At 71.1% G+C, this 55950-nt stretch carries 52 protein-coding genes, 1 pseudogene and 1 riboswitch (1 of these 54 only partly in view); of the genes and pseudogenes, 36 read left to right on the top strand and 17 right to left on the bottom strand.

Annotated features, from left to right (window positions below; translation table 11 throughout):
- The 4 genes from AB0B72_RS35270 to AB0B72_RS35255 form a co-directional block, all read left to right on the top strand.
- On the top strand, window positions 1-1308 hold the 3' portion of the coding sequence (locus AB0B72_RS35270) for a M28 family metallopeptidase (protein WP_367743811.1). Its footprint begins 246 nt before the window's first position; only the last 1308 of its 1554 coding nucleotides appear in the window; the start codon falls outside the window, past its left edge; the stop codon is at window positions 1306-1308.
- Window positions 1309-1653: 345 nt separating this feature from the next.
- Window positions 1654-2595 carry a DUF5996 family protein gene (locus AB0B72_RS35265; RefSeq protein WP_367743810.1) on the top strand — a complete coding sequence of 314 codons (942 nt, stop codon included), beginning with the start codon at window positions 1654-1656 and terminating at the stop codon, window positions 2593-2595.
- Between the two features lie 204 nt (window positions 2596-2799).
- Window positions 2800-3102, top strand: coding sequence for a hypothetical protein (locus AB0B72_RS35260; RefSeq protein WP_367743809.1), 303 nt, complete (start codon window positions 2800-2802; stop codon window positions 3100-3102).
- A 330-nt stretch (window positions 3103-3432) separates the two neighbouring features.
- Complete coding sequence (locus AB0B72_RS35255; protein ID WP_367743808.1) at window positions 3433-3834, top strand: SHOCT domain-containing protein; 402 nt, start codon at window positions 3433-3435, stop codon at window positions 3832-3834.
- Between the two features lie 32 nt (window positions 3835-3866).
- Here the strand turns inward: AB0B72_RS35255 and AB0B72_RS35250 are convergent, their stop codons facing one another.
- Window positions 3867-4664 carry a family 1 encapsulin nanocompartment shell protein gene (locus AB0B72_RS35250; protein ID WP_367743807.1) on the bottom strand — a complete coding sequence of 266 codons (798 nt, stop codon included), beginning with the start codon at window positions 4662-4664 and terminating at the stop codon, window positions 3867-3869.
- Entirely contained in the window at window positions 4661-5728 is a 1068-nt protein-coding gene (locus tag AB0B72_RS35245; protein WP_367743806.1) for a Dyp-type peroxidase, read from the bottom strand. The genes AB0B72_RS35250 and AB0B72_RS35245 overlap by 4 nt, the downstream gene beginning before the upstream one ends.
- A 234-nt stretch (window positions 5729-5962) precedes the next feature.
- On the opposite strand from AB0B72_RS35245, the gene AB0B72_RS35240 reads away from it, so the two are divergent.
- The 8 genes from AB0B72_RS35240 to AB0B72_RS35205 are packed head-to-tail and all read left to right on the top strand — an operon-like array spanning window position 5963 to window position 14174.
- Window positions 5963-7387, top strand: a complete 1425-nt coding sequence (locus AB0B72_RS35240) for an MSMEG_0569 family flavin-dependent oxidoreductase (protein ID WP_367743805.1) — start codon at window positions 5963-5965, stop codon at window positions 7385-7387.
- A gap of 12 nt (window positions 7388-7399) precedes the next feature.
- Window positions 7400-8227 (top strand): amidohydrolase family protein, encoded by an 828-nt coding sequence (locus tag AB0B72_RS35235; protein ID WP_367743804.1) that lies wholly within the window; start codon window positions 7400-7402, stop codon window positions 8225-8227.
- A 43-nt stretch (window positions 8228-8270) separates the two neighbouring features.
- On the top strand, window positions 8271-8795 hold the full coding sequence (locus AB0B72_RS35230; protein WP_367743803.1) for an MSMEG_0572/Sll0783 family nitrogen starvation response protein: 525 nt from the start codon (window positions 8271-8273) through the stop codon (window positions 8793-8795).
- 10 nt (window positions 8796-8805) lie between these two features.
- Window positions 8806-9888: an MSMEG_0568 family radical SAM protein gene (locus AB0B72_RS35225; protein WP_367743802.1), complete on the top strand. Its 1083-nt coding sequence runs from the start codon at window positions 8806-8808 to the stop codon at window positions 9886-9888.
- A 5-nt stretch (window positions 9889-9893) separates the two neighbouring features.
- Window positions 9894-11366 (top strand): MSMEG_0567/sll0787 family protein, encoded by a 1473-nt coding sequence (locus AB0B72_RS35220; protein ID WP_367743801.1) that lies wholly within the window; start codon window positions 9894-9896, stop codon window positions 11364-11366.
- Window positions 11363-12220: a carbon-nitrogen hydrolase family protein gene (locus AB0B72_RS35215; RefSeq protein WP_367743800.1), complete on the top strand. Its 858-nt coding sequence runs from the start codon at window positions 11363-11365 to the stop codon at window positions 12218-12220. The genes AB0B72_RS35220 and AB0B72_RS35215 overlap by 4 nt, the downstream gene beginning before the upstream one ends.
- A complete protein-coding gene (locus tag AB0B72_RS35210; RefSeq protein WP_367743799.1) occupies window positions 12217-13050 on the top strand; it encodes a carbon-nitrogen hydrolase family protein in 834 nt (277 codons plus the stop codon). Before AB0B72_RS35215 ends, AB0B72_RS35210 begins: the two co-directional genes overlap by 4 nt.
- Window positions 13047-14174: an MSMEG_0565 family glycosyltransferase gene (locus AB0B72_RS35205; protein WP_367743817.1), complete on the top strand. Its 1128-nt coding sequence runs from the start codon at window positions 13047-13049 to the stop codon at window positions 14172-14174. Before AB0B72_RS35210 ends, AB0B72_RS35205 begins: the two co-directional genes overlap by 4 nt.
- A 99-nt stretch (window positions 14175-14273) precedes the next feature.
- Here the strand turns inward: AB0B72_RS35205 and AB0B72_RS35200 are convergent, their stop codons facing one another.
- On the bottom strand, window positions 14274-14396 hold the full coding sequence (locus tag AB0B72_RS35200) for a hypothetical protein (RefSeq protein ID WP_367743798.1): 123 nt from the start codon (window positions 14394-14396) through the stop codon (window positions 14274-14276).
- A 131-nt stretch (window positions 14397-14527) separates the two neighbouring features.
- On the opposite strand from AB0B72_RS35200, the gene AB0B72_RS35195 reads away from it, so the two are divergent.
- The 3 genes from AB0B72_RS35195 to AB0B72_RS35185 are packed head-to-tail and all read left to right on the top strand — an operon-like array spanning window position 14528 to window position 17633.
- Window positions 14528-15055, top strand: a complete 528-nt coding sequence (locus AB0B72_RS35195; protein WP_367743796.1) for a PadR family transcriptional regulator — start codon at window positions 14528-14530, stop codon at window positions 15053-15055.
- Window positions 15052-15798 carry an ABC transporter ATP-binding protein gene (locus AB0B72_RS35190; protein ID WP_367743795.1) on the top strand — a complete coding sequence of 249 codons (747 nt, stop codon included), beginning with the start codon at window positions 15052-15054 and terminating at the stop codon, window positions 15796-15798. Before AB0B72_RS35195 ends, AB0B72_RS35190 begins: the two co-directional genes overlap by 4 nt.
- Before the next feature lie 5 nt (window positions 15799-15803).
- A complete protein-coding gene (locus AB0B72_RS35185) occupies window positions 15804-17633 on the top strand; it encodes an FtsX-like permease family protein (protein WP_367743794.1) in 1830 nt (609 codons plus the stop codon).
- Here the strand turns inward: AB0B72_RS35185 and AB0B72_RS35180 are convergent.
- A complete protein-coding gene (locus AB0B72_RS35180) occupies window positions 17578-18276 on the bottom strand; it encodes a TetR/AcrR family transcriptional regulator (RefSeq protein ID WP_367743793.1) in 699 nt (232 codons plus the stop codon). The genes AB0B72_RS35185 and AB0B72_RS35180 overlap by 56 nt on opposite strands.
- Before the next feature lie 57 nt (window positions 18277-18333).
- Between AB0B72_RS35180 and AB0B72_RS35175 the strand changes: the two genes are divergently transcribed.
- The 6 genes from AB0B72_RS35175 (at window position 18334) to AB0B72_RS35150 (ending at window position 25530) form a co-directional block, all read left to right on the top strand.
- A complete protein-coding gene (locus AB0B72_RS35175; protein WP_367743792.1) occupies window positions 18334-19902 on the top strand; it encodes an FAD-dependent monooxygenase in 1569 nt (522 codons plus the stop codon).
- Window positions 19903-20631: 729 nt separating this feature from the next.
- Window positions 20632-22005, top strand: a complete 1374-nt coding sequence (locus AB0B72_RS35170; protein ID WP_367743791.1) for an ABC transporter substrate-binding protein — start codon at window positions 20632-20634, stop codon at window positions 22003-22005.
- A 32-nt stretch (window positions 22006-22037) separates the two neighbouring features.
- A complete protein-coding gene (locus AB0B72_RS35165) occupies window positions 22038-22925 on the top strand; it encodes a carbohydrate ABC transporter permease (RefSeq protein ID WP_367743790.1) in 888 nt (295 codons plus the stop codon).
- A complete protein-coding gene (locus tag AB0B72_RS35160) occupies window positions 22922-23845 on the top strand; it encodes a carbohydrate ABC transporter permease (RefSeq protein ID WP_367743789.1) in 924 nt (307 codons plus the stop codon). Before AB0B72_RS35165 ends, AB0B72_RS35160 begins: the two co-directional genes overlap by 4 nt.
- 163 nt (window positions 23846-24008) lie before the next feature.
- The gene (locus AB0B72_RS35155; RefSeq protein ID WP_367743788.1) at window positions 24009-24590 is read left to right on the top strand and encodes a cysteine hydrolase family protein; all 582 of its coding nucleotides are present in this window, start codon (window positions 24009-24011) and stop codon (window positions 24588-24590) included.
- A 7-nt stretch (window positions 24591-24597) separates the two neighbouring features.
- Window positions 24598-25530: a GlxA family transcriptional regulator gene (locus tag AB0B72_RS35150; RefSeq protein ID WP_367743787.1), complete on the top strand. Its 933-nt coding sequence runs from the start codon at window positions 24598-24600 to the stop codon at window positions 25528-25530.
- A 38-nt stretch (window positions 25531-25568) separates the two neighbouring features.
- Here AB0B72_RS35150 and AB0B72_RS35145 read toward each other — a convergent pair whose 3' ends face one another.
- Window positions 25569-26840: a Gfo/Idh/MocA family protein gene (locus AB0B72_RS35145; protein ID WP_367743785.1), complete on the bottom strand. Its 1272-nt coding sequence runs from the start codon at window positions 26838-26840 to the stop codon at window positions 25569-25571.
- Between the two features lie 1141 nt (window positions 26841-27981).
- Here AB0B72_RS35145 and AB0B72_RS35140 point away from each other — a divergent pair.
- The 5 genes from AB0B72_RS35140 to AB0B72_RS35120 all read left to right on the top strand — a co-directional run bounded on the left by AB0B72_RS35140 (window position 27982) and on the right by AB0B72_RS35120 (window position 33379).
- Entirely contained in the window at window positions 27982-28602 is a 621-nt protein-coding gene (locus tag AB0B72_RS35140) for a YesL family protein (protein ID WP_367743784.1), read from the top strand.
- Window positions 28602-30152, top strand: a complete 1551-nt coding sequence (locus tag AB0B72_RS35135; protein WP_367743783.1) for an extracellular solute-binding protein — start codon at window positions 28602-28604, stop codon at window positions 30150-30152. The genes AB0B72_RS35140 and AB0B72_RS35135 overlap by 1 nt, the downstream gene beginning before the upstream one ends.
- Before the next feature lie 56 nt (window positions 30153-30208).
- On the top strand, window positions 30209-31180 hold the full coding sequence (locus AB0B72_RS35130; protein WP_367743782.1) for an ABC transporter permease: 972 nt from the start codon (window positions 30209-30211) through the stop codon (window positions 31178-31180).
- A gap of 10 nt (window positions 31181-31190) precedes the next feature.
- Window positions 31191-32078: a carbohydrate ABC transporter permease gene (locus tag AB0B72_RS35125; RefSeq protein WP_367743781.1), complete on the top strand. Its 888-nt coding sequence runs from the start codon at window positions 31191-31193 to the stop codon at window positions 32076-32078.
- A 257-nt stretch (window positions 32079-32335) separates the two neighbouring features.
- Window positions 32336-33379 (top strand): cupin domain-containing protein, encoded by a 1044-nt coding sequence (locus AB0B72_RS35120; protein WP_367743780.1) that lies wholly within the window; start codon window positions 32336-32338, stop codon window positions 33377-33379.
- A 58-nt stretch (window positions 33380-33437) separates the two neighbouring features.
- Here the strand turns inward: AB0B72_RS35120 and AB0B72_RS35115 are convergent, their stop codons facing one another.
- Entirely contained in the window at window positions 33438-34331 is an 894-nt protein-coding gene (locus tag AB0B72_RS35115) for an alpha/beta hydrolase (RefSeq protein ID WP_367743779.1), read from the bottom strand.
- A gap of 178 nt (window positions 34332-34509) precedes the next feature.
- Between AB0B72_RS35115 and AB0B72_RS35110 the strand changes: the two genes are divergently transcribed.
- Window positions 34510-36705 (top strand): DEAD/DEAH box helicase, encoded by a 2196-nt coding sequence (locus AB0B72_RS35110; protein WP_367743778.1) that lies wholly within the window; start codon window positions 34510-34512, stop codon window positions 36703-36705.
- Window positions 36706-36727: 22 nt separating this feature from the next.
- Here the strand turns inward: AB0B72_RS35110 and AB0B72_RS35105 are convergent, their stop codons facing one another.
- Genes AB0B72_RS35105 through AB0B72_RS35090 form a run of 4 tightly spaced genes read right to left on the bottom strand, consistent with a single transcriptional unit; the run spans window position 36728 to window position 40719 of the window.
- The gene (locus AB0B72_RS35105; protein ID WP_367743776.1) at window positions 36728-37312 is read right to left on the bottom strand and encodes a hypothetical protein; all 585 of its coding nucleotides are present in this window, start codon (window positions 37310-37312) and stop codon (window positions 36728-36730) included.
- Between the two features lie 55 nt (window positions 37313-37367).
- Complete coding sequence (locus tag AB0B72_RS35100) at window positions 37368-38549, bottom strand: hypothetical protein (protein WP_367743775.1); 1182 nt, start codon at window positions 38547-38549, stop codon at window positions 37368-37370.
- Window positions 38550-38581: 32 nt separating this feature from the next.
- Window positions 38582-39052, bottom strand: a complete 471-nt coding sequence (locus AB0B72_RS35095; RefSeq protein WP_367743774.1) for a hypothetical protein — start codon at window positions 39050-39052, stop codon at window positions 38582-38584.
- Window positions 39049-40719, bottom strand: coding sequence for a hypothetical protein (locus tag AB0B72_RS35090; protein ID WP_367743773.1), 1671 nt, complete (start codon window positions 40717-40719; stop codon window positions 39049-39051). Before AB0B72_RS35090 ends, AB0B72_RS35095 begins: the two co-directional genes overlap by 4 nt.
- Window positions 40720-40832: 113 nt before the next feature.
- Here AB0B72_RS35090 and AB0B72_RS35085 point away from each other — a divergent pair, with 113 nt between their 5' ends.
- The 5 genes from AB0B72_RS35085 to AB0B72_RS35065 all read left to right on the top strand — a co-directional run bounded on the left by AB0B72_RS35085 (window position 40833) and on the right by AB0B72_RS35065 (window position 46107).
- On the top strand, window positions 40833-42134 hold the full coding sequence (locus AB0B72_RS35085) for a sensor histidine kinase (protein WP_367743772.1): 1302 nt from the start codon (window positions 40833-40835) through the stop codon (window positions 42132-42134).
- Window positions 42131-42856, top strand: a complete 726-nt coding sequence (locus AB0B72_RS35080) for a response regulator (RefSeq protein ID WP_367743770.1) — start codon at window positions 42131-42133, stop codon at window positions 42854-42856. Before AB0B72_RS35085 ends, AB0B72_RS35080 begins: the two co-directional genes overlap by 4 nt.
- Window positions 42857-42973: 117 nt before the next feature.
- A complete protein-coding gene (locus AB0B72_RS35075; RefSeq protein WP_367743769.1) occupies window positions 42974-43516 on the top strand; it encodes an SRPBCC family protein in 543 nt (180 codons plus the stop codon).
- A complete protein-coding gene (locus AB0B72_RS35070) occupies window positions 43513-44688 on the top strand; it encodes a zinc-dependent alcohol dehydrogenase (protein WP_367743768.1) in 1176 nt (391 codons plus the stop codon). Before AB0B72_RS35075 ends, AB0B72_RS35070 begins: the two co-directional genes overlap by 4 nt.
- A gap of 180 nt (window positions 44689-44868) precedes the next feature.
- Window positions 44869-46107, top strand: coding sequence for a PP2C family protein-serine/threonine phosphatase (locus AB0B72_RS35065; protein ID WP_367743766.1), 1239 nt, complete (start codon window positions 44869-44871; stop codon window positions 46105-46107).
- A gap of 33 nt (window positions 46108-46140) precedes the next feature.
- Here AB0B72_RS35065 and AB0B72_RS35060 read toward each other — a convergent pair whose 3' ends face one another.
- From AB0B72_RS35060 to AB0B72_RS35050, 3 genes are all read right to left on the bottom strand, one after another.
- Window positions 46141-47076, bottom strand: coding sequence for a DUF2332 family protein (locus AB0B72_RS35060; RefSeq protein ID WP_367743765.1), 936 nt, complete (start codon window positions 47074-47076; stop codon window positions 46141-46143).
- 65 nt (window positions 47077-47141) lie between these two features.
- Window positions 47142-47903 (bottom strand): glycoside hydrolase family 25 protein, encoded by a 762-nt coding sequence (locus AB0B72_RS35055; RefSeq protein ID WP_367743764.1) that lies wholly within the window; start codon window positions 47901-47903, stop codon window positions 47142-47144.
- A gap of 12 nt (window positions 47904-47915) precedes the next feature.
- Window positions 47916-48060: riboswitch (cyclic di-AMP (ydaO/yuaA leader) on the bottom strand.
- A gap of 179 nt (window positions 48061-48239) precedes the next feature.
- Window positions 48240-49193: a DUF72 domain-containing protein gene (locus AB0B72_RS35050; RefSeq protein WP_367743762.1), complete on the bottom strand. Its 954-nt coding sequence runs from the start codon at window positions 49191-49193 to the stop codon at window positions 48240-48242.
- Window positions 49194-49334: 141 nt separating this feature from the next.
- Here AB0B72_RS35050 and AB0B72_RS35045 point away from each other — a divergent pair, with 141 nt between their 5' ends.
- Window positions 49335-49865, top strand: coding sequence for an XdhC family protein (locus AB0B72_RS35045; protein WP_367743761.1), 531 nt, complete (start codon window positions 49335-49337; stop codon window positions 49863-49865).
- 53 nt (window positions 49866-49918) lie between these two features.
- Here AB0B72_RS35045 and AB0B72_RS35040 read toward each other — a convergent pair whose 3' ends face one another.
- On the bottom strand, window positions 49919-50101 hold the full coding sequence (locus tag AB0B72_RS35040) for a hypothetical protein (protein ID WP_367743759.1): 183 nt from the start codon (window positions 50099-50101) through the stop codon (window positions 49919-49921).
- Between the two features lie 59 nt (window positions 50102-50160).
- Window positions 50161-50757: a sulfurtransferase gene (locus tag AB0B72_RS35035; RefSeq protein ID WP_367743758.1), complete on the bottom strand. Its 597-nt coding sequence runs from the start codon at window positions 50755-50757 to the stop codon at window positions 50161-50163.
- A 109-nt stretch (window positions 50758-50866) separates the two neighbouring features.
- Here AB0B72_RS35035 and AB0B72_RS35030 point away from each other — a divergent pair, with 109 nt between their 5' ends.
- Complete coding sequence (locus AB0B72_RS35030; protein ID WP_367743756.1) at window positions 50867-51373, top strand: MarR family winged helix-turn-helix transcriptional regulator; 507 nt, start codon at window positions 50867-50869, stop codon at window positions 51371-51373.
- Between the two features lie 48 nt (window positions 51374-51421).
- Here AB0B72_RS35030 and AB0B72_RS35025 read toward each other — a convergent pair whose 3' ends face one another.
- Complete coding sequence (locus tag AB0B72_RS35025) at window positions 51422-52441, bottom strand: GlxA family transcriptional regulator (protein WP_367743754.1); 1020 nt, start codon at window positions 52439-52441, stop codon at window positions 51422-51424.
- Between the two features lie 146 nt (window positions 52442-52587).
- Between AB0B72_RS35025 and AB0B72_RS35020 the strand changes: the two genes are divergently transcribed.
- Window positions 52588-53235: an HD domain-containing protein gene (locus tag AB0B72_RS35020; protein WP_367743753.1), complete on the top strand. Its 648-nt coding sequence runs from the start codon at window positions 52588-52590 to the stop codon at window positions 53233-53235.
- 64 nt (window positions 53236-53299) lie between these two features.
- On the opposite strand, the gene AB0B72_RS35015 is transcribed toward AB0B72_RS35020, so the two are convergent.
- Window positions 53300-54811, bottom strand: coding sequence for an endo-1,4-beta-xylanase (locus tag AB0B72_RS35015; RefSeq protein WP_367743752.1), 1512 nt, complete (start codon window positions 54809-54811; stop codon window positions 53300-53302).
- Between the two features lie 808 nt (window positions 54812-55619).
- Here AB0B72_RS35015 and AB0B72_RS35010 point away from each other — a divergent pair.
- A pseudogene (locus AB0B72_RS35010) lies at window positions 55620-55950 on the top strand (SGNH hydrolase); the annotation flags it as partial.

Below are 55950 nucleotides of genomic sequence, written 5' to 3'. Positions count from 1 at the left end.
AGGAAGTCCGGCTACACGGTGACGGTGCAGCCGTTCGAGTTCCCGTTCTTCCAGGAGAACTCCACCGCCGTCCTGCAGCGGATCTCGCCGTCGCCGAGGACCTACGCGCCCACCCCGCCGGACGGCAGCACCGTCGGCGAGTTCGCCACCATGACGTACTCAGGCTCCGGGGATGTCACGGCGACCGTCCAGAACGTCGACCTGACGCTGCCGCCCACCCCCACGCCGAGCTCCAGCTCCGGATGTGAGCCCGCCGACTTCGCCTCGTTCACGCCAGGCCGCGTCGCCCTGCTCCAGCGCGGCACCTGCAACTTCATCGTCAAGGTGCAGAACGCGCAGGCCGCCGGCGCCGTCGGGGCGATCATCTTCAACGAGGGCCAGCCGGGGCGGACGGAGACCCTCCAGGGCAACCTCGGGGAGCCCGTCGAGATCCCGGTGGTGGGCGTCGGCTTCGCCGTCGGCGAGGAGCTGGCCGGCACGGCGGGCGCCGTCGTCCGGATCAAGACGGACACCGCGAGCGAGATCCGAACGACTCACAACGTCATCGCGGACTCCAAGTGGGGTGACCCGAACAAGGTGGTGCAGATCGGAGCACACCTGGACAGCGTGCTCGCCGGGCCGGGCATCAACGACAACGGCTCGGGCAGCGCGGCGATCCTGGAGGTCGCCTCGAAGCTCGGCAAGATCCCGACGCGCAACAAGCTGCGTTTCTCCTTCTGGAGCGCCGAGGAACTCGGCCTGCTGGGCTCGGAGCACTACGTCGCGAGCCTGTCCGCCGCGGAGCTGGCCAAGATCAAGCTGTATCTGAACTTCGACATGGTCGCCTCCCCCAACTACGCCCTGATGGTCTACGACGGGGACGACTCCGACGCCGAGGGCTCCCCCGCCGGGCCGGCCGGCTCGGACGAGATCGAGAAGCTCTTCGTGAAGTACTTCGACACGCTCCGGCAGGGCCACATCGGCACCGACTTCGACGGACGGTCGGACTACGGGCCGTTCATCACCGCCGGGATCCCGGCCGGAGGCCTGTTCACCGGCGCCGAGGGCGTCAAGACGCCGCAGGAGCAGGCGCTGTTCGGCGGCACCGCCGGAGAGGCCTACGACCACTGCTACCACCAGGCCTGCGACACCATCGCCAACATCAACGACAAGGCCCTCGCGCTGAACACCGGGGGTATCGCCACGGCCGCGGTCGTCTACGCGTTCAGCCGTGACCTGCCCGGGCCCGACACCCGTCCCACGATGGCGGCCCGCACCGCCGCCGCGCGGTCGGCGCAGCCCGCCGTGGGGGTCGCGTCCCTCCGATAGCACCACGCGGTTCCGGCGCGTGGTCGTGCCCGTCTGATACGGCATGACCACGCGCCGGGATGAGCCACGACGGCCGTTCTCACAGACCACGACCCGCGCTTCGGCGGCTCATGAGTGGGCCGGCTCATGATTCGGCCGGCTCATGATTCGGCCGGCTCATGATTCGGCCGGCTCATGATTCGGCAGCGGAGACGACGGCCCAGATGTCACGCCCGCCGCGACAGGCGGGCACGGCGTCCCAGCGGCAGGCGGGCGCGCTGTCCCAGCGGGGCTGGTGAGCGGGCCTGTGAGGCCGCCATGTCCTGTCGTCGGGTATCGCACGCCGCCGGAGGGAACAGCAACCCCATGGAACTGTTCCCCGCGATGCCGCTGGCCGATTGGCAGGACACAAAAGCCACTCTTCACCGATTCGTCCAGATCGTCGGGAAGATCAGGCTCTCCGCCGGCATCCGGCGCAACCACTGGTGGAGCGTGCCGTTCCATCTCACCGCGCGAGGCCTGACCACTCGTCCGATGGGCCGGGCCGACGGCAAGCCGATCTTCACCGTCGACTTCGACTTCGTCGGCCACCAGCTGCTGGTCACGACGCTGGACGGCAGGGTGGCGTCCTTCCCGCTGTACGGCCAGTCGGTCGCGTCCTTCTACCGGGAGACCATGCGGGCGCTGGCGGCGCTGGGCGTCAGGGTGGACATCGCCATACCGCGGCCGTACGACCTGCCCGACTCCGGGCGTCCGTTCGCCGACGACACCGAGCACGCGACGTACGACACCGCAGCGGTCACCCGTTACTGGCAGGTCCTCAACCAGGTGAGCCTGCTGCTGGAGGAGTCCGCCGCCGGCTACTCGGGCAAGATCAGCCCTGTGCACCATTTCTGGCACACCTTCGACATCGCCTGCACCCGGTTCTCCGGCCGTGTGGTCGACCAGCCGGCCGACCGCGACTGCGTCACCCGGGAGGCGTACTCCCGCGAGGTGATCAGCTTCGGTTTCTGGTTCGGAGACGACACCTTCACCGAGCCCGCCTTCTACTCGTACACCGCCCCCGAGCCCGAGCGGCTGGCCGAGATGCCCCTGCGGCCGGGCGCCGCGCGGTGGGTCGCGCAGCGAGGCGGCCACCTGGCCGTGCTCCGCTACGACGACGCGCGGGCGGCGGCCGACCCTCGTGCCGTCGTCCTGTCGTTCTACGAGAGCGCCTACCAGGCCGGAGCCGCCCTCGCCGGGTGGGACGTCGCCGGGCTCGCCTGCCCGGGCGGGATCACCGACCCCCGGCTGACCGCCCGCGGCTGACCCGTACGCCGCCGTGCGCGCCGCGACTCCGCGCGTCTGCCCCGGCCCCCGGCCCCCGCTGACGACGGCGCACGGCCGGCTGCGCACGCCCACCGGGGACACCGGCAGGGGAAGATCCACGGAGTCCCGCGTGGCGCGACCTGGCCGACGGCCCACGTGTGCGACTCTGCTCACCGGGGGCTCTGGGCACGTAGGGGGAGAAAGATGCTTCGCAGGTTCATGGTGGGCGCGGCCGTAGCCGCGGGGCTGTCCGTGATGTCGGCGCCCTCCTGGGCGGCGACCGCCGATTCCAGCTCGTCGGTGCCACCCGCGGCTGTGGTGTGTGACGCGGGACCGGACTCGCCCTGCGCCGCGGCGCTCTGCCCTCCGGGCACGGTCTGCGTGCCGTCGCCCAAGGCGTGCTTCACCACGCCGTGCCCGCAGTTCGACTGCGTCCCCGTCGCCCAGGCGCCTCAGGCGGGGCCGCTGCTCCGTGTCCTCCTGCACGCGCGCCTGTGGCTTCTGTAAGCCGGACACCCGGCGGGCACCAAGCTCGAAGGCGCCCCGTCACCCCAGCTCACGCCGGCACGATCAGCTCCTCGACTCGGTGCTGCGCACAGAAGACGCCGCCGCGCCGCTCAAGCCGTAGAAGGCCGCTCAAGCCGTAGAGAGCCGCTGAAGCCGGGCCGCTGGAACCGGGCCGCTGGAACCGGGCCGCTGGAACCGGGCCGCTGGAGTCGCAGAGGCTCGCTGGAGCCGTAGAGGATCGTCTGCCGCGCCGCGTGCAGGCGCTCGTCGTCGCCCACCGCCGGCACAGGCCCCGGTGGGCGCCCGTGCCGTTGCTGTACGGTTCGCGAAATGAGGTACCGCATCCGGGTCGGCATCGGCGTGCTGATCTCCCTGGTCTGCCTGGGGTTCGCGCTCTACGCGCTGTATCAGCTCGTCCGCGGCGGCAGCTGCGCCTCGGGTGGCAACTACGTCTCCGCCCGAGCGTGCCCGCCCGGCACGGAGAAGTGGGCCTGGGTGCTGCCCGGCGCGATCATCGGCGGGCTGCTCAGCTTCTTTCTGGGCACGTTCAAGGGCTTCGGCCCGGCGCCGGTGGCCGGAGCGAGCCCTGCTCCGAGCTTCACACCGCGATCCGCGGGCTCCGGCCAGGACCCCCTCGATCGGCTGCGCAAGCTCCAGACGCTCCTCGACGCGGGCACCGTCTCCCGCGCCGAGTTCGAGACCGCGAAGGCGCGAATCCTGTCCGAGATGTGACCGGTCCTCGCGGCCCGGGGCCCGTCCCGGTGTCACAGCACGAGCGGCACCGCGGCCTCGGAGGTGTGGACGAGGAAGGTCAGCGTCTCCTGGAAGTACAGCTCGACGCTGGCGGCGTCGTGGGACAGGTAGCCGATCGAGAGGTCCTGCCCGATGCACAGCTCGAAGTCGCCGCCCCGGGTGGACAGCAGAAAGGCCCCGTCGATGGCGGGCGCCCAGATGATCTTCCCGTCGAGCAGCCGGGCGATGTGCTCGATGACCGGGTAGCCGTGCACCGCGGTCTCGCTCACCGCCGTGTAGGCGTCCGCGCTCAGTGCCAGGTCGTACGGACCGCCGACGCCGGCCAGGCGCAGCGCCGAGACGGCCTGGCTCACGGCGTCGGGGTAGTCGCCCACCTCGGCGGGCAGCGTCAGCGCCGGATTGGAGGAGCTCTCGCGGATGCCCGCGATGCCCGCCGCCGCGTAGCCCTCGAACACCGCGCGGTCCTCCGCGAACGCGATCCGCTTGGCGGCGTCCTTCACCGGCTGCCAGTCGGCGTCCTTGGCGCCCCGTTCGACGTCGTCGACCTGGCGCCGGTCGACCGTGAACGGCACCCGCAGCTCAAGGATCGGCTGGGAACGGCGGATGTGGGCGACGACGCCCCCGGCGGGGGGCTCGACGGCGTCGAGGTGCCCGGTGGAGACGGCGGACAGGTTCAGCCCCGCCGGCTCGGGGACGTCGACGACGCGGCGCCCCGCCACGTGGCGCCGGAACGTGCGCCGCGCCTCTTCCTCCAGGTCGGCCCAGGCCACGTCGGAGATGGGCGCGAGCTCGCGGTGCAGGTTGTTCATCGGGACGTGCTCCTCTTGAGATCACCGATCCCCAGGGACCCGTCGCGGGGGGCCTGGAGCTCGGGGCTGGCGCCGGCCCCGGCGGCCGCGATGCCGGAGCCCGGGGGTTCGGGAAGGTCGTCGAGGAAGTCGACGGTGGGCGTGAAGAACAAGGTGCCGGTCACCGCCGTGGAGAAGTCGAGGATCCTGTCGTGGTTGCCCGGCGGGCTGCCCAGGAACATGTTCTCCAGCATCGTCTCGGTGACCGACGGCGTGCGGGCGTACCCGATGAAGTAGGTGCCGAACTCGCCCCTGCCGACGTTGCCGAACGGCATGTTGTCGCGCAGGATCCGCCGCTCGGTGCCGTCCGGGTCGGTGATCGTGGTCAGGGCGACGTGGGAGTCGTCCGGCTTGGCGGCGTCGTCCAGCTCGATGTTGGACAGCTTCGTCCGCCCGATCACCTTCTCCTGCCGGTCGACCGGCAGGGCGTTCCACGCCCGCAGGTCGTGCAGGTACTTCTGCACGATCACGTAGCTGCCGCCGGCGAACTCCGGGTCCTCGTCGCCGATCAGGACGGCCTCGCTCGCCAGCGGGCCGACCGGGTTCTCCGTGCCGTCGACGAAGCCGAGCAGGTCGCGCACGTCGAAGTACTTGAAGCCCTGGACCTCGTCCCGGACCGTCACCGCCCCGCGCAGGCGGTCCATGATCTGCGAGGCCAGCTCGAAGCACAGGTCGAGCCGTGTCGCCCGGATGTGGAAGAGCAGGTCCCCCGGCGTGGACACCGCCCGGTGCACGGGCCCGTTCAGCTCGCGGAACTCGTGCAGCTCAGCCGGGCGCGGCCCGGCGAACAGGCGGTCCCACACCTGGGATCCGATGCCCGCGACGCAGCTCAGCCTGCCCTCGGCCGCCCGGAAGCCGACGGACCGCTGGAGGGCGGAAAGATCGGTCAGCAGCTCCCGCGCGACGGGCTCGCCCCCGGGGTCGACGGTCACCACCAGGAAGATCGCCGTCGTCGTCAGCGGGCTCAGCACCGGCTGCGGGATCGCCTCCCGGCCAGGCTCCCCGCCGGGCACCTGCTTCACCATTTCCGCGCCTCCGCCATGTCGCGTACCGGAAGGACCAGCCTGTCAGGCCGCCGACGCGGGCCGTCACCCCGGGGGTGCCCCGGCGATCTGCCCACTTCGCCTCAAGCGCATGAGTGACGTTCTGGTTACTCAAAGTTGTTCCGGATGACGTCGACTGGAAATCACCACTGGCTGAAGTGGAGATCGAGCGGCGGCAGGGCGGCAGGTCCCCATCGCCGCCACCCTGGAGGTCTCATGCCCGAGATGCATGCGCGGCGGCCCGGCGGGCCGCCCGGTCCCCGATCCAGTGAGCCCCGGCCGGACGGTTCCCAGCCCGGTGAGCCACAGCCGGACGGTCCCCGCCCGCCGGGGAACGGCGAGATCGCCGGATCGCACTTCCCCGTCGTGGTCGTCGGCGGCGGCCAGGCGGGCCTTTCGATGAGCTACTGCCTGGGCCGGCGCGGCATCGGCCACCTGGTCCTCGAGGCGGGGAGGATCGGCCGGGAGTGGCGCGAGCGCCGATGGGACTCCTTCTGCCTCGTCACCCCCAACTGGCAGTGCAGGCTCCCGGGATTCCCGTACTCGGGGCCCGACCCCGACGGCTTCATGGTCCGCGAGCAGATCGTGCGATACCTGGAGGACTACGCCGCCTCCTTCCGTCCGCCGCTGGCCGAGGAGGTGACGGTCACCCGGCTGCGCCGCCTGACCGGCGGGGTGTTCGAGCTGTCCACCACAGCCGGCGTGCTGACCGCCGACCAGGTCGTGGTGGCCACGGGCCCGTACCACGTCCCCTCGATCCCCCGGATGGCCGAGCGCCTGCCCGCCTCGGTGACGCAGCTCCACTCCTCGGAATACCGGAACCCCGGAGGGCTGCCCGCCGGGGCGGTGCTGGTGGTCGGCACCGGGCAGTCCGGCTGCCAGATCGCCGAGGACCTGCATCTGGCCGGTCGTCAGGTACATCTCGCGGTCGGCGGCGCACCGCGGGTCGCCCGCTTCTACCGCGGCCGCGACTGCGTGGCGTGGCTGGACGAGATGGGCCACTACGCCAAGGGCATCGACTCATTCGACGACGCCGGGGCCGTACGGCTCCGGGTCAACCACTACGTCACGGGCCGCGACGGCGGGCGCGACATCGACCTGCGCGCCTTCGCCCGTGAAGGCATGCGCCTGTACGGCAGGCTGACCGGTGCCGACGGCACGCACGTGCGGTTCGCCGGCGACCTCAAGGCCAGGCTCGACCACGCCGACGCCGTCGCGGAGGGCATCAAGGACGCGATCGACGCCCACATCGCGGCTCGCGGCATCGACGCCCCCGCCGAGGAGCGGTACACCCCGGTGTGGGAGCCGGACGACGTGCCCCGCGGCCTCGACCTCGAAGCCGGCGGCGTCACCTCGGTGATCTGGTGCACGGGCTTCGGCCGGGACCACCGCTGGATCGAGATCCCCGTCTTCGACGGCCGCGGCTACCCGATGCACTGGCGCGGCGCGACCGCCAGCCCGGGGCTGTACTTCCTCGGCCTGCCCTGGCAGCACAGCTGGGGGTCGGGCCGGTTCGAGGCCGTCGGCAGGGACGCGGAGTTCCTCGCCGGGCACATCGACGCCTCCCGCCGCTACGCCGACGTCTGCGGCACCCTCACCGGAGCCCCGGCCACCCTGACCTCCGCCCTCCCCGTCGGCTGAAAGGAGGCTCCCGTGACACCACGTCCCGTCTTCGACGCGCACCGCCACATCGGGGTGCTGCCCGCGTACCCCTTCTACGGCGGGCCGCCGGTCCGCCCGGACACCGGCGCCCGCGCGACCGTCAAGGAGTTGCTGGCCGACCTCGACGCCGAGGGCACGGAGCGGGCCCTGGTGCTGCCCAACTACGGGGTGCCCGATCCGGACGTCGCCTTCTCCTTCAACGAGCTCGTCGTCGAGGCCGCCCAGACGGACGACCGCGTACGCGCCGGGCTGTGGGTCTCCCCCCGGCCTGAGGACGAGGCGCGCACCGCGGGGGCGCTCGCGCTGGCGGCCGAGGACGGTGTGCGCGCGCTGAAACTCAGCTTCCTGCTGGGCGGCCGGCCCACCGACCCCGCCTGCCGTCCCCAGCTCGACCTGATCTTCCGTACGGCCGAGCGGCTCGGCCTGGTCGTGCACGTCCACACGTCGCCGGGCGCCGCCTCCGACATCGACGAGGTGGGCCACCTCGTGGAGTGGTACGCCGACCGGGTGCCCGTCCACCTCGTGCACTTCGGCGGCGGCATGAGCGGCCACATCAAGCTGGCCGGCTCGCGGTTCTTCGACTGGACCGCGGCCGGCAAGCGCGTCTACACCGACCTCTCCTGGGCCATCGGCTTCGCCCCACGGTGGCTGGCCCGGGAGATCGAGCAGCGCGGCGCCGGCCACGACCGCGTGCTGTTCGCCAGTGACCAGCCGTGGGGCGACTTCGAGGGCGAGCTCGCCCGCCTGTCCTCCGCGACAGGCGACGGCGAGCTCGGCGAACTCGCCTTCCACGGCACCTTCGCCCGCCTCTACGACTGACACCGCCTCTACAACCGCCTTTACGACCGACCGAGGAGACGCCATGTCCGACAGCGCCATCGAAATGCACGAGCTGGAGCAGCAGAGCCTCAAGGAGATCCCCCACCCCTCCCTGGCCGAGGGGACCAGCATCTACGGCAGCACCAAGGTCTTCCCCGACTACCAGGCCGAGAACGGGGAGACCTACTTCACCCTCGTGCACGGCATCGCGCACGAGTCGTCCGTCAGCTTCGTCGCCGTGCTGCAGGCCACCCGCGCGCTGCGCAAGGGCTTCGAGACAGCGATCTACTTCTACGGCCCCGGCTCGCTCAACTGCCTGGCCACCCGGGGCTTCCCGACGGTCGGCAACTCGGCCTTCCCCGGGGAGCACAACATCAACAACCAGCTGAAGACCTTCCTCGCCGAAGGCGGAAAGGTCTACTGCTGCCGCTTCGGCCTTTCCCTGCACGGCGCCCGCGAGGAGGACCTCATCGAGGGCGTCATCCCCACGCACCCTCTCGACGTCCAGGACGCCCTCATCCACTACGCCCGCAAGGGCGCGATCATCAACTCGACCTACCAGCTCTGAGAGGCCGCCGATGAGCACCGGCACCGGCACGAGAGTCGACGTGCGGATCGCGACCCGCGCCGAGCTCGCCGTACGAGGCGTCCGCGTGGACGCACCCGTGCGGCGGCCGGAGGGCGCCGGCCCGAGTGACGACGGCCACGTCCTCCTGGACGGTGCCGGCGCGGCCCTCCCCCGCAATCCCGCCAGTCCCTACACCGTCCGCGACGGCCGCGTCTGGCTGGGGGACGAGGACACCGGGGTGACCCTCACCCCCGTGCGCCGGCCCAGGTTCTACGACCTGCGCACCGCCGACGGCGTGCCGTACGAGCAGATCGCCCGCCTCCACGGCGCGGACGTGCTGGCCACCACCGTCGTGCAGACCTGCGTCCGGTACGCGGAGGCCGACCGGTGCCGGTTCTGCACGATCGAGGAGTCGCTGCGCGCAGGGGCGACGGTCGCCGCGAAGACCCCGGCCCAGCTGGCCGAGGTCGCCGAGGCGGCGGTGCGGCTCGACGGCGTCCGCCAGATGGTGATGACCACGGGGACGACGGCCGGCCCCGACCGGGGGGCCCGCACGCTCGCGCGCTCCGTGCGGGCGGTGCTCGCCGCCGTCCCCGGGCTGCCCGTCCAGGTGCAGTGCGAGCCCCCCGGCGACCTGTCCTGGATCGGCGCGCTCCGCGAGGCCGGGGCGACCGCGATCGGCATCCACGCCGAGGCGCTGGACGACGACGTCCGGCGCCGCTGGATGCCGGGCAAGTCGACCGTGCCGATGCGCGACTACGAGGCGGCCTGGGACGAGGCCGTACGGGTCTTCGGCCGCAACCGCGTCTCGACGTACCTGCTGGTGGGGCTCGGCGAGGACCCGGAGGAGCTGATCGCCGGGGCGGGCCGGCTGATCGACCGGGGGGTGTACCCGTTCGTCGTCCCGTTCCGCCCGATGGGCGGCACCCTCGCGGCCCGCGACGGGGTGGGCGGGCCCAGCCCGGAGCTGCTCCGCCACGTCACGGAAGGCGTCGCGGCGAAGCTCCGCGACGCCGGGATGTCCGGCGCCGGCCAGAAGGCCGGGTGCGCGGCGTGCGGCGCGTGCAGCGCGCTGCCGGCGGCGGGCGGGTGAGCCGCGTGCCCCTTCTGGACGGCGGACCACCCGCAACCTCGGATCAGGACGCCACCGGCGACGTCCTTCGCCTGCTCGGCGACCGCAACGCGCCCCGGCGGCCGCCGCCGTTCACGATCGAGGAGGCGGGCGACCCGCGGTCCCTTCGCGACTACCGGCGGCTGCGCCACGAGGCGTTCGTGGTCGAGCAGGGACTGTTCGGCGGCGGCGACCTCGACGACGCCGACGGCGACCCGCGCACCGTCGTCCTGGTGGCGCGCGGCGGGGACGGCGAGATCGTGGGCGGCGTCCGGCTCGGCCCCGCCCTGGACGGCCCGGATCTGGGCTGGTGGCGCGGCAGCCGCCTGGTCGTGCGGGCCGGCGCCCGCGGCTCGTGGGGCGTGGGCGCCGCGCTGGTACAGGCCGCGTGCGCCCGCGCCGAGGCGGAGGGCGTCCTGCGCTTCGAGGCGACCGTCCAGGCGCGCGGCCAGGGGCTGTTCACCCGGCTGGGGTGGCGGCTCGTCCGGCCCGTGACGGTCGCCGGCACGCCGCACCTGCTCATGCGCCTGCCGATCGGCCGCATCGGCGCCCAGGCGGCGGCCGTCAAATCGGCCCTGGGGCCGCTGCTCGCCGGGCTCGCGCCGGGAGGCGCCGGGTTCGTGGGCGACGATGGCGCCCCCGTCCCGGGGTCGGACCTAGTGGCCGCCTGCGACGCCATCGTCCCCTCGATGGTCGAGCGCGACCCCGAGTGGGCCGGCTGGTGCGGCGTCCTGGTCAACGTCAACGACCTGGCCGCGATGGGGGCGACCCCGGTCGGGCTGCTCGACGCCGTCGCCGGCCGGGACGCCGCGCACGTCGCGCGGACCCTCGCCGGTCTCCGGCGCGCCTGCGACGCGTACGGCGTGCCGGTGCTGGGCGGGCACACCCAGCTAGGGGTGCCGGCGGCCCTGTCCGTCACGGCCCTCGGCCGCACCGCTCACCCGGTGCCCGGGGGCGGCGGCAGGCCGGGACACCACGTCCGGCTCACCGCCGACCTGGGCGGCCGGTGGCGGCCCGGCCACCACGGGCAGTGGGACTCCACCAGCGGACGCACGCCGGACGAGCTGCGCGCGATGATCGGCTCGGTGGCGGCGGCCCGGCCGGCCGCGGCCAAGGACGTCTCGATGGCGGGGATCGCCGGGACGCTCGGGATGCTCGCCGAGGCGAGCGGCTGCGGAGCCGTGCTCGACGTGGCCGCGGTCCCCCGTCCTGAGGCGGCGTCGATGGGCGACTGGCTGACCTGCTTCCCCGGCTTCGCGATGCTCACCGCCGACGTGCCCGGCCGTACGGCTCCGCCCGCCGGGCCGGCGGTGACCGCGGTGTGCGGAGAGCTGACCGCGGGACGGGGCGTGACGCTCCGCTGGCCCGACGGAGAACTGACCGAGGCTGTCACCTCCACGGTGACCGGAATGGGGACCGGAATGGGGACCGGAATGGGGACCGGAATGGGGACCGCATGAGCGCGCTGCGCATGGCGGCGGTCGCGGCGGAGTTCGGCCGCGACCTGGAGACCGACTTCGACCTCGCCGCACGGCTGATCGAGAAGGCCCGGGCGGACGGCGTCCGGCTGCTGGCACTGCCGGAGGCGTGCCTGGGCGGCTACCTGCTCAGCCTGGACGGCGAGGCGGGTGACGCCGGGCCGCCCCCGCTCGCCCTGGACGGCCCGGAGATCCGCCGGCTGTCCTCCCTGGCCGCCGGCATGGTGGTGGTCGCCGGCTACTGCGAGGCGGCGGACGGCCTGCGCTACAACAGCGTCGTGTGCGTCAGCGGCGACGGCGTCCTCGGCAACCACCGCAAGGTGCATCAGCCGCTGGCCGAGAACGACAGCTACGCCAGCGGCGACGGCTTCCACGCCTTCGACACCCCGGTCGGCAGGATCGGCATGATGATCTGCTACGACAAGGCGTTCCCCGAGTCGGCGCGCGCCCTGGCGCTTGACGGCGCCGAGATCGGGGTGTGCGTGTCGGCGTGGCCGGCGGCCCGCACCAACACCGTGGCGGATCTGACCCAGGACCGGTGGAAGCGCCGGTTCGACCTGTTCGACCGGGCCAGGGCCCTGGAGAACCAGATGGTCTGGCTTTCGGCCAACCACTCCGGCGTGTTCGGGGCGCTGCGCTTCGTCGGCAGCGCGAAGGTCGTCGATCCCGGCGGGGAGATCCTCGCCGAAACCGGGGTCGCCGCCGGGATGGCCGTCGCCGAGATCGACGTACGCCTCGCCCTGGAGACGGCCCGGCGGTCCATGGGCCACCTGCGCGACCGGCGCCCCGACGCCTACCCGGGCCTGGCGTACCCCGCTGGAGCGCTCACCGCATGAGCACGATCCGGATCGCGGCCGCGGCCGCCCACTTCGGCCGCGACCTGGAGTTCGACCTCGCGCGCATCGCCAAGCTCATCGACGACGCACGCGAGTCGGGGGCCGGGCTGCTGGTCCTGCCGGACGCGGCCCTCGGCGGCTACCTCGCGGACCTGCGCCATCCCGACCCCGACGCGCTGCCGCCCGCGCTCGGCCCCGACGACCCCCTCATCCTGCGGGTCGCGCGGCTGGCCGGGCCGATGGTCGTGTGCTTCGGCTACTGCGAGGCGGACGGCCCCGCCCGCTACAACGCCGCGGTGTGCGTCAGCGGCGACGGGGTGCTCGGCCGTCACCGCAAGGTCCACCTGCCCGCCGGGGAGGTGGCCGCGTACACCCCCGGCGACCGCTTCGACGCCTTCGACACCCCGGCCGGCCGGATCGGGATGCTCATCGACTACGACAAGACCTTCCCTGAGTCGGCCCGATCCCTCGCGCTGGACGGCGCGCAGATCCTCGCCTGCCTGTCCGCCTGGCCCACCAGCATCACCAACCGGGCGCCGCGAATCGCCCAGGACCGCCAGGCCAAGCTGTTCGACCTGTACGACCAGGCCCGCGCCGCCGAGAACCAGGTGGTGCTCGCGTCGTCCAACCAGACGGGCGCCATGGGCGGGATGCGCTTCCTCGGGCAGGCGAAGGTCGTGGGCCCCGGCGGCGACATCCTGGCCCGCACCTGGGCCAAGGCGGGCCTGGCCGTCGGCGAGATCGACGTCGGCGCCGAGATCGACCGGGCCCGGCGCGTACTGCGCCATCTCGACGAGCTCCGCCCCGACGCCTACCGGGAGAAGCCCTGAACGCGCCGCTGTCGATCGCCCTGCTCACCTACTCCACCAAGCCGCGCGGCGGTGTCGTCCACACCCTCGCGCTTGCCGAGGCCCTGGCGGCGACCGGTCAGGACGTCACCGTCTGGACGCTCGGCCGCGGCGGCGACACCGGCTTCTTCCGCCCGGTCGACCCCGGCGTGCGGCTGCGCGTGGTGCAGCTGCCCGACGTGCCCGGCGAGAGCGTCGGCGAGCGGGTGCTGCGCTCCATCGACGCCCTCCGGGCCGCGTTCGACCCCGGCGGCTACGACGTCGTGCACGCGCAAGACTGCATCAGCGCCAACGCCGCCGGCCCCTGCGTCCGCACGGTGCACCACATCGACCACTTCACGACTCCCGAGCTGGCCGCCTGCCACGAACGCGCCATCACCCGGCCGTACGCCCATGTCTGCGTGTCCAGGGCGGTGGCCGCCGAGCTCGCCGGCGGATGGGGAGTCCAGGCGGAGGTCATCCCCAACGGGGTCGCGGCCGGGCGCTTCGCGGCCGCCGCCTCGGACGGCGCCGGGCGCGGCCGGTGGCTGTCGCGCCTGGGCCGCTATGTCCTCACGGTCGGCGGCATCGAGCCCCGCAAGGGGTCCCTCGACCTGCTCGACGCCTACGCGCTGCTGCGTGAGCGGGATCCCGGCGTGAGCCTGGTCGTCGCCGGAGGGGAGACGCTGTTCGACTACCGCGACTACCGCGCCGCCTTCGATCGCCGCGCCGCACAGCTCGGCGTCGAGCCCGTCGTCCTGGGCCCGGTGCCCGACGACGAGTTGCCCTCGCTCGTGGCCGCCGCCTCGGCGTTCGCCTTCCCGTCCACCAAGGAGGGATTCGGCCTCGCGGCCATGGAGGCCCTCGCGGCCGGGGTGCCGCTCGTCGTGCGCGACCTGCCCGTCCTGCGCGAGGTCTTCGGGACGGCCGCGCTCTTCGCCGGCACGCCGGCCGCGCTCGCCGCCGAGCTGGGCAGGGCCATGGACCGCCCCGACCCGCGGCGGCTCGCCGCGGGCCGGGCGCTCGCCTCCCGCCACACCTGGCAGGCGGCGGCCGAACGGCACCTGGCCTTCTACCACGCCCTCATCGCTTCACGACGCCGGTCCACGGTGCCGCGCCGGGATTGAAGGGCCGCACCGGGATTGAGCCCTACACCGCGGGTGGCGGCCATCGGGGCCGCGCGTCCGGGGTTCCGGCTTTGACGGTGCAGGGCTCGGGGTTCGGGGTCACAGGCCGACCTTCTTCAACGCGGGCCAGTCCTTCGCGATCGCCTTCCGCGCGGACGCGAGCCCCACATCACCGGAGCAGACGGCCCTGAACAGCTTGAGCTCCACGGCGTTCTTGTTCATCGCGCGCCCTGCCGCACGCAACCTCCACCGGCTTCGCCGGCCGCGGCGTCACCGCGTCTGTGATGGCGGGGACTTGCCACGGATGGGGATAACCGTTAGATATAGGGGCTAACGGTTAGAGGGAGGGCCCCATGCGGCAGGAAGTGGTGCTGGCGATGCTGGCCAAGGAGCCTTCGCACGGCTACCAGCTGCGCGCGCGGCTGCGGGACGCGCTCGGCCCTCTCGGTGACGCGATGAACGACGGGCAGGTCTACGTCACGCTCACCCGGCTGGAGAAGGCGGGCCTGCTGGCGGTCGAGACGTCCGCCGACGGCGCCGACCGGTCGGATCGCAAGGTGTACGCGCTCACCCCCGACGGACAGCAGCGGGTCGCCGAGTGGATCGCCGAGGTGAGCTGGCCGCGGCCTGACCTCGCGGAGTTCCATCTCAAGCTGATCGCGGCCGCGTCAGCCCGGCTGGCCGACCCGCTCACCATCGTCGACACCCAGCGCCGCGAGCTGCTGCGCCGGCTGCGTGACGCCCAGCGCGCCGCCATGGCCGAGCCGCACCACTCGGACGCGGCGCTGTTGCTGGAGGGCATCGTGCTCCGGCTTCAGGCGGACCTGCGGTGGCTTGAGGCATGTGAGAAGAACTGGACCCACCGAAGGAGTGGATCGTGAGCGATGCCGCCGACACGCCCGTGCTTCGCGCCCGCGGGGTGCGAAAGGAGTACGGCAAGGGGGAAGGGCTGGTCCGCGCCGTCGACGGGGTCGATCTCGACGTCGGCGCCGGTGAGACGGTGGCGATCATGGGCCCCAGCGGCTGCGGGAAGTCGACGCTGCTGCACCTGCTCGGGGGGCTCGACCGGCCCTCGGGCGGAGAGGTGTCGCTGAACGGCCGCCGCATCGACGACATCGGCGAGAAGGCCCTGGCCCGGATGCGGCGGAACGCCGTCGGCTTCGTCTTCCAGTCGTTTCACCTGATGGAGGAGCTCACCGCCGTGGAGAACGTCGAGTTGTCGGCGCTTCTGGCCGGGCGGTCGCCACGGGCCGCCAGACGGCGCGCGGAGGAGCTGCTGGAGCAGGTCGGGCTCGCCGGCCGGGCGCGGTTCCTGCCCTCCGCGCTGTCCGGCGGCCAGCGGCAGCGGGTCGCCGTCGCCCGGGCGCTGAGCAACGAACCGCTGGTCGTCCTCGCCGACGAACCGACCGGCAATCTGGACAGCGCCGCCACCCTGGACGTCCTCCAGCTCTTCGACGGCCTGCACGAATCCGGGCAGACGCTGGTCATCGTCACCCACGACGCGAGGATCGCGGCCACCGCAGACCGCCTGATCTCGATGCGCGACGGCGCGTTCGTGGACGAGACCAGGCTGACCGGTGGCACCACCGGGCGGCTCGGCGCCCTCGCCGGGCTGGAGGACTGAGGGTGATGGGCCGCATCCTGCTCGTGGGCCGCCTCGCCGTACGCGACCTCCGGCGGCGCCGCGCCGAGGCCGCGCTTCTGCTGCTCGCCGTAATGACGGCCACCACGACGTTGACGCTCGGGCTCGTCCTGCGGGACGCGGCCGGCGATCCGTACCAGAGCACGCGGGAGGCGACCAGCGGACCGGACGTGGTCGCCAGCGTCGGCGGGCCCGCGCGGCTTTCCGGTCTCGAGGAACTGGCCGGCGCTCCCGGCGTCGCCGGCCACAGCGGGCCGTACCCGGTCGCCCCGGCGAAACTTCAGGCATCGGGCCGTACGTCGGATGTGCAGGCCGTGGGCCGCGACACCGCCACCGCCCCGGTCGACCAGCCCAAGCTGACGCAGGGCGGCTGGGTCAGGGACGGCGGTGTGGTGGTCGAGGCCGCGTTCGCCGGCGCGCTCGATGTGCACGTCGGTGACACGGTCACCCTGGACGGCCGGTCGTTCGAGGTCGTCGGCGTGGCGGTCAGCGCCGCCATGCCGCCCTACCCGAAGGCGTCCTGCATCGTCCCCTGCATGAACGGGGCGGTTCCCGACGATCGGGCCGGCGCCGGGTTGCCTCCGGGGTTGCTCCGCAATCCCGGCCTGGTCTGGCTCGCCCAGGCGGATGCGCGGAGCCTGACTCCTGATCCGGGCTCCCTGGCCTACGTGATGAACCTGAAGCTGTCCGACCCGGATGGGGCCCAGGCGTTCGCCGCAGCGAACCACGGAGAGGACGGCGGCGGACTGACCGTGCGGCCCTGGGGAGACATCCTCGAAGACGCCACCGAGCTGGCCGGAGACTCCCAGATCCTTCTGCTGATCGGGGCCTGGCTGCTCGGCCTGCTCGCCGTAGCGAGCCTTTCTGTGCTGGTCGGCGGCCGGATGGCCGATCAGACCAGACGTGTCGGACTCCTCAAGGCGGTCGGCGGCACACCGGGCCTGGTCGCCGCCGTGCTGCTCGCGGAGTATGTCCTCGTGGCCGTCGTCGCGGCGGCGGCCGGGCTGGCGGCCGGGACGCTGACCGCTCCGTTGCTCACCGAGTCCACCGCCGGCCTCATCGGCAGCGCGGGCACGCCGCCGATGACCGTGTCCACGGCCGCTTCGGTGACCGCGGTGGCGCTCGGGGTCGCGGTGGCCGCCACCCTCGTTCCGGCCGTGCGCGCCGCCCGCTCCAGCACCGTCGACGCGCTGGCCGACTCCGCACGCCCGCCCCGCCGCATCGACTGGCTGATCGCGATCTCGGCGAGACTGCCCGTCCCGCTGCTTCTCGCCCTGCGGGTGGCCGCCCGCCGGCCGCGGCGGGTCCTGCTGGCTGTGGTCAGCATCGCGATCACGGTCAGCGGGATCTTCGTCGCACTGGTGCTCAACGCCTTCCTCGGCACCCAGCCGCTCGCCGGCGGATACGACGACGCCCAGGTGGGGGTGCTGCGCCACGTGCTCCTGGTCTGGACGGTCATACTGCTCTGCCTGGCGGCGGTCAACGCCGTCGTCATCACCTGGGCGACGGTGCTCGACACCCGGCATTCGTCGGCGCTGGCGCGCGCCCTCGGCGCGACCCCTCGTGATGTGAGTGCGGCCATGGCGGCCGCGCAGGTGCTGCCCGCTCTCGCCGGCGGCATCTTGGGCGTCTTCCCGGGAGGCTTCGCACTGTTCGCCGCGATAAACGCGATCACCGGCGGCGACGGCGGCAGGGCTCCGCTCCCCTCGCTCTGGCAGTTGCTCGCGCTGGTGCCGGCGACCGTGCTCGTCGTGGCGGCGCTCACCTCCGTTCCCGCCCGCCTCGGCGGCCGCCGTCCCGTGACCGAGATTCTGTGAGCCGAGCTCGCTGATCCCCGGGGACGTCGTCCTTCGGGGACAGCAACTGGCGGATGAGGTTGTCTGCGAGCCAGGTCTCGTACCGGTCGGCGGGCCAGCCCCGTTCCAGGACCAGGGTGCGGTAGATCTCGGGCAGCACGAGCGCGAGGTAGACGTCCACGGCATCGCCGACGCCGACCCCCGGGAGCAGATGCGGGGCGATGGCCTCGATGTGGCGGCGGAAGGCCCGTTCCCGGTTACCCATGATCATCTGCAGGTCTCCGGCGATGTCCGGATCGGTACGCGCGGCCTCCTGGTAGATGACGATGATGTCGTACATCACCTCGAACTGGCGGCGCTGGATGCGCGCGGCCAGGCGCAGGCCCTGCTCCGGATCGGGCTGCGCGAGGGCTTGCGCATGGTGGCGGTCGACGTCGAGGGTGCCGATCACGCTCCACGCGGCGGTCTGCAGGATCTTGGCCTTGCCGCCGAACGCGGAGTAGATCGTCTGCACCGGTATGTCGGCGGCCTCGGCGATCGCGGCGACGGTGGTCGCGACGTAGCCTCGCGCGGCGAACAGCTCACGGGCCGCGGCGGCGACCTGCTCCTTGGTGGCCATGGCCTGCCGCTGCCGATGCGTGAGGCGCTGTCCCTTGACATCCACGCCAGGACGGTACCACTCTGGCAATCATAGTTTCACTATGACGAGTGGAGTCTCAGTATGATGCAATCGGATGCCGTCGAGGTGCCGGTGCTGATCGTCGGCGGCGGCCCGGCAGGGCTCACGGCCTCGCTGCTGCTGTCGCGGCACGGCGTCGAGTCGCTCCTGGTCGACAAGCGCGTCGCCACGTCGCCGCTGCCGCGAGCACGCGGCGTGCACGCCAGGGCCATGGAGATCCTGCGGGTGTGCGGCGTCGAGCCGGACCTGCGCGCGGTGGAGTTGCCGATCACCCCCGGCGCGTGCTGGCAGGAACGGCTGACCGGCCCCCCGCTACGCGAAGATGTCCCCGGCGCGACGGCCGAACCCGGTGTCAGCCCGTGTGAGGGACTGTCGGTCTCTCAGGACGTGTTCGAATCCGTGTTGCGCGAGCACGCCCGCGGCCACACCGTCGCCCACCTCAGGGCCGGCGCCGCGCTGGAGTCGTTCGAGACGACCGGCGCGGGCGTCGAGGCGACGCTCGTGGACCAGGCGTCCGGGCGCCGCGACCGGGTCAGAGCCCGCTGGATGATCGCGGCCGACGGCGCCCGCAGCGGCATCCGCCGGCGGCTCGGCATCGCCATGGACGGCCCCGACGACCTGGGCAGGCAGCACATGATCGCCTTCCGGGCGGATCTGACCGGTTTCACCGGAGACCGCCCACGCGGGATCTACTTCCTCACCGGCACCGGAGCTGCGCTGATCTGGACGCATCCCGACCACCGGTGGATCATCAGCGTCCCCGACTCCGGGGATGCGGCCGCGGAGCGGGATCCCGCGACGACGGTCCGGGACGTGCTCGGCGTCCCGGACCTGGAAGCCGAGATCCTCGGTTCGAATCGCTGGACCGCCGCGGCGCAGACGGCCGCGCACTACGCCCTTGGGCCGGTCTTCCTCATCGGCGACGCCGCGCACAGGTTCCCGCCCGCCGGGGCCACCGGCGTGAGCGCCGCGATGCACGACGCGCACAATCTCGCCTGGAAGATCGCCGCCGTCCTGCACGCTCACGCGGGTGAGGCTCTGCTGGACACCTACGCGGAGGAGCGCGCACCCGTCGGGAGACGCAACGCCGACGAGACCGGCGCGGCCTGGTCGCGGGTGTTCGGCACGACCGGGGCTCCGTTCGCCGGGCGTAGCCTCGCCCAGATCGACATGGGGTACCAGTACCGCTCCTGTGCCATCACGCCGGACGGCGGCCCCGACGCCGACCCCCCCGGCGCCGACTATCACCCCACCGCCGCCCCGGGCCGCCGCGCCCCGCACCTGTGGCTCGACGGCGGATCCGTGTCCACCATCGACCTGTTCGACCGGCACGTCGTCCTGCTGACCGCGGCCCCGGGCGGCCTCTGGCGGGCGGCCGCCGAAAGCGCGTCCCGCACGCTCGGCGTGCCCGTCGACAGCCACGTGATCCGCGATCCCGGCTGGCCCGCCCTCTACGGCGTCACCCCGGCGGGCGCGGTCCTCGTCCGGCCCGACGGACACGTGGCCTGGCGGGGGCAGGCGACGCCGGGGCCGGACGAACCCGGCGCGCAGGCGCAGATGCTGTCCGCGCTGGCCGCCGCCACCGTTCAGGCCCACAGCCACGCCGTTTGACCGGGCCGCTCGACCGGGCCGCTCGACTGCGCCGCTCGACTGGGCCGCTCGACTGGGCCGCGGACCCGCCGTTCGACCGGGCCGCGGGCCTCGGGCTGACGCCGTGAAGCTGTTCTCGGAATATGGGACATATCGCCCCTCGCCCGTGTCATCCTGAAGTCGCCGTCCTCGGAGCCCCGGTGATCGCCCGCCGCCTCGCGGACGGCGTCCCCTGAGGCGATGGCACGCGCGCGGCACGGCGCCTCATCGAAGCTCGCAGGCCACGAAGCCCCGGGGCCGCGGCTCGCGGTCGACTGTGGTGGATCACGTCATTCTGTGTGCATTGCCGAGACTTTTGCTGCGAATTACGGCTCGCACATAATAATTATTCCGGCTTCATCGCCCGACTTATGATCATGCGCCGGCCGATGGACCATGTGGGATTTCGGCGCACGCCGTTCATCGGGACCGGCGGCCGGCGTACCGGCGGAAAGGGCCGGAAGGAGCGCCGATCGCACTGCGCGTCCATCTGGCTACGATTCACCATTGAGGGAAAATCCAACAAGCGATCACTATTTCGCGATATGGACGCAGAGGACGGTTTACCACTCTCATCCGGCATAGAGCTGGGCGTGACTCAAACGAGACGCGCCACGCCTTGACGATCCCACACGGCGACGATTTAACTCTGATCGCACTTGTTGAATTATGTTCAGACAAGCTGATTCTCGCCCCTATTCGGGAGCCGTCATGTCCCATCGCGTCACCCCCCAGTCCTCGAGCGCCGCCGCGATGCCGACGAGCCGCCGCTCCGTGCTCAAGGGCCTCGCCGTCACTCTCGGCGCGACCGCGTTCCCCGCCGGTCTCCTCACTGCCTGCGGCACGTCCACCACGCCCAGCAGCTCCGGCTCGTCCGGCGCGGGCGCGGGCGCGGGCGCCGGCTCGGTGACCTTCGGGTCGAACTACTCCGACCCCGCCCCCAAGGACGCGTTCGCGGCGCTCACCCAGGCGGCGGGCCAGAAGACCGGCACCGACATCAAGATAAACACCGTCGACCACAACACCTTCCAGAACAACATCAACTCATACCTGCAGGCCACGCCGGACGCCCTGTTCACCTGGTTCGCCGGATACCGCATGCAGTTCTTCGCCCAGCAGGGGCTCATCGAGCCCATCGACGACGTGTGGCAGAAGATCGGTGCCAATTTCGGCCCGGCCGCCCAGTCGCTGTCGAAGGGACTCGACGGCAAGTTCTACTTCGTCCCCATCTACAACTATCCGTGGGTCGTCTTCTACAACAAGAGCACGTTCAAGGAGAAGGGCTATGAGGTCCCGACCACCTGGGACGACTACATGGCCCTGCTCAAGAAGATGAAGAGCGACGGGCTCACGCCCCTCGCGTTCGCGGACAAGGACGGGTGGCCGGCGCTCGGCACCTTCGACATTCTCAACCTGCGGATCAACGGGTACGACTTCCACATCCAGCTGATGAAGCACGAGGTCCCCTGGACCGACCCGAGGGTCACCCAGGTGTTCACGCAGTGGGCCGAGATGCTGCCGTACGCCCAGCCCGGCTCCACCGGCCGCATCTGGCAGGACGCGGTCAAGACGCTGGAGAGCAAGAAGGCCGGCCTGATGTTCCAGGGCACCAACCAGGTGGCCGCCCAGTACGTCACCGACGGCAAGGACCTCGACGACCTCGACTTCTTCCCGTTCCCGGCGATCAACCCGCAGTTCGGCCAGGACTACATGGACGCGCCGACCGACGGGTTCTGCCTCGCCAAGAACGCCAAGGAGGACAGCGTCGCGCCCGCGAAGAAGGTGCTGGAGTATCTCGGCACCGCCGAGGCCGAGGCGACCTTCCTGAAGACCGACCAGTGGGACGTGGCCCTCGCCAACGGCGCGACCATCCCCACCTACAACGACATCCAGAAGAAGTCGGTCGACGTCATCTCCAAGTGCAAGGCGGTCTCCCAGTTCATGGACCGCGACACCGACCCCGGCTTCGCCAGCAACGTCATGATCCCCTCGATCCAGAAGTTCATCAACGACCCCAGCACGGGAGGCATCAAGTCGCTGCAGGACAGCATCGAGGCGCAGGCGAAGACGATCTTCACGAACTGATGGCCGTACACTCACGACCCCGGGCGCGGGGCATGTCCCCGCGCGACCGGCTGATCGTCGGTCTCATGCTCGGCGTCCCGGTGCTGGCGGACCTCGCGTTCATCTGGTTCCCCGCGCTGTCGTCGGTCGCGCTGTCCTTCACGCGGTGGAACGGCATCGGCGGCTTCGACCAGATCAAGCCGTACGGCGTGGAGAACTACCGCATCGCGGCGACGGTCGACCCGCAGTTCTGGCCGGCCGTCGAGCACAACGCCGTCTGGCTGCTGGTCTTCGTCTGCTTCGCCACGCCCCTGGGGATGCTGTTCGCGGTCGTCATCGACCGGAACATCCAGGGCAGTCGCATCTACCAGAGCGTGCTGTTCCTCCCCGTGATGCTCTCCCTGGCACTGATCGGGATCATCTGGGAGCTCATCTACTCGCCCAACTACGGCCTCATCAACACCATCACCGGGCACAACCAGGACAGCAACCTCGTCAACTGGCTCGGAGACCCCCACCTGAACCTGTGGGCGGTGCTGGTGGAGGCCTGCTGGCGGCAGGCGGGCTACGTGATGATCCTCTACCTCGCCGGGCTCAAGGCGGTCGATCCGTCCCTGCGCGAGGCGGCGCTCATGGACGGGTCCAACGCCTGGCAGACGTTCTTCCGCGTGGTGTTCCCGGTGATGAAGCCGATCAACATCGTCATCCTGGTGGTCACGCTGATCGAGTCCCTCCGGGCGTACGACCTGGTCTACATCAACAGCCACGGCCCGGTGCTGCCCGGCCTGGAGTTGCTGTCGATCCTGGTGACGCAGAACATCCTGGGCGAGCAGACCCGCATCGGGTACGGCTCCTCGCTCGGCGTCGTGCTGCTGGTCATCTCCCTCGTACCGATCTCGGTTTTCCTGTACCAGACGTTCAGGCGGGAGGCACGGCGATGACGGCACAGGTCAGATCGCCCGCGGCGCCGGCCGTGGCCCTCGCGGGCAGCGGGCGGGTGAAGAAGACGCGCCGCCCGGCACGGGTGGCGGCGCTGGTCTTCATGATCACGATGACCGTGCTGTGGATCGTGCCGATCGTCTTCGCCCTGTACGTGTCCCTCCGGCCGGTCGAGGACACGGCGAAGAACGGGTACTTCTCGCTCCCCCACGGGCTCACGCTCGGCAACTTCACGGGGGCGTGGGTCCAGTCGGACATGCAGCAGTACTTCCTGAACTCGGTCATCATCACGGTCCCCGCCGTGATCGTCACGCTGTTCCTGGCCTCGTGCGTGGCCTTCGTGCTCACCAGGGTGCCCTTCAGGTTCAACGTGGCCCTGCTGATCCTGTTCACCGCGGGGAACCTGCTGCCCCAGCAGGTGATCATCACCCCGCTCTACCGGCTCTACCTGCTGATCCCTGTGCCGGAGTGGGTCAGCGAGAACGGCCTGCTCTACAACTCCTACGCCGGCCTCATCCTGATCAACGTCTGTTTCCAGCTCGGCTTCTGCGTCTTCGTGCTCAGCAACTACATGAAGTCGATCCCCCATGAGATCTACGAGGCGGCGGTGGTGGACGGGGCGTCGCTGTGGATCCGGTACCGGCGGCTCACCCTGCCCCTGTGCCGGCCGGCGCTCGCGGCCCTGGCGACGCTGCTCACGACCTGGATCTACAACGACTTCTTCTGGGCCATCGTGCTGATCCAGCGCGGCGACAAGCGGCCGATCACCTCGGCCCTGGCGAACCTGCAGGGACAGTTCGTCAGCAACCAGAACATGATCGCGGCGGCCGCCCTCATCGCGGCCATACCGACGCTCATCGTCTACGTGGCACTCCAGAAGCAGTTCATCGCGGGCCTCTCCCTGGGCTCCACCAAGGGCTGACCGCACCGCCCCGGTGCCTGCGTGCCCCTGAGCGCCGGGGGCACGCAGACACCGGCCAGGGTCGTCCTGGAGGGGCTCGGCCACGGATCCCTGACCGGATCGTTCCGCCCCCAGCCTCGATGGTGTCTTACGGACACCGCCTCCCGGGCGGCAGGCTGACGGCATGAAGCGCGCACTCGTCGTCATCGACGTCCAGGAGTCCTTCCGGCAGCGCCCCACCTGGCGGGCCGTGTCCAACCCCGGCATAGCGGGCCAGGTGAACCGTCTGGTGAGCTGGGCGCGGGACCAGGGCGACCTCGTCGTCTGGGTGCTGCACAGCGAGCCGGGCAGCGGCACGGTCTTCGATCCGGAGTCGGGCCACGTCCGGCTGATGGACGGCCTGACGCCGGAGAAGGACGAGCCGGTGCTCACCAAGACCTCGCGCAACGCGTTCACCACGACCAATCTGCAGCAGATCCTCACCATGCGGGGCATCCGGGATCTGGTCGTCTGCGGCATCCAGACCGAGCAGTGCTGCGAGACGACCACCCGCCTGGCCGCCGACCTCGGGTTCGACGTCACGTTCGTCACCGACGCCACCGCCACCTTCCCGATCCCGCACCGCGACGCGCCGCAGGACCGCACGGTGGAGGAGATCCTCGCCGACCCCAGGACCCTGCAGGTGGCGGAGATCATCGCCAGGACGGAGTACGCCCTGGCCGGCCGGTTCGCCTCCATCACCGGCACGGCGGCCTTGGTAGGCTGACCAGATCGTGCCCCGAGTCGTCTTCCTGCTCCTGCCCCGGCTGCACCTGCTGGACCTCGCCGGTCCGGCGCAGGTGTTCTCCACCGCCGCCGATCTCGGCCTCGGCTACGAGCTGAGCTTCGTGGGTGAGCGGGAGGACGTCCCCACCGCGCAGGGCCTGCCGGTCCGGGCCCGGCTCACCTGGCCCGAGCTGGACGCCGGCGACCTGGTCGTGGTGCCGGGCTGGCGGGGGCCGACGTTCCGCGACAGCCCCCGGATCACCCCGGACACCGTCCGCCGTCTCCGCGAACATCACGCGGCGGGCGGCACCGTGGCCAGTGTCTGCGCGGGAGCGGACGCGCTCGGCCGGGCCGGGCTGCTCGACGGCAGGCGCTGCACCACTCACCACGGGCTGCAGGACGAGCTGGCCCGCCGCTACCGCACGGCGACCGTGGTGCGCAACGTGCTGTTCGTCGAGGACGACAGGGTGGTGACCTCGGCCGGCATCGCCAGCGGCATCGATCTCGCGCTGCACCTCGTCGCCGTACGCCATGGGCCCGGCACAGCCGCGAGCATCGCCCGCGAGATGGTGGTGTACACCCGGCGCAACGGCGACGAACGGCAGGCGGGCGCCATGCGGTACCGCTCGCACCTGAGCGACGTGGCGCACCGGGCCCAGGACCTGATCGACGCCCGCTTCACCGAGCGGCTGACCCTGGCACGCCTCGCCGCCGCCTCCGGCGTCAGCCCCCGCACCCTGACGAGGATCTTCGGCGAGGCGACCGGGATGACGCCGCTGCGCTACCAGCAGACACTCCGGGTGGAGCGCGCCGAGCACCTCATCGGCCGCGGCTACACGGTGGAGTCCGCCGCCCGCGCGGTCGGGTTCCAGGACGCCCGCATGCTCCGCCGTCTCCGAGCCCGCGCGGACGAGACGGTGCCCGGCTCCGGCCGGGGATGAGGAGGCCCCGGACTCCGGGCCCCATGCCCGTCACGCGGTCATCCCGCCAGCCGCGTGCCTCCGGCGGTCAGGCGGACGGGGACGCCGTCGCGGGCCGAGGAGTCGGCGGCGACGCCGACCAGGACGCTGCGGACGCCGTCGAGGTGGCCCGCCTGACGGGCCAGCGGGTCGTCGCCGGGGCCGCGGAAGAGGTCGTTCAGCAGCAGGGCGTCCCCGCCGCCGTGGCCTCCGCCTCCAGCGCCGATCGGGACGTCCTCCGGTTCGCGCCAGTGACGGTGCAGGGTGAGGCGTTCCCAGGCGCCGGCGGCGAGCTCCCCCGCGGCCGCGGTTGGGTCGACGGCGGCGTGCGGCGGGGTCCAGGCCCGTTCCACCACCTCGAGCTCCAGGCGGCCCCCGGTGCCGTTGAACGCCACCCGGTACCCCTCGAAGGGGGAGTGCGCGTTGAGCGAGTAGGTCAGCATGGCGCCGCCGGCGTAGCGGACCAGGACCGCCATGTTGTCCTCGATGGTCACGCCGTCGCCGAAGACGTCCTGGTCGCGGATGTAGCCGTCCTCGTGCTCGGCGTCCAGATAGAGCCGCTTGAGCCGCGGATCGGCGGAGATGTCCAGCAGGAACGGATCCGCGCCGAGCCGGGGGGCTCCGTGGGCCCGGGAGGGACGCGGGCCCGGAGTGTTGCCCGGGCCGTAGAACCGCAGGGCCGACTGCGCGAAGACCGTCTCGGCGGCGTCCCGCAGCCACCAGTTGACCAGGTCGAAGTGGTGGGTGGACTTGTGAACGAGCAGGCCGCCGGAGTTGGCCTTGTCGCGATGCCAGCGGCGGAAGTAGTCCGCCCCGTGGACGGTGTCCAGCGTCCACTCGAAGTGGACGGAGGTCACGGCACCGACGGCGCCCTCCATGAGGAGCCGCCGCACCACCGAGTTGCGCGGAGCGTAACGGTAGTTGAAGGTGACGACGAGCCTGCCGTCGCTCCGCTCGGCCGCCGCGGCGATCGCGGCGCACCCCTCGGCGGTCGTGGCGAGCGGCTTCTCCACGATGACGTCGCGCCCGGCGTCCAGGGCGGCGCACACGTAGCCGGCGTGGGCGGCGTCCACGGTGGTCACCACGACGGCGTCGGCGATCTCCAGCAGCTCGCCGAACTCCTCGGGCGCGAAACAGGGAACGTCCCGGCCGATCCGCTCGGCGTAGTAGGCCATCCTGGTCCGGTTGACGTCGCACAGGGCGACGATCTCCCCGGCGTCGGCCCACTCGCCGAGCAGCGCGCCGACGTACAGCTCCGCGCGGTGGCCGAGCCCGACGAACGCGTACCTCATGCGACCTTCCGGCAGGGCTCATGCGACATTATGGACCCCTCCGGTGAATCGCGAACGGACAGCGCCTTCCTATAGCAGCCGGGAAAGTCACGTCAACCCGGTGCCGTGTCGCCGGACGCCGGGAATTGTCCGGCCCGGCGAAACACGTCGCACAGAGCAGTGGCCGCCGTCACATATTCGCACTCGGCGCCCGCGTGAATTGCGGAGCCGTCCGAATTCGGGGACTCCGGAAATCGGACGGGGCCGATGAGGGCTTTTCCCATTGGGCCGGCCGGAGTGAACAGAAGGCTCCGGCGGCTCCCGGTCAGCGCGGATTCCCCCTCGGCGTTCCCCCCGCATGACGCGAGCGGCCTTCCCCGAGCGCGGCCCGCAGGCCCTTCGCCGCGGACCCGGACCCAGACCTCTCTTGGGTCTTGCGGAGTTGTGAGAAGAACGTTTTAATCCCCGTAACACGGGCTCGGCGGTCGGGCGCCGGCCGGCGCAGGACGGAGCACAGCGTCCCGAGGAGGGCTCTTGATGTCTATGGCGGCGACGGGAACGCGGAGCAGCCCGGGCCGGGGACGTCGCACCGGCACATGAGGCGCGCGGCCCTCCTGGGAGCACCGGGCGCGGACCACACCACCACGTCCCCGCCCAGGTTCCGCGGGAGGCGTCCACGCCACCGGCGAGGCCGTCACCGTACAGGACTCCGGCGAGCGTTCAGCCAAGGAGACGGGCATGGAAGGTGAGCCGCCGCAGGGCGCCCGGACCCGCACTCGCGGGCCGCCAGGCTCCTCACGCGGCACGGCGTCCCGATCCGGGCCAGCCGGCCGCCCGCGCCCTCGCGGGCGAACGTCTCTGAACATTTCACGCCGTTCAGCAGACGATTGGCACCGGGGCCGACTTTCGGGCTGCGGCGGCACCTTCATCGGGGACGGACATCGGGGCGGCGAGCCATCGCGCGACCGGCCGGAGTGATGCCGATAAAGGCGTCAATGATTTGACAGTACGCAAATCTCGGGGGTTTCGCCGTGTTGACTTTTGACACGATTCAACATTACCTTCGCACCACCGATCGCCGTTCACCCGCTTTTAACAGGGCAGGAATCCCGGTGCAATCTCACACTTCCGCACAATCGCCCAGCCGGAGCGGCGGCACACGATGACCGCCTGGTCGATCAGGCTCTACACGGTCTGCGACGAGCTGCTGTGGGCGGCCCGGCTGAACCTCCTGTGGATCGCCTTCACCCTCCTCGGCGGCGTGGTCCTGGGCGTCGGCCCGGCCACCGTGGCGGCGTACACGCTGGCGCGGCGGCATGCGATGGGTGAATCGTTCGCCGTCTGGACCGAGTTCACCGCCGTCTACCGGCGGGAGTTCGTCCGCGGCTCGCTCCTGGTGCTGCCCCTGGCGGCGGCGGCCATCGTCCTGTTCGGCAACTTCCTGTACTTCACCGCCCTCGGGCCGGGGACGGCGGCGCTCCGGCTGACGACCTACGCGGCGCTGGTCGCGCTGGTCGTCGTCGCCGCCTACCTGCTGCCCATGTACGTCCACTACGACCTGCGGCCCCGCGCGTACCTGCCCAAGGCGTCGCTGTTCGCGCTCACCCGCCCCGCGTCGTCGCTTCTGCTGCTGTTCGCCCTGGCGGCGGTGATGTTCGCGGCCTCGTCGCTCCCGATTCTCGCGCTCACGCTCGCCGTGGGCGGCTGGATCCAGTTGAACACCTGGCTCTGCCTGCGCTTCTTCGCGGAGAACGAGGCGCGCCTGCATCCGAAAGGCGACTGATGAACACAACCCCCCGCCGGCTCGCCGCCGGTGTGTTCGCGTTGACCACCGCACTTCTCGCGTCCGCCTGTTCCAGCGGCGGGGAACAGGCCAGGAGCGACGAGCTGACCATGATGGTCCCGTTGTTCGGCACGGCTCCCAACCCCAGCGGTGAGATGCAGAAGGCCGTCGAGAAGCTGGCCGGCAAGAAGCTCAAGATCACTTGGGTGCCCAACGCCGACTACGGCGACAAGACCAACGTCACGCTGGCCTCGGACAGGATCCCGGATGTCATGGTGGTCCAGGACCAGAAGAGCCCGTCGTTCGTCAAGGCCGCCGAAGCCGGGGCGTTCTGGGACCTGACCGACAAGCTGGACAAGTACCCCAACCTGAAGCCCAAGAACGAGCAGACCCGGCTCAACTCATCGATCAACGGCAAGAACTACGGCATCTACCGGATCCGGCCGCTGCTGCGCTCGGCGGTGCTGCTGCGCAAGGACTGGCTCGACAAGCTCGGGCTGCAGCTGCCCAAGACCACCGACGACCTCTACGACATCGCCAAGGCCTTCACCGAGAAGGACCCGGACGGCAACGGCAAGAAGGACACCTACGGCCTCATCATCCCGAAGTGGCCGACCCCCGTCTTCAACTCGTCCAGCCCGTACAACGCCGTCGACGTCTGGTTCGGCGCGCCGAACGGCTACGGCATGCGCGGCGGCAGGCTCGTCCCCGAGTTCGACACCCCGGAGTTCTTCGAGGCCAACCGCTACCTCAAGAAGATGATCGACGAGGGCCTGGTCAACCCCGACTTCGCCACCCTCGACAGCGTCAAGTGGAACGAGCCGTTCGTCCAGGGCAAGGGCGGCATCATCATCGACGTCAACGTCCGCGCCACCCAGCTGTACAACCTCCTCAAGGAGGCGGACCCGGACGGCTACACCGGCAAGCTCGCGATGACCGGCAACCTGTCGCGCCCGGACGGGCAGAAGTTCTCCCTGCCCTTCACCGGCTACAACGGCGTCCTGGCGATCTCCAAGCAGAACATCAGGACCGAGGCGCAGCTCGACGACACGCTCAAGGCCCTCGACCGGCTGGCGTCCAAGGACGGCGCGATCCTGCTCACCAACGGCATCGTCGGGCGCAACATCAAGGTCGAGGACGGCTACGCCGTCCGGATCAACGAGACCGACCCCGCGATCAAGACGCTCAACAACGACGTCGACTACGGCTTCATCCAGATGGGCACCTCGGCCAGCGTCGGCGTGAACGGCGACGCCTACGAGTTCAGGCCGGCGTCCAAGGCCGAGCAGGACAACCTCAAGCTCCGCAAGGAGCTGGAGACGCTCGACCTGCAGACAGCGGTGCACGACCCGACGCTGCCGTACATCTCGAACACCCTGACGGCCAAGGGCGCGACGCTGCACCCCATCGTGTCCGACGCCCGGGTCAAGTACCTGGCGGGCCAGATCACCGAGGAGCAGCTCAGGGCCGAGATCAAGCGCTGGTACGACAGCGGCGGCACCCAGGTCGTCGCCGAGCTGCAGAGCCTGGTGTCCAAGGCGGGCAACTGACCCGCGAGCCGGCCCGGGACGATGTCCCGGGTCCTCTGGCACGAAAGGGGGCCGCTGTGGCCACCGACCTGGCGCCGCCTCCGGTCAAGGCGGTCCCCACCAAGCCCGCGCGCCGCGAGAGGCTGCCCCTGCGCACCGCGCTGCTGCGCTATCGCTGGCTCTACCTGATGCTCCTGCCCGGTCTCGCCTACTTCGTCATCTTCAAATACCTCCCGATGCACGGCCTGACCATCGCCTTCCAGGACTTCGTCCCGTTCCTGGGCTACGGCGGCAGCGAGTGGGTGGGCCTCAAGCACTTCGAGGAGCTGTTCACCGGGCCCGACTTCGGCCGCCTGCTCGGCAACACGCTGATCCTCGCGCTCCTGACGATCGTCTTCGCGTTCCCCGCGCCGATCATCGTCGCCCTCCTGCTGAACGAGCTGCGGCTGAACGTCCTCAAACGCTCGATCCAGTCGCTCATCTACATCCCGCACTTCCTGTCCTGGACGATCGTCGCGTCCCTGACGTACCTGCTGCTGTCGGTGGACTACGGGGTGATCGCGAACTGGATCCACGGCGTCGCCGGCGGCGCCAAGGTGGACTACGTCGCCCAGGCCCAGTGGTTCCGGCCCATCATCGTCATGCAGACGCTGTGGAAGTCGACCGGCTGGGGCACGATCATCTATCTGGCCGCGCTGGCGGGCGTGAACCCCGACCTGTACGAGGCCGCCCGCATGGACGGCGCGGGACGATGGCGGCAGTTCTGGCACGTCACGCTGCCGGCGATCCAGCCCACCATCGTCGTCATGGCCATCCTCACCTCGGGCCACCTGCTGGACGCCAGCTTCGAGCAGATCTGGCTGATGACCAACTCGCTCAACCGCTCGGTCGCCGACGTGTTCGACACCTTCGTGTACTACGTGGGCATCACGCAGGGCGGCTACAGCTACGCCACCGCCGTGGGCCTGTTCAAAGGCGTCGCCGGCGTCGTGCTGATCTTCGGCTGCAACTGGCTGGCCAAGCGCCTCGGTCAGCGCGGACTGTTCTAGGGAGCCCGGCATGTCCCCCCAGCAATCGGTGAAGAACTACGGCTCCCGCGGCAGCCGGATCTTCGACGTGCTCAACGTCATCCTGCTCCTGGGGCTGACGCTGATCACCGTGCTGCCGCTGCTCTACGTCGTGGCCGGGTCGTTCGCCGGCGAGTCGGAGATCGCCACACGGCCGTTCTTCCTGTGGCCGGAGAAGTTCGTCACCAGCACCTACGAGTACTTCTTCCGGACCGACACCCTCATGCGCGCGCTCGTCACCACCGTGTGCGTGACGGCCGTGGGCACGGTGGTCCAGGTCATGCTGACCTTCACCATGGCCTACCCGCTGGCCAAGCGGTACCTGCCCGGCCGTGCGCTGGTGCTGAACCTGGTCATCTTCACGCTCGTCTTCAGCGGCGGCCTGATCCCGACCTACCTGGTGGTACGCGACCTGGGCCTGCTGGACACCTACTGGGCGCTGATCCTCCCCCTGGCCGTCAACCCGTTCTATCTGATCATCGTCAAGAGCTTCTTCCAGGAGCTCCCCCAGGCGCTGGAGGAGGCGGCCCGCATCGACGGCTGCAGCGAGCTGGGCGTCTTCTGGAGGATCGTGATGCCGCTGTCCAAGCCGATCATCGCCACGTTCTCCCTCTTCTACGCCGTGGCCATCTGGAACGACTACATGTCGCCGCTGCTGTACATCGACGACAACAGCAAGTGGACCCTCCAGGTGATCGTCCGTCAGCTGACCGGCGCCAACGCGGAGAACGCCCTGAGCACGCTCGACTCCGTCTTCTTCCCGGTGGAGGGCATGAAGTTCGCCGTCGTGGTCATCGCCACGCTGCCGATCCTGTTCTTCTACCCCTTCCTGCAGAAGCACTTCGCCAAGGGTGTCCTGATCGGGTCGGTCAAGGAGTGACGCGGCCGCGCCGGCTGGAGGGACGTCCCGCCGGCGAGATCGGCGCCCCCCAGGACCTGCGGGCCGGCCTTCCGCGGCGACACGCCACGGCACATCCCGCCACGGCGGACACCTGCTGCTTAACCTGGGGAAACGGGAGCACGTCACGGTCAGCTCACCGATTCCGGCATGGACGTCACCATGCGGCCCAAAGTCGAATTCGAAAGCAGTTACGCGTTCACCTGTGCCGCGCGGGTTCGGGCAACGAAGGGGAAACCATGACCAGCATCTCGCCACACGTCACCTCCCTGGCGACGGTGTCCCCCGCATTCGAAAACGAACTCGGATCGGTCACCGTGGTCGACGCCACCGTGCTGCCGATTCTCAACCGGCTCTCGATCAAGCGCGTCGTCCTCGAACCGGGCGCGATCCGTGAGCCGCAGTGGAACGTCAACGCCAACCAGCTGGGCTACTGCCTTTCCGGCACGGCTCTGGTGTCGATCCTCGGAGACGCCAACGTCTTCTCCTCGTTCATCGTGAGCGCCGGCCAGATGTACCACGTCGAGTCCGGCGCCGTTTACCACATCGAGAACATCGGCGCCGAACGCGCCGAGTTCATTCTCGCGCTGCGCAATGAGCGGCCTCAGCACTTCTCGCTGCGCGCCGGCTTCAACGCCATGACCGATGCGGTGCTCGGCAACACCTACGACCTGCCCGGCTCGGCGTTCGCCGCCTTCGACCGGTCCGCGGCGCAACAGATCGTCCGTCGCACGGGAAGCGCCGATGTCCCGTCCACGGCCGGACGGCCCAACGCCCGTCTGTTCGATGCCGAAGGCCAGCATCCACCGCTGTCCTATTCCTACGGCGACGCCCGCCTCGCCCGTAAGCAGTATTGGGCCGCCCTGGAGGACATCTCCATGTACTCCCTGCGCATCAAGGAGAGCGGGATGCGCACTCCGCACTGGCATCCGATCACCGGCGAGATGGGATACGTCGCGAAAGGTCATGCCCGCATGCGCGTCCTGGACCCGGACAACACCCTCGACGAGTATCTGCTCGGCCCAGGCGACATGTATTTCGTGCCGCGAGCCTATCCGCACCATATCGAGGTCATCGGCGAGGAGGACATGCACTTCCTCATCTTCTTCGACCAGCCCATGCCCGGCGACATCGGCTATCGGGCCACCGCGTCGGCGTTCTCTCGCGAAGTTCTCGCCGCGAGTTTCGACGTCGCCGAGCGCGACCTTCCCCGATTCCCCTTCACCCCGGTCGACCCGCTCATCGTCGCCCGGGTCAACCCTCGCGACCCGGTCCGCTCCTGAGCGTGGCCTCGGGCTTTCACCGTGGATGACGGCGGGCCCGGCGGCGGTCAGGCGGCGGTCAGGCGGCGAGGGCGCGGCCGAGGAAGGCGAGCTGATCCGGGAGGCGGGAGCGCCAGAACGCGGCGTCATGACATCCGTCGCTCATCTCCCCGGCCGGGCGCAGCCGTTGGCGCAGCCGGCGCACCATCGGGGCGAAGGGATCGGACGTGCCGCAGTCGACCCGGACCGCGACGCCGTCGAGCGCGCCGAGCTTGGCGAACACGTCGTTGCGTGCGAAGTCGGCCGCGTCGTCGAACGCCAGGGGGTTGGCGGCGCGGGCATCCTCGTAGCCCTGGAACAGCGCCGGCGAGGAGGCGACGACGGCCGCGGTCCTCCCCGCCAGCCGCCGGCCCAGCAGCAGGGCGCCGTACCCGCCCATCGACCAGCCGATGACACCGACGCGGCCGGCCAGCGCTCCCTGCCGCCTCAGGAGCGGCAGCAGCTCCGCCGTGATCATGCCCAGAGGGTCGTCGCCGCTCGCCCGCCGGTGCCAGTACCCGCTGGAGCCCCCGTCCACCGCGACGATCGCGAACGGCGGCGCCCCGTGGCGCGCCACGGCGTCGGTGAGGTAGCGATCCAGCGCCAGGTCCCGCACCACGGACGAGCCGGTGGCGCCGTAGCCGTGCAACGCGACCACGACGCGCAGGCCGCGGATCGAGGTGACGCCCGACGGCAGCACGGTCACCGCCGTGACATCCACCCGGCGACGGCGGGAGGCGAACGCGCGCGCCTGTACGACGCCGGCGGCCGAGGGGGCGGCCGGAACGGTTCCGCAGCGTCCCAGGGTGCGGTCCAGCCAGCCCTTGCCCGGCAGGACCTCCCCCTCCACGAGCGCGGCGCCCACCGCGCCGGTGACCGCCAGCGCTCCGAGACCGCCCAAACCGCCGGCCAGCACCGTACGCCTGGTGATCACAGGCACCTCTCCTCACGTCATGACGGACACGCCGTTGCCCTTCTCGACACCCCTTAGATGCCGGTGCCCGGCCGGAGGTTCTCCATGATCACCCAAGCGAGATCCGGCCTTTCCCTGGAGCGTCCATTGGATACGCTGCTCGATCGTTGGCGAGAAAGCGGGAAGACGAGGCGGCGGCGTGACCGAGCGGGATGGCGAGCGGCTGACGACCCGGGACGCGGACGCCCTCTTGCGCAGGGCGGATCTCCTTCTCACCGCCGCGCGGACCCTGCTCGACGAGCACGCGTCGGTCCAGGACGGCGTGAAGAAGGCGCTGGGGACGGTCCGCGCCGACCTGGCACGGGCCGACCTGGGCGCGATCCCCGTGAGCCGTCTCAAGGAGGTGACCGGCGGGCGCCTTCGTGTCGGCGCTCTGGAGAAGGCCGGCTACACCACCGTCCTGCAGGTCCTGGACGCCACGCCGTACCAGCTTCAGCTGCTGCCGGGGATCGGCGCGCAGACCGCCCGGCAGATGCACGCGGCGGCCGGCGAGGTCGCGCGGGCGGCGCAGGAGGCCGCCGGTGTCCGCATCGACGTCGAGCGGCGGGACCAGACGTCGGCCGAGCTGGTGATCGCGCTCCACCGGCTGGTGAACGCCGGGCCCGACCTCCCCCGCGCCCTCGACGCCGCAAGGAGGCTCGGCGAGCGGCTCGCGCCGCTGATGGCGGACGCGCGCCCGGCGCGCGGGTGGCTCCGGATGCTGGTGGCCGGCGCGCGGCGCCGCCGCCTCGCCCGGGAGGCGCTGGCCTCGATCTCCGGTCTGCTCGACGACGCCGATGAGACCCGGCTGCTGCTGACCCAGGCCACCACCGATCTACTCCGCCCCCCGGCGTCGGAGTTCGAGGCGTGGGCCGACTTCGAGTTCCGCTCCCCGGAGTACTACAACCTCCTCACCGAGCTGGGCGGGGAGCCCACCGCGTCAGGTGAGGGGATGCTCCCCGACGACCTGGCCGCCAAGGTCGCCGCCCAGGACCTCGACGACACCCACCGCAGGGTCTCCCTCCGCGGCTACCAGGCCTTCGGTGCCCGCTTCGCCCTCGTCCAGCGCCGCGTCATCCTCGGCGACGAGATGGGCCTGGGCAAGTCGATCGAGGCCATCGCCGCCATGGCGCATCTCAAGGCGGCAGGCGAGGACCATTTCCTGGTGGTCTGCCCGGCCAGCGTGCTGATCAACTGGATGCGCGAGGTGGAGTCGCGCAGCGTCCTGCGGCCCTATCCGCTGCACGGGGCCGACCGTGCGGCCGCCCAGGAGGAGTGGGTGCGGCGGGGCGGGGTCGCCGTGGCCACACTGGACGGCCTCCACCGTCTGGAGATCCCGTCCGCCGTCACGGTCGGCATGCTGATCGTCGACGAGGCCCACTACGTCAAGAACCCGCAGACCAGGCGTTCCAGGACCGTCGCCGAATGGTGCCGGCGCACCGAGCGGGTGCTCTTCCTGACCGGTACGCCGATGGAGAACCGGGTCGAGGAGTTCCGGATCCTGGTCTCCTACCTTCAGCCGGAGCTGGTCGCCGAGCTTCGCGGCAGCGACGTCGTCGCGGGGGCGCAGTCCTTCCGCAAGGCCGTCGCACCGGTGTATCTGCGCCGCAACCAGCAGGATGTGCTCACCGAGTTGCCCGACCGCGTCGAAACGCGGGAGTGGGTGGAGTTCAGCGGCTCCGATTCAACCGCCTACCGGGACGCCGTGGCGGCGGGCAACTTCATGGCCATGCGCCGCGCCGCCTTCGCCGCCCCGGACACCTCCGCCAAGCTGAAGCGCCTGCTGGAGCTCGTCGAGGACGCGCGGGTCAACGGCCTCAAGGTGATCGTCTTCTCCTACTTCCGCGACGTGCTCGCCACTGTCGCCGCCGCCTTGAACGGCCGGGCGCACGGGCCCATCTCCGGCGCCCTCTCCCCCGAACGGCGTCAGCGGCTGGTGGACGAGTTCTCCGGCGCGGCGGGGCACGCGGTGCTTCTCAGCCAGATCCAGGCGGGCGGCGTGGGGCTGAACCTGCAGGCCGCCTCCGTCGTCATCATGTGCGAGCCGCAGGTCAAACCGAGCATGGAGACGCAGGCCGTGGCCCGCGCCCACCGCATGGGCCAGGTGCGCAAGGTGCAGGTGCACCGGCTCCTCGCGGTGGACTCCGTCGACCAGCGCATGCTCGACATCCTGGGTGTCAAGGGGGCGCTCTTCGACGCCTACGCACGGCGCAGCGACCTGGCGGAGTCCAGCGCCGACGCGGTCGACATCTCCGAACAGTCGCTGGCCCGCCAGATCATCGAGGAGGAACAGCGCCGCCTCCTGCCGGGCCCGGACGCTCACGCGGGCGGCGGCTCCTCGCAGGACGGGATATAGACCGCGCCGGGCCGTCGGCGTCTCAGACGCCCATCGCCACGAGGTGGCGGGATGGGCGGTGACGTCGCCACGCGGCGATCAGGAAGGCGAGCAGTCCGACGACGGGCAGGGCGCACAGGGTCCAGCTCAGCGCCAAAGGGGGGCCGGGCTGGTCGAGGACGGTGATGTCGCTGAGAGTGCCGGTTCCCTGCCCCTGAGGACCATGGATGGTGAAGGTGAAAGACCACCGCCCGGCCGTGGGCAGCGCCTGGATGTCCAGGCCCCAGACGGACCGTTCGCGCGGGTGGCGCGACAGCGGGCTCACGTTGCGCATTCCCGCCTTCATGCCGGGTCCCGTCATGCTGAGGGTGCCGGATTTGCCGGTCAGTCCGCCGTCCGGGGTGAAGGTGAAGTCCAGCGACTGCATGGCCCGAAGCGGCCACGTGGAGAAGCCCACGGTCAGGTGGTAGGGGCCGGCCCGCACCTGCTCGGTGTGGACGATCTCGACCGGCGCGTACGCCTGCCCGGGCTCGACCGGCGCGTACGCCTGTGCCGACGGGGTCCAGAGCAGGGCCGCGGCGCCCACGACACACAGGGCGAGGAGCAGTGCCCCCGCGCGGTCCCTCACCGGCCGGCGCGTCGCGCGGGCCGGTCGTGTAAGAAGCGTTCGAAGGTGCATCGGGTCAGCGGCTTTCCTGATCGGCGGCGGGGGTGTTGAGGCGCAGCAGGACGGCGAAGCGGGCGGCGAGGTAGCCGGCCAGGGCACCGAACGCCAGCCCGAGGATCGCGACGGCCAGCACCGTGGTCGCGGATGTGGCGGACCGGCCCATCGGCCCTCCCCCCGCCCCTCCGCGCAGCATCGACGCCTGCACGAGCATGGAGAGGCCGAGCACCACTCCTCCGGCGGCACCGGTGAGCTGGGGCAGCAGGCGGACCGGCCAGCCGCGTCCGCGCCCCAGCCAGAGGAGCGCCTCCATCACCAGTGCCGCGGCGAGCAGGAACATGGGCATTCCGGCGGGGACCTGAGGGGGCATGTCCCTGAGGTTGTCCCGCAGAGGCAGTCCCACGTAGTCCGCGTAGACCTTCGCGGCCCATGGCGAGAACCACCAGACAAACAGCTGCATGACGCCGAGGACGGCCGCGATGGACAGGGCCACCCACCGGTGGCGCAGGGTGATGGCGCCCATGAGAACGAAGCAGACGGCGAAGAAGACGGTGCCCGCGAGCCTGTGGTCGACGGGCAGGCCCAGCCCGTTGAGGGCGTTGGTGGTGATGGGGGTGAACGTGATCAGCACGGGGATGCTCACGACGAACCCGATCCGCCCCCAGCGCTGGGCGCGGGAGGCGGAGAAGACGATCACGGCGCCGGCCATGGTCAGGCTGACGGAGATGAACAGGGCGACGTGCGGCGGGGAGTTCAGCACGGCGTCGAATCCGTACAGGGAGTGCCACCACAGGTCCAGCAGGCCGTACAGCAGGAACAGCGCGGCGCCGGTCCCGGCGACGAGGTACCCCAGGGGCGCGGTGAACGTGCCGCCGAGGACCCGGACCGGGCTGCCGCCGACGGTGGGGTCGACGGGACGTCCGGCCCGCTGGGCGAAGGTGGCGCTGAGCACCATCGCCAGGCCGGCGATGCCGGCGATGGCACTGCCGGAGTACAGCACCAGGTGGGGCAGGGTGAAGAAGGTGTCCGGGCCGACGTCGACGTGCCACTGGACGTCCCAGCATGTGCCGATCAGCGACAGCAGGGTGCCGGCCAGCACGGCGTACGCGCCGGCCACGCCGGCGGACTGAGGCCGCGGCGGCCGGCCGGGCGGGGACGGCCGGCCTGGGCCGGTGAGCGTGGACGCGGGATCGGATTCCATCGGGCCTTCCTTTCTGGAAGGGGGCGGCACGTTCAGCGGGGGATGGTGAGGGGGAAGACCAGCCGGTCGTGGCGGCCGTCCCCCTCGACGGCGACCACGAACTCCCAGCGTCCGGGCATCATCAGCGGGAGGCCGGCCACGTGGTAGCGGCCGCCCGCGGCCGGTGCGGCGGTGAAGCCGGGAACCGCGTGGCCCGCGGTGGGCAGCACCGCGGAGACCGTGACGACCGGTGACGACCTGCCGCTCGCCGCACCGGTGCGCGGCGCGAGCCGCACGTCGACCCCGGTGGTGCCGGTGACGGGCGTGGAGACCGTCAGGGTCACCACGTCGTGGGCGGTGCCGCCCGTGAGCGTCGCCGCCCCTCGTGGCGTTTCGCCGGACACCGGCGTGCCCGGCCACGGGCCCCACAGGGCAGGGACCGACAGCGCGGTGAGCAGGATCGCCGACAGGACCACCGCGGCCACCAGGACCCGCTGACCGGACGGCGGCAGACGCCGGCTCATGGGGTCTTCTCCGGAGTGCCGGTGACCTGGAGCAGGTAGGGGACGGTCAGGATGGTGTTGCCGCGCTCGGCCTGGATCCAGATCCGGTAGAAGCCGGTGGCGGCGAAGGTGTAGACGAAGGAGATGTCGGGGCCGTAGGCGGCGACGGTCTCGTCGGCGACGCTGTCGCCGTTGACCGAGGTCAGGCCTCTCATCGAGCGCATGTCCGAGAACGACTCCGGCGATTGCCCCTCCATCCCCTCCATGTGTGACATGCCCTCCATGCCGCTCATGTCGTGGGTGCCGTCCGGCATCGCGCCCATGGAGTGGGAGTGGGCCCACACCTGGGCGCCCTGCGTCGCCGTCCCCACCGCCTCCGTGGGTGAGACCGGACCGACGACGATCAGATGTCCGAGCATGCCGAGCCAGGGCTGGAGAGCCGCCGTCTGTCCGACGCGGGCGGTGAGCACGGTGGCCATGCCCGCCACCAGCGACGACGCGGTCAGCCGTACGTCGACGCCCGCCACGGTCCGCACGCCGGTCCCCACCCGGGGCGAAGCGCCACCGGACGTGGTCGGCACGGCGGCGCCGGAGCCGGGGACCGCGTCGATGCCGGTGGCGGAGCGGAGCTGCTGGACTCCGCCACCCCGGCGGGCGAACTCGGCCGAGACCGCGTAGTGGCCCTCGTCGGGCAGGGACAACGGGACCTCGAATGCGCCGGCACCGATCCTGATGGGGTGCAGGTGCCACAGCGTGCCCGAGGGGCCGACGACCAGCAGGTGCAGCAGCGCCCCGTCGTGGACCACGACGTCGTCCACGGGCAGGCCGGTGGACGCGTCGGACAGGGTCAGGCGCAGATCGGCCACCTCGCCCGCGCGGTCCGTGGAGGACCGCAGCAGCAGCGTGGCGGGCGGGCGCGAGTAGTCGGCGGTCCGCTGCCCGACGTAGGCGTAGGGGTCGCCGACGCCGTCGATGGTGGCGTCGACCTGGCCCCCCTGGGACGGCGGCAGCGGCAGCCGGGACGACAGCAGCGCGCCGGTGACCGCCACAGTCAGGCAGGCGACCAGCCCGCCGGCCGGCAGCAGCGTCCACCAGACGCGGCGCGCGCGCACGGCGACCAGGACGGTGACGAGGATGAGAACCCCGGCGCCGCCGAAGCCCACGTAGACGGCGGTCTCCGCCGGTGAGGTGGTCTGCTTCGGCACGACGAACGGAATCGTCGCGGTCCTGCGCCCGTCGTTCAGCGACAGCTCCCACGGGCCGGCCCGGGTGACGTCCAGTACGGCGGAGAAGGTCCCCGGCCGGCCGCCCAACGTGATCACGGCGGTGTCGGCGGTCGTGCCCGACGCCGAGGCGGCGGACGCGGACGTGGAGACCCCGGTGGGAGTCACCGCCAGCGTGAGGCGTCCGGCGGCCGTGCCCGTGTGGGTGATCACATCCACGTTGAGAGGCCCGGGCACGCCGGTGACCCGGCGCAGGATGACGGTCAGCTCTCGGTCGCCGAGTGTCTGGGCGACCTGCACGTCGCCGCCGGCGGTGGAGTCCGCCTCGGCCCCCGGGCTCATGACGAACAGCAGGGCCACGGCGCTCAGCGGGACGGCGAGTACGGTGCCGAGCCGGCGCCGGAACGCGTGACCCGCATGCCGGGGGCTGTCGTGTCCCTTCGTACGAGCGGCGGTGTCGTCCATCGTGCGGGGAGCCTAGGGAAGGCCGCCTGCCGCTGTCGTCACGGCGACAGGGGATGCGGGTCCCCCGGACGGGGGACTCTGCGACACTCCGCGACCGGCCATCATGGATCGTCATGGCCGCCCCCGGGATGACGCGGTCGCTGGAACGGTGGACGGAAGGGGTGCCGGTGGCCGGCAGGGATGGAGATGACGGGCGCCGGGCCGGACCCGCCCGCACCCGCGACGTCAGCGGGTCGCTGACCCGCCAGGCGATCGTGATCGCCGCGGTCACGATGACGGTGGACTGCCTGTCCTTCTCCATCGGCGCCGCCTCCTTGCCCTATCCGATGGGATGGCGCTGGGCCATGCTGGCGGCGGTCGTCGTGGTGGACGCCGGCCTGGCCGGCGCACCGCGCTTCTCGGGGGTCGTGGCCGTCGCCCAGGCGGCCGTCGCGGTGGGGAGCGCCTGGGCCGCCGTCGCGATGCGGGACGCCGTGCCGCACCCAGGGCCCAGTCCGCTGGGCATGCTGAACTACGCGGGTCTGCTCATCTCCGCCTACCGGGCGGGTGCCTGGCTGAACCGATGGCCGGCGGTGGTGTCCCTGGTCTGCCTGGCGACGGGGATCGTCGTGAGACAGACCCTCGCCGGGGCGCACGTCGCGCCGAGGCGAATACTGGTCAACGCCATGGCCGACGCGCTGCTGCCCTGGCTCGTCGGGCGGTACACCACCGCCCGGCGCGCGTACATCGCCGAGCTCGAGCAGCGCTCCGAGCGGGAACAGCGAGAGACGCGGCAGGCCCTGGCCGCGGCCATCGCGGAAGAGCGCAGCAGCATCGCCCGCGATCTGCATGACGTGATCTCCCACCATGTAAGCGCCATCGGAGTCCACGCGGGGGTGGCCCGGCTGCGGGCCACGACGGCGCCGGACGCCCAGGACCTGACGAAGTCGCTGACCGCCGTGGAGACCTCCAGCCGGGCGGCCATGCTCGACCTGCGGCGTCTGCTGGACTTCCTGCACGGCAACCCTTCAGGGGAGGACAGCCAGCCCGGTCTGGACAACCTCCCCGAGCTGCTCGACGCCGTACGCGCCGTCGGCCTGCGGGCGAGGGTGACCGTCCACGGCGTCCCCTCCCGGCTGCCGGAGTCTTTGGACATCGCCGTGTACCGGGTGGTGCAGGAAATGCTCACCAACGCCCTGCGGCACGGCGCCGGCGGTGTCGCGGAGGTGGAGCTGCGCTACGCCCCCGCCAGCCTCACCGTGACGACCTCCAACCCGCTCGCCGCGGAGCCACGCGTCCGGCCCGACTCACCGCATCGGGGACTGCAGGGGATCCGCAGCCGTGTCACCATGTTCAAAGGTGGCACCAGTTACGGGCCCGCACCTGACGGCAGAACGTGGATCACCACCGTGACCTTCCCCCGGGACCCCTCATGACCTTGCGCGTCCTGATCGCCGACGACCACGCCATGTTCCGCTCCGGGCTGCGGGCGGTCCTGGACACCCAGCCCGACCTGGCATGCGTCGGGGAGGCGCCGGACGGGCGGACCGCCCTGAGCGAGGTGCTCCGGCTGCGTCCCGACGTTGCGATCATCGACATCCGCATGCCCCGGCTCGACGGCCTGCGTGCCGCGGAGACGATCCTCGCCGACACGGCCAACGCCACCAAGGTGATCCTGCTGACCACCTATGACCAGGACACGTACGTCCATCGCGCCCTGCGCGCGGGGGCCAGCGGCTTCCTGCTGAAGAGCCTGCCGCCGGAGGAGCTGATCGCGGCGATCCGGGTGGCCGCCCGCGGCGACGCCCTCATCGATCCCTCGGTGACCCGCCGCCTCAGCGCCCGCCTCGCCGACGGGATCGCCCCGCCTCCCGTCCCGGCCGGCCTGGACCTCCTCACCACACGGGAACGCGAGGTGCTGCTGCTGCTCGCCGAGGCGTACAGCAACGCCGAGATCGCCGATCGCCTCGGAATCGGTGACGAGACCGTCAAAACGCATGTCTCCCGCGTCCTCACCAAGTTGAATCTGCGCGACCGGGTCCATGCGGTCTCCTACGCCCACCTCCACGGCCTCGTCGGGCATGCCCTCACGCCGTTCGACGCGCTCCCCGATCCGGCAGGCGGCAAGGCCGGCCGGGGCAGGCGCGGCACCAGGTAGGTTCCGCACGCGACTCCGCGCGTCGCCGGCCGCCTTCCTGGGCCGAGCCGGCGACGTTTCCCGCGCGCATGTGTAAGTCCGGCTGAGCTCGGTAGCGGGATCGGGAGAGGAGAAGCCATGGATCTGACGGCCACGACAACCATCCGCAAGCCGGCGTCGGACGTGTACGCGTTCTGGCGTCACCTGGAGAACCTCCCGGCGTTCATGTCCCATCTCGACGAAGTGCGGTCGACGGGCGAACGGACGAGCCACTGGACGGCGAGCGCCCCGTTCGGCAGGACGGTCGAATGGGACGCCGAGATCGACGACGAGGTGCCGGGTACGCGCATCGGCTGGCGGTCGACCGGCGACGCCGACGTGCCGAACACCGGGAAGGTCTGGTTCGTGCCCGCCCCGGACGGCGTGAGCACGGAGGTCCACGTGGTGCTCGCCTACGACATCCCGGGCGGCTCGCTCGGCAAGGCGGTCGCCAGGTACTTCGGCGAGGAGCCGCACCAGCAGCTCGACGACGACCTGCGCCGGTTGAAGCAGGTGCTGGAGACCGGCGAGGTGGTGCGGTCCGACGGGGCTCCCTGGGGCAAGCGGGCCCGGCACGAGTTCCCGCAGCGCCCGGCGCAGCCCCTGTCCGCCGAGGAGCTCGCGAAGGGAGCGCAGGCATGAAGGCCACCACCTGGGCCGGACGCGACAAGGTCGAGGTCCGCGACGTGCCGGACCCGGCGATCCTCAACAGCCGAGACGCGATCGTACGGGTCACCTCGACGGCGATCTGCGGCTCGGACCTGCACCTCGTCGACGGGTACGTCCCGACGATGCGGGACGGCGACGTCCTGGGCCACGAGTTCATGGGCGAGGTGATCGAGGTCGGCTCCGGCGTCGACCCGGAGCGGCTGCGTGCCGGCGACCGCGTCGTCGTGCCGTTCCCGATCGCCTGCGGCGCGTGCGCGGCGTGCGCCGCCGAGCTGTACTCGTGCTGCGAGAACAGCAACCCGAACGCCGGCATCGCGGAGAAGATGTTCGGTCACCCGCTCGCCGGGATCTTCGGGTACTCGCACCTGACCGGCGGGTTCGCCGGCGGGCAGGCGGAGTACGTGCGGGTGCCGTTCGCCGACGTCGGCCCGCTGAAGATCGAGTCGGATCTGAGCGACGAGCAGGTGCTGTTCCTGTCCGACATCCTGCCCACCGGTTACATGGGCGCCGAGATGTGCGACATCCAGCCGAGCGACGTCGTCGCCGTGTGGGGCGCCGGCCCGGTCGGGCAGTTCGCCATGGACGGCGCCCGGGTGCTCGGCGCCGCTCAGGTCATCGCGATCGACAAGGAGCCGTACCGGCTGCGCATGGCGGAGGAGGCCGGCTACACCGTCGTCAACTTCGACGAGGTCGACGTCCGCTCCAGGCTGCTGGAGCTGACCGGCGGGCGCGGCCCGGACAAGTGCATCGACGCCGTCGGCCTCGAAGCCACGCACGGAAGCGCCCACATCAGCGTCTACGACCGGGTCAAGCAGGCCGTCCGGTCGGAGACCGAACGGCCGCACGCCCTGCGGCAGGCCATCCTGTCGTGCCGCAGCGGCGGCGTCGTGTCGGTCGTCGGCGTGTACGGCGGCCTGCTCGACAAGTTCCCCGCCGGGGCGTGGATGAACCGGTCGCTCACCCTGCGCACCGGGCAGTGCCACGTGCAGCGGTACATGAAACCGCTGCTGCGGCGGATCGAACGAGGTGAGATCGACCCGACCCGGATCATCACGCACACCCTGCCGCTGGAGCAGGCGCCGCACGGCTTCGACATCTTCAAGAACAAGCGGGAGAACTGCGAGAAGGTCGTCCTGAAGCCCTGACCCGTCCAAGGATCTCCCCAGATCCGGGGTTCCCCTGCCCCGAGCGGGGGTACGGAGCCTGGCGGCCGTCCATCGGGCGGCCGCCAGACCGCTTGGATACGCTGTGACCGCCGGACATGTCGGGTTTGCAGACACCGGCCGAGACAGCGGAAGTCCATCGATGGACGCGGGTGATCACATGTGGCCGGGACCGTGGTAGACGCCGCAACGGCACGGATGCTCACCGGGCTGCTCGAAGCCAGCCACCTGGCCGCGCTGGAGCAGCTGCCGGCACTCACCAAAGAGCACGCGGCTCAGGCCGGCCTCCACGGAGTGCTGATCTACCTCGTCGACCTGCAGCAGGACGTGCTTCGGCTGATGGCCGACCAGACGAAGGAGACGGGCGGGGACGAGGACGCGCAGACGGCCGAGCTGAGGATCGACGCGACGCTGGCCGGGCGCGCGTTCCAGGAGACCCGGATCTTGGAACGGCCCCGCACCGGCGACGAGCCGCGCTGCTGGTGGGTGCCGCTGCTGGACGGCACGGAACGGCTCGGAGTCTTAAGGGTCGGCTCCTCTGACGCCCGCCCGGAGGCCGAGGACGACCTCAGAGCCCTGGCGTCGGTGATCGCGCTGCTCGTGGCCAGCAAGCGTTCTCTGAGCGACTCATACCCCCGGCTGGTGCGCACCCGGCCGATGCACGTGGCCGCGGAGATGCAGTGGAAGCTGATGCCGCCGCTGGCCTTCGCCTGCGAGCAGGTGGTGATCAGCGCCGCGCTGGAACCGGCCTACGAGGTCGGCGGCGACGCCTTCGACTACGCCATCGACGACGACACCGTGCACCTCGGGATCTTCGACGCGATGGGCCACGACGTCTCCGCCGGGCTGACCGCCTCCCTCGCGGTCGCCGCCTGCCGCAACAACCGCCGCCGGGGAGCCGGCCTGGTCGAGACGAGCGAGGCGGTCGAACGCACGTTGATCGGCGAGTTCGGCCGGGCCACCCGCTTCGTCACCGCGATCCTGGCCGATCTGGACATCTCCACCGGTGTGCTGAGCTGGGTGAACCGCGGCCATCACCCACCGGTCGTGATCAGGGACGGCCGGAGGATCACCACCCTGCGCTGCCCGCCCGCCCACCCGATGGGGCTGGACCTCGGCCTGCCCGTCACGCTGTGCCACGAACAACTGCAGCCGGGCGACCGGGTGGTGTTCTACACCGACGGCATCACCGAGGCCCGCGGCAGCCAGGGCCGCGAGTTCGGCCTCACCCGCTTCGTCGACTTCATCATCCGCCACAACGCCGACGCCCTGCCGGTGCCGGAAACGCTGCGCCGCCTGATCCACAGCGTCCTCGACTACCACGGCGGCCATCTCCAGGACGACGCCACCGTGCTGCTGGTCGAATGGCACGGTACGGACGCCGGCGAGCTGACTCCCTGACCGCGCGGGTCGCCGTGGCCCACCGCGCCGGCGTCACCCGAACCAGACGATCGCCTGCCCGTGCCCCCGGGTCCAGGCGAGCGGCGTCCCGTCCAGTGCGAGCACGTTGTGCAGCGCCTCCCCCGGCGGCCGCGGCAGCCCGTCGCAGGGCATCACGCCCGGGGCCTCGTTCGCGATCCAGTGCCCGGGCAGCCGGCGTACCACCTCGGCGAACGCCTCCCGCCTCGGCGCCGGCACCTGGTACATCACGGAGGTGTGGAACACCACCAGCGTCGCGCCCGCCGGCGCCCGCGCGGCCAGCGCCGGCAGGTCGTCCACCAGGTCTCCGCGCACGAGGAGCGGCGGCTCGGCCGCGGCGACGGCCGCCGCGGCCCGCAGCCGGGCGCGGCGGTGCGCGTGCTCCGGCCAGATGAGGGCGTCGAGCCACGCGACGTCGGCGGGGTCGGTCACGTCGAGCGGGTTCAGATCCAGGCCGGCCCGCCACACCACCTCCGGCACGCCCGCCGGCGGCGCCACTCCGGTCGCCGCGCATTCGAGGACCGGTTCGCCGGAGCCGACCAGGTGGTCGCCGTAGCGGTAGGCGTAGCGGTCGGGGTAGAGACACAACCCGGCGGACGCGCCGACCTCCAGCAGCGCGAGCGGCTGCGGCAGCGCGGCCAGCAGCGGGAGCAGCACAGCGCACCGCCCCGCCTCGTTCGTCTGGGTGGCCCGGGTGCGCATCTCCGTCTCTATCGCCGGCCAGTTCGCCACCGTGTAGTCGTGGAAGGCGGCCGGATCCTCGACCGGGCCGCCGAGGAGCCGTACGACGCCGAACAGCAGGTTCGGCTGCCGCTTGGCCGGCGGCAGCGTGCCGAGCAGCCCGAGCACCTCGTCGTCGCGGGAGACCGCGAGCGACAGCCGCTCGTAGGCGGGCGACACGCCGTGCGCCTCCCGCGCGGCGAACTCGGCGTAGCTCTCGGCGGTCGTCATGTCCCCATGATGACCCGAACGGCCGGCGCGCCGAACCAGAAGTGGACCCGGGCCTGCACCCGGGCTCAGCGGCGGCCGAGGGCGCGCAGCTGGCGGGGAGTCAGGGAAGAGACGTTCTGGTCGATGGGGGTGTCCGTGTACTGGTGGATCGTCCAGGTCTTCCAGTCGGCGGGCGGTGTGACGTCCCCCTGGGCCCTGCCGTAGTGAGCCACCCACAAGGGGTACTGCTGCAGGCCGTAGCCGTAGGTGTTGGCGAAGTTCCAGCCGCTGTAGAACATCGGGGTGACGCCGGTCTTCTCCTTCACGTGAGCCAGCCAGGCCTTCGCCCAGCTGTTGACGTGGGCGACGGACTCGTCGTCACTGGTCTCCAGGTCCAGCACGAGCAGGTCTCCGGGCTTGCTGGGCTGCTCGTTCACCACCGACAGGAAGTAGTCGGCCTCGGCGATGGGATCGTTGGAGGGGTGGCCGTAGTGGTAGACGCCCCGGACGATGCCCTTCTTGTCCAGCTCACGCCAGTGCCGTGCGAAGGCGGGGTCACGGAAGTCCAGGCCCTCGGTGGCCTTGATGATTCCGAACTGTGCCCGGCTGGCACCCCAGTCGTAGTCAGACTCGTAGCCCGAGACGTCGGAGCCGTAGGTGTACGGGGCGGTGTGCTCGGGGCCGCCGGGCACGCCGCCGGCGTGCGCCGGGCCGCTGGGCACGAGGGTGGCGGTGGCGACCGACATGGCCATGGTCACGCCTGCGATGACGGCGCCGAGGCGCTTCTTCGAGAGGCTCAGCCGCTTCTTGGGAGAGGGAGCGGCCGAGATGGGGCGATGGTCGGGCATGAAGGTGTTGACTCCTTGCTTCCATGCCGCCTACCGGGTTAGCTGACGGGTTCGGGCAGGAAGTGCCCTACGGGGCGCAGCCTGGGCCGGCGCTCCGATTCACCCCGAGAGGATGGGTCCCCGGCTCCGCGAGACGCGGATTCGGCGGCCGCGCACTCCTGCCGGGACGGAGGTCCCGCCGGAGCGCGCGGTCCGGGCAACGAAAGTGGCAGCGGAAGCGAGGGTGGGGGGCATCGCTACACGCGCCACTACCCTCAAAGGTACACACAACACCATAAGGGTGTAAATAGGACAAAACACCTCTTTGCCTGGCGAGCGCGTAGGTCGGTCTGCGGATCACGACCACAAGGGAGGGGCGTCGGCATACGGCTCTCCCGGCGCGGGCGGCGGCGCGGGCCGCACGACGTCGGCGCCCCGCTCTTCCAGCAGGTCGGCCAGCCGCGCGGCGTTGCGCTGGGAGTTGTCGGCGCAGCAGTTGTTGGTCAGCACATGCGTCGCCGCCGCCTCCTCTGACAGTTCCGCGATCCGGCCGGCCCAGCCCTGAAGCTCCTGCTCGGAGTACAGATATCCGAACCGCTCCTCGATGACCCGGCTCGTCCACTTCTCCGAGTGACCGTGCAGCCGGACGACGGCGAGGTCCGAGGTGGCCGCCAGCACCGGCGGGATCGACGACGGGTGACCCTGCGGCATGTCCACTCCCACGTACGGCAGATCGTTGCCGGCCAGGAAGCCGAGGGTGTCCCGCTGGGTGTCCCCGTCCATCCACGCGGCGTTGCGGAACTCGACGCAGACGCGCATCGGCAGGCAGCGGTCCCGGCATTCGAGGATGTAACGCCGGTTGGCGGCGCCCGGCGGGAACCACTGCGGGAACTGGAACAGCACCGCGCCCAGTTTCCCCGCCTCGTGCAACGGCTCCAGCGCTCCCAGGAAGCGGCGCCACACCTCCTCGACGGCGTCCGGAGGGAGATCACGCAGGTAGAGGGTCCGCTTGGACTCCCCGGCAGCGGCCCGCAGATCCTTGTAGAGGGCCGCCGGCCGGGTCGGATGCTGCGTGAGCAGGGAGAACGCCTTCACGTTGAAGGTGAAGTCCTTCGGCGTACGGTCACGCCACAGCTCGGCCGTACGCCGGGCCGGCGGGTTGTAGTAGGTGGCGTCCACCTCCACCAGGGGGAAGCGGCCGGCGTAGTAGCCGAGCCTGGCCTCGGGCGTGGAGGCGTCGCGGGGGTACCAGCCGGAGGCGAGGAGCGACTTGTCCGTCCACGAGGCCGTACCGATGAGGATCTTGCCCATTCCCCGACCGTAGGCGGCTTCGCGTCTCCATATGGGCGGTACGCCTCGAAACCCATCACACCGGGCACCCATCACACCGGGCACCCATCACACCGGGCCGAGCACGCCGGCGGAACCGGACGGACCTGAGAGACTGTCGTCATGCCCCACAGCCATGATGAGGACCCCGCGTGTGACGTCGCCCACGGCGACGCGCTCCCCGAGGGGGCACGCCGGACGCTCGTCGCGGTGTTCGCGTCCCCGGTGGCGGGCCACCTCCTGAGGCTCGGCGCCGAGCTGGGCTTCCGGCCGATCCTCCTGGAGCCGGACGCCGGGCGCCGCCTCGACGGCCTGCCGATGGGCTCGTTCCCGGTTGTCCGGGAAGCCGGCGACTACCTGGACGGCGCGGCCGACGTGGTGGTCACCGACCACCACCGCGAGGAGATCGGGCCGATGCTGCGCGACGTCCTCAGGAGCCCCGCCCGCTGGATCGGCATCATGGGAAGCCCGCGCCACACCGGCCCGCACGTACGGGCGCTGGCCGAGCTGGGCGTCCCGCCCGAGGAGATCGCCCGCGTGCATCGCCCGATCGGGCTCAACATCGGCTCCCGTACGCCCGCGGAGATCGCCGTGGCCACGCTCGCCGGTCTGATCGCCGACCGGAACGGCCGGCCCGGCGGCTTCGCGTTCTGATCACCGATCGCGCCGGCCGGCGCCTGTCCGGCCACGTGAACGGCCCCAAGCGCCTAGTGAAGCCCAAGCAGCATGAGGATGACGAGGCCGACGAGGTGAAGGCCCACGACGAAGGCGATGAGGAAGAAGAACACGAACTTGGCCGGTCCGTGCTCGAAGTCCTTTCCCTCCTTCAGCGGCGGCCGTGCCGCCTGGCGGTCGGCGATGCGCTCTTCCAGGGTTTTCCTCTGAGACATGACAGCCTCCGCTGACGTGGTCATCTGCTGGACCGGCCCCTCTTCCGTACGGGCCGCGATCAGGAGGCGGGGCCGCGCTCGACGGGGACGCCGACGAGCGAGCCGTACTCCGCCCACGAGCCGTCGTAGTTCTTGACGCCGGGCCGATCGAGCAGCTCACTGAGCACGAACCAGGTGTGCGCGCTGCGCTCGCCGATGCGGCAGTAGACGATGGTCTCCTCCGCGTCCGGATCGACCGACGCGCCGGCGTACAGACGGCGGAGCTCCTCGTCGGATTTGAACGTGCCGTCGTCCGCGGCGGCCCTCGACCATGGGACGTTCCTGGCCGTGGGGATGTGGCCGGCCACCTGAGCCTGCTCGTGGGGCAGGTGCGTGGGGCCGAGGATCTTGCCGGAGAACTCGTCGGGGGAACGGACGTCGGCGATGCTCTTGGTGCCGATGGAGCCGATGACCTCGTCCTCGAAGCCGGCCTTTCCGACGAAGTCACGCCGGACCGGATCCTGGAGGTCTTCCCTCCAGTCGATCTTCACCGCGCCGCGGATGTGGTTCTCGTCATAGGCCCTGCTGTTCTCGTCGACCTCGGCCAGGACGACACCCGGGTCATCGAGGTGCTCCAGGACCCAGGCGGCGTCGACAAGCACGTGGGAGCGGCTCATGGCTTCTCTCTCTGACGAGGGGATGCGGGGTTGCCGGCGAACGATTAGTACACTAATCGTTAGTACACTATCTGTTATAGCATGGGTTTCGACTTCCATGGAGGTGCCCATGAGTGACCTCGGCGACATCGCCGACCCGCTGGCCCTGGAGAACCAGGTCTGCTTCGCTCTGGCGGTCGCCTCGCGCACGGTGATCGCGGTCTACCGCCCCCTGCTGGAGCCGATGGGGCTGACCCACCCGCAGTACCTGGTGATGCTCGCGCTGTGGCAGCACGCGCCTCTGTCGGTCAAGGACCTCAGCCGGCTGCTGCAGGTCGATCCCGCCACGCTGTCACCGCTGCTCAAACGCCTTGAGACCGCCGGGTTCGTCCGTCGGCCCCGCGCCAGCGACGACGAGCGCTCCCTCGCGGTCACCCTCACCGAGGCGGGAAGGCGACTGCGCGCCGAAGCCGAGAAGATCCCCCCGGCGATCGTCGGGCGCCTGGGGATGGAGCTCGCCGAGCTCAAGGATCTCCACCAGGCGCTGACCCGGGTGATCGCCGCCGCCAACGATGCCAACAACTCTCACCGGGCCGCGCACGGACAGGATCCGCAGGGCATCGCCGCCGTGACGTGACGTCCGAGGCCGGGCCCGGGCTTCGTCCCGGCGGTTCCGTACCCGCGCTCAGACGACTTCCAGGGCGGGACGCCGAGGCGTCGCCCGGGAAGCGGGGACGGTCGTGCGGAAGCGGGCGGCGTACGCGGACGGGGTGGTGCTCAGGTGGCGGGCGAAGACACGTCGCAGGGTCTCGTCGCTGCCCAGGCCGCTACGGCGGGCCGCGGTGGTCACGCTCTCACCGCGCTCCAGAAGGATGCGGGCGGCCTCCAGACGCATGATCTCCACGTACGCGGCCGGAGTGGTGCCGGCCTGCTCCCGGAACAGCCGGGACAGATGACGGGTGCTCACCCCGGCGGTCCTGGCCAGCGCGTGCGGGGTGTGATCGGCCGCCGGATCGGCGGCGATGGCGTCGAGCAGCGGGCGCAGGACGGGGTGGCGCGTGCCCGGGGTGCGTGAGGCCACGGAGAACTGCGACTGGCCTCCGGGCCGCTGGAGGAAGACCACGAGGTCGCGTGCGACCTTCCGCGCCACTTCCGGCCCCTGGTCCTGCTCCACCAGGGCCAGGCAGACGTCGATGCCCGCCGTGACTCCGGCCGAGGTGAGCACCGGACCGTCCTGAACGTAGATCGCGTCCGGGGTGACGGTGACATCCGGATGGTCGCGGGCGAGATCGGCGGCGTGCTCCCAGTGCGTCGTCGCCCTCCGGCCGCGCAGCACGCCGGCCGCGGCGAGGGCGAAGGCCCCGGTGCACACGGCCGCCACCCGCTGGGACCTGCCGGTCAGCCGTCTCACGTGATCGACGAGCTCGGGCCGCTTCCGGAAGGCGGCCAGGTCGGCCGGGCCGGGCACGATGAGCGTGCCGACGGCGGCGACCCCCGCGGCCGGCAGGTCGGCCGAGATGCGCAGGCCGGTGGAGGTGGTGACCTCACGGCCGTCAGGCGTGCACACGCCCACGGTGTAGGGATGCGCGGCGGTGGACGCGGTGGCGAACACCTCCAGCGGCGCGGCGACGTCCATCAGCCGCACCCCGTCGAAGGCGAACACGATGACCCGGTGCGGCCGGGGATCGCACGTTCCGTCTTCCATGCCCCCAGCGTACGGCGGGGCTTGGCGGGCTCCCGGGGTCATGTCCTTGTCTGTGGGGTATCTGTCCTGGAAGACCTGGCCGAACGGCCCGGCCCGGGGACAGCCTGGAACTCGAAAAGACCTCTCCACGTGAGGAGTGCACGTCAATGACGGTTCAGGAGAAGGTCACCGCGGGGGTGACCGTGCCGGACACCAAGCTCGCCACGGAGGCCACCGAGCTCGTGCGCGACACCACCAGCGACCTGATCTACCACCACTCACGCCGCGTCTACTGGTTCGGCAGCCTCCAGGGCAGGAACCGCGGCTTGAGCTTCGACCCCGAGTTGCTCTACATCGGGGCCATGTTCCACGACCTCGGCCTCGGCGAGGCACACCGCGGCAGCGGGAGGCGGTTCGAGGTCGACAGCGCCGACGAGGCCCGGCGCTTCCTGCAGGGCCATGGTGTGCCGGAGGACAGCATCCGGAGGGTGTGGACGGCGATCGCCCTGCACACCACGCCGGGCATCCCCGAGTTCATGGAACCGGAGGTCGCGCTGGTCACGGCCGGCGTGGAGTACGACGTGCTGGGTATCGGCTATGCCGACATCGGCGAGGCCGCTCGCGCGGAGATCACCGCGCTGCATCCACGCCCGGACTTCAAGCGGCGCATCCTCCAGGCGTTCACCGAGGGCATCGCCCCGAGACCGGAGACCACCTTCGGGAACGTGAAGGCGGATGTCCTCGAGCACTTCGTCCCCGGGTTCATCCGCGGCGACTTCGTCGAGGTCATTCAGAGCTCGCCCTGGCCCGAGTGATCGCCGGGCTCGGGATCGCGGCCGGAGGCGGGTTACGCGTCGGCGTGGGAGGCGGGGCGGGTGTTCACGAGCCGCCGTTCCAGGCCCATCTCTGGTTGGCGCCGCCCGTGCAGGAGTAGAGCTGGAGGCGGGTGCCGTTGGCGGTGGCGGCGCCTACGGCGTCCAGGCACAGCCGGGACCGGACGCCGACGATGGTGCCGTCGGAGTTGCGGCGCCACTTCTGGTTGTCGCCGCCCCAGCAGGAGTAGATCTGGACGACGGCGCCGTTGCGGGTGCCGCCGGCGTCCAGGCACTTGTTGCCGTACACCCTGATCTCGCCGGCCGGGGTGGACGACCACTGCTGGTTGCTCCGCCCGTCGCAGTCCCACAACACCACCGCGGTGCCGTCCGTGGTGGAGGCGCTGGGCACGGCCACACACCGGCCGGACGCGACACCCCTGATCGCCCCGTTCCCTCCCGCGGACGGAGTCGGCGTCGGCGTCGGGGTCGGCGTGGGTGTCGGCGTCGGCGTTGGTGTCGGGGTGGGAGTCGGCTGGGCGGCGTTGAGTGCGTTGAGGACGGCGGTGTAGGCGGGCTTCTTGTTGCCGTTGCCGTCGAACAGCAGTGGGGTGTCGCCGGATCGCCAGGAGTCGATGTCGCGGACGCCCCACGTGGTGATGCCGGTGCAGCGGGCGACGGCCAGGCAGTCGTTGACCACGTCGGCGTAGGTGGTGGCCGGGGCGCCCTGGATGTCCAGCTCGGTGATCTGCACGTCCACCCCGAGGGCGGCGAAGCTCTCGATGGTGGTGCGGTAGTTGGCGTTGTAGGGGCTGCCGCTGTTGAAGTGCGACTGCAGGCCGACGCAGTCGATCGGCACGCCGCGCTGCCTGAAGTCGCGGACCATGTCGTAGACGGCCTGGGTCTTGGCCCAGGTCCAGTTGTCGATGTTGTAGTCGTTGTAGCAGAGCTTGGCGGCCGGGTCGGCGGCGCGCGCGGTGCGGAAGGCGACCTCGATCCAGTCGTTGCCGGTGCGCTGGAAGTTGGAGTCGCGCCGGCCGCCGGAGTTGCCGTCGGCGAAGGCCTCATTGACCACGTCCCAGGCGTACATCTTGCCCTTGTAGTGGCCCATCACGCCGTTGATGTGGTCGATCATCGCCTGACGCAGCGCGCTGCCCGACAGGGACTGCAGCCAGCCCGGCTGTGCGGAGTGCCAGACCAGGGTGTGCCCGCGCATCCGCTTGCCGTTCTGGACGGCCCAGTTGTAGATGCGGTCACCGCTGGTGAAGGTGAACTGGCCGCGGCTGGGCTCGGTGGCGTCGAGCTTCATCTCGTTCTCGGCGGTCACCATGGTGAACTCGCGGCTCGCGATCGTGGTGTACTGCGCGTCGCCGAGCCTGACGGCCGAGATCGCGGTGCCGAAGTACCGGCCGCTCTGCGCCGCCGCCGCGCCGAGCGTGTCCGCCGCCGCATCGGCGGGAACCGGCACTGAGAGCGTCGTGGCCGCGGCGAGTACGCCCAGAGCGCCGGCGGCCAAGGCCCGGCGAAGACCTCTGAGAGGCCGCCGGACGCCAGGTGGGGGGATGACGTTGGTGCCCATGCCTGAGCCTCCGTAACTGACTCACAAACGGGAACGCGGGAACATCTCGCGTCGCCGACGCCGCGCCCCGTCGACCAGGAGGCGCACCACCATCAGGGCGTCGCAGACGGTTGCGTCCCGCCGGGGTATCGCCATCCGGCAGAAAGACCGCTCCGGAGACCCAGTGTGGAAAGCTTCCCGAAATAGGTCAAGACTATTGCGAAACTTTCGAGGATCATGGACCGGCGGAAGGCGCTTGTCATCCATGCCGACTTCCCTCCCGACTTCCCGAAAGTCGCGATCGGCCCATCCAGCCGCGATGGGCAAAGTCAGTGAAATTTTCAGCACGTCACCGCATCGGCCGGATTGGAAAACTCCCGATAACCGCAGATGAGCCGCCGCTTCCTCCAGATGTCCAGGTATGGCGGTGTATCGGCCGCTTGACGGCATCTCCCACCTCGTATTTGCTCCGCCCCATCACCATCTCCGACCGTGGCGGAAAGGGGCGCCGAAGCGGCAGTTTCGATTGTGACGCTGACAATGCAGGGGAGGGCTCCGCATCCACGCCCCGATGCCCACGCTGACGTCGCCGGCCCGCCGGCCGGAAAGGTTTCTCCGTGAACAGCGGAGAGAGCCGGACCACCGCGATCGGCCGGTGCGCCCCTTTATAACCGGCGAGTCGCCCAGCGCGCGTCGGATTTCGCCATGTCCGATGCGGAGCGCAGCACCTTACGGCGGTCGGTGACGAGAAAGCTGAAGTATCCGTGATGTCGGTAATTACACACAGTGCTGGCCGGGCTCGCTCGCTGATGGCCAGAAGGGGCTGAGCATGCGTACGTGGAGAAGGTGGGTGGGCGCCGGTCTGTCGGCGGTCGCCCTGTCTGTGGCCGGCGTGACCTGGGGAGCGGGACCCGCCGGTGCGGAGTCCAACGGCGGGGTGCGGGTGATGCCGCTGGGTGACTCGATCACCGAGGGCACCCAGGTCCCCGGCGGATACCGGATCGGCCTGTGGCAACGCCTGGCCGCCGGACGCTACACGATCGACTTCGTCGGCTCCCAGTACAACGGGCCCGGCAACCTCGGCGACCACGACCACGAAGGCCACCCCGGCTGGCGCATCGACCAGATCGACGCCAACATCACCGGCTGGGCCCGCACCT

The organism is Microbispora sp. NPDC049125 (assembly GCF_040802045.1).
Lineage (GTDB): Bacteria > Actinomycetota > Actinomycetes > Streptosporangiales > Streptosporangiaceae > Microbispora.
The sequence above is the reverse complement of the archived record's forward strand: the minus strand, read 5'-3'. Positions and strand labels throughout refer to the sequence as shown.

Excerpts from the sequence above, each read along its gene's own strand:
- AB0B72_RS35035 (WP_367743758.1), bottom strand. The coding sequence starts at position 50,757 with ATGAGCCGCTCCCACGTGCTTGTCGACGCCGCCTGGGTCCTGGAGCAC.
- AB0B72_RS35245 (WP_367743806.1), bottom strand. The coding sequence starts at position 5,728 with ATGGTGAAGCAGGTGCCCGGCGGGGAGCCTGGCCGGGAGGCGATCCCG.
- AB0B72_RS35175 (WP_367743792.1), top strand. The coding sequence starts at position 18,334 with ATGATGCAATCGGATGCCGTCGAGGTGCCGGTGCTGATCGTCGGCGGC.
- AB0B72_RS35200 (WP_367743798.1), bottom strand. The coding sequence starts at position 14,396 with ATGAACAAGAACGCCGTGGAGCTCAAGCTGTTCAGGGCCGTCTGCTCC.
- AB0B72_RS35240 (WP_367743805.1), top strand. The coding sequence starts at position 5,963 with ATGCCCGAGATGCATGCGCGGCGGCCCGGCGGGCCGCCCGGTCCCCGA.
- AB0B72_RS35025 (WP_367743754.1), bottom strand. The coding sequence starts at position 52,441 with ATGGAAGACGGAACGTGCGATCCCCGGCCGCACCGGGTCATCGTGTTC.
- AB0B72_RS35210 (WP_367743799.1), top strand. The coding sequence starts at position 12,217 with ATGAGCACGATCCGGATCGCGGCCGCGGCCGCCCACTTCGGCCGCGAC.
- AB0B72_RS35260 (WP_367743809.1), top strand. The coding sequence starts at position 2,800 with ATGCTTCGCAGGTTCATGGTGGGCGCGGCCGTAGCCGCGGGGCTGTCC.
- AB0B72_RS35020 (WP_367743753.1), top strand. The coding sequence starts at position 52,588 with ATGACGGTTCAGGAGAAGGTCACCGCGGGGGTGACCGTGCCGGACACC.
- AB0B72_RS35255 (WP_367743808.1), top strand. The coding sequence starts at position 3,433 with ATGAGGTACCGCATCCGGGTCGGCATCGGCGTGCTGATCTCCCTGGTC.
- AB0B72_RS35100 (WP_367743775.1), bottom strand. The coding sequence starts at position 38,549 with ATGGAATCCGATCCCGCGTCCACGCTCACCGGCCCAGGCCGGCCGTCC.
- AB0B72_RS35225 (WP_367743802.1), top strand. The coding sequence starts at position 8,806 with ATGAGCACCGGCACCGGCACGAGAGTCGACGTGCGGATCGCGACCCGC.
- AB0B72_RS35125 (WP_367743781.1), top strand. The coding sequence starts at position 31,191 with ATGTCCCCCCAGCAATCGGTGAAGAACTACGGCTCCCGCGGCAGCCGG.
- AB0B72_RS35140 (WP_367743784.1), top strand. The coding sequence starts at position 27,982 with ATGACCGCCTGGTCGATCAGGCTCTACACGGTCTGCGACGAGCTGCTG.
- AB0B72_RS35135 (WP_367743783.1), top strand. The coding sequence starts at position 28,602 with ATGAACACAACCCCCCGCCGGCTCGCCGCCGGTGTGTTCGCGTTGACC.
- AB0B72_RS35095 (WP_367743774.1), bottom strand. The coding sequence starts at position 39,052 with ATGAGCCGGCGTCTGCCGCCGTCCGGTCAGCGGGTCCTGGTGGCCGCG.
- AB0B72_RS35075 (WP_367743769.1), top strand. The coding sequence starts at position 42,974 with ATGGATCTGACGGCCACGACAACCATCCGCAAGCCGGCGTCGGACGTG.
- AB0B72_RS35170 (WP_367743791.1), top strand. The coding sequence starts at position 20,632 with ATGTCCCATCGCGTCACCCCCCAGTCCTCGAGCGCCGCCGCGATGCCG.
- AB0B72_RS35160 (WP_367743789.1), top strand. The coding sequence starts at position 22,922 with ATGACGGCACAGGTCAGATCGCCCGCGGCGCCGGCCGTGGCCCTCGCG.
- AB0B72_RS35145 (WP_367743785.1), bottom strand. The coding sequence starts at position 26,840 with ATGAGGTACGCGTTCGTCGGGCTCGGCCACCGCGCGGAGCTGTACGTC.
- AB0B72_RS35060 (WP_367743765.1), bottom strand. The coding sequence starts at position 47,076 with ATGACGACCGCCGAGAGCTACGCCGAGTTCGCCGCGCGGGAGGCGCAC.
- AB0B72_RS35250 (WP_367743807.1), bottom strand. The coding sequence starts at position 4,664 with ATGAACAACCTGCACCGCGAGCTCGCGCCCATCTCCGACGTGGCCTGG.
- AB0B72_RS35155 (WP_367743788.1), top strand. The coding sequence starts at position 24,009 with ATGAAGCGCGCACTCGTCGTCATCGACGTCCAGGAGTCCTTCCGGCAG.
- AB0B72_RS35045 (WP_367743761.1), top strand. The coding sequence starts at position 49,335 with ATGCCCCACAGCCATGATGAGGACCCCGCGTGTGACGTCGCCCACGGC.
- AB0B72_RS35085 (WP_367743772.1), top strand. The coding sequence starts at position 40,833 with ATGGCCGCCCCCGGGATGACGCGGTCGCTGGAACGGTGGACGGAAGGG.
- AB0B72_RS35185 (WP_367743794.1), top strand. The coding sequence starts at position 15,804 with ATGGGCCGCATCCTGCTCGTGGGCCGCCTCGCCGTACGCGACCTCCGG.
- AB0B72_RS35090 (WP_367743773.1), bottom strand. The coding sequence starts at position 40,719 with ATGGACGACACCGCCGCTCGTACGAAGGGACACGACAGCCCCCGGCAT.
- AB0B72_RS35215 (WP_367743800.1), top strand. The coding sequence starts at position 11,363 with ATGAGCGCGCTGCGCATGGCGGCGGTCGCGGCGGAGTTCGGCCGCGAC.
- AB0B72_RS35080 (WP_367743770.1), top strand. The coding sequence starts at position 42,131 with ATGACCTTGCGCGTCCTGATCGCCGACGACCACGCCATGTTCCGCTCC.
- AB0B72_RS35120 (WP_367743780.1), top strand. The coding sequence starts at position 32,336 with ATGACCAGCATCTCGCCACACGTCACCTCCCTGGCGACGGTGTCCCCC.
- AB0B72_RS35050 (WP_367743762.1), bottom strand. The coding sequence starts at position 49,193 with ATGGGCAAGATCCTCATCGGTACGGCCTCGTGGACGGACAAGTCGCTC.
- AB0B72_RS35070 (WP_367743768.1), top strand. The coding sequence starts at position 43,513 with ATGAAGGCCACCACCTGGGCCGGACGCGACAAGGTCGAGGTCCGCGAC.
- AB0B72_RS35015 (WP_367743752.1), bottom strand. The coding sequence starts at position 54,811 with ATGGGCACCAACGTCATCCCCCCACCTGGCGTCCGGCGGCCTCTCAGA.
- AB0B72_RS35265 (WP_367743810.1), top strand. The coding sequence starts at position 1,654 with ATGGAACTGTTCCCCGCGATGCCGCTGGCCGATTGGCAGGACACAAAA.
- AB0B72_RS35195 (WP_367743796.1), top strand. The coding sequence starts at position 14,528 with ATGCGGCAGGAAGTGGTGCTGGCGATGCTGGCCAAGGAGCCTTCGCAC.
- AB0B72_RS35040 (WP_367743759.1), bottom strand. The coding sequence starts at position 50,101 with ATGTCTCAGAGGAAAACCCTGGAAGAGCGCATCGCCGACCGCCAGGCG.
- AB0B72_RS35165 (WP_367743790.1), top strand. The coding sequence starts at position 22,038 with ATGTCCCCGCGCGACCGGCTGATCGTCGGTCTCATGCTCGGCGTCCCG.
- AB0B72_RS35030 (WP_367743756.1), top strand. The coding sequence starts at position 50,867 with ATGAGTGACCTCGGCGACATCGCCGACCCGCTGGCCCTGGAGAACCAG.
- AB0B72_RS35055 (WP_367743764.1), bottom strand. The coding sequence starts at position 47,903 with ATGCCCGACCATCGCCCCATCTCGGCCGCTCCCTCTCCCAAGAAGCGG.
- AB0B72_RS35230 (WP_367743803.1), top strand. The coding sequence starts at position 8,271 with ATGTCCGACAGCGCCATCGAAATGCACGAGCTGGAGCAGCAGAGCCTC.